At 65.0% G+C, this 41,637-nt stretch carries 33 protein-coding genes, 3 tRNA genes and 2 rRNA genes (1 of these 38 cut by a window edge); 22 read left to right on the top strand and 16 right to left on the bottom strand.

From position 1 onward, the window contains the following. The first annotated feature begins 84 nt into the window (after nucleotides 1–84). The 7 genes from KYN89_RS11145 (at nucleotide 85) to KYN89_RS11115 (ending at nucleotide 7,198) form a co-directional block, all read left to right on the top strand. Nucleotides 85–161: transfer RNA gene (locus KYN89_RS11145), tRNA-Ile, on the top strand. 17 nt (nucleotides 162–178) lie between these two features. Next, a tRNA-Ala gene (locus KYN89_RS11140) sits at nucleotides 179–254 on the top strand. 264 nt (nucleotides 255–518) lie between these two features. After that, nucleotides 519–3,310 (top strand): 23S ribosomal RNA (locus KYN89_RS11135). Between the two features lie 123 nt (nucleotides 3,311–3,433). After that, a 5S ribosomal RNA gene (gene rrf / locus KYN89_RS11130) occupies nucleotides 3,434–3,548 on the top strand. A gap of 169 nt (nucleotides 3,549–3,717) precedes the next feature. Further along, nucleotides 3,718–3,794, top strand: a tRNA-Met gene (locus KYN89_RS11125). A gap of 177 nt (nucleotides 3,795–3,971) precedes the next feature. Beyond that, nucleotides 3,972–6,107, top strand: coding sequence for a TonB-dependent receptor (locus KYN89_RS11120; RefSeq protein ID WP_222825133.1), 2,136 nt, complete (start codon nucleotides 3,972–3,974; stop codon nucleotides 6,105–6,107). Beyond that, nucleotides 6,107–7,198 (top strand): PepSY-associated TM helix domain-containing protein, encoded by a 1,092-nt coding sequence (locus KYN89_RS11115; protein WP_222825132.1) that lies wholly within the window; start codon nucleotides 6,107–6,109, stop codon nucleotides 7,196–7,198. The genes KYN89_RS11120 and KYN89_RS11115 overlap by 1 nt, the downstream gene beginning before the upstream one ends. 13 nt (nucleotides 7,199–7,211) lie before the next feature. Here the strand turns inward: KYN89_RS11115 and ligD are convergent, their stop codons facing one another. Further along, a complete protein-coding gene (gene ligD, locus KYN89_RS11110) occupies nucleotides 7,212–9,701 on the bottom strand; it encodes a DNA ligase D (protein WP_222825131.1) in 2,490 nt (829 codons plus the stop codon). A 3-nt stretch (nucleotides 9,702–9,704) separates the two neighbouring features. Beyond that, nucleotides 9,705–10,535, bottom strand: a complete 831-nt coding sequence (gene ku, locus KYN89_RS11105) for a non-homologous end joining protein Ku (RefSeq protein WP_222825130.1) — start codon at nucleotides 10,533–10,535, stop codon at nucleotides 9,705–9,707. A 150-nt stretch (nucleotides 10,536–10,685) separates the two neighbouring features. On the opposite strand from ku, the gene KYN89_RS11100 reads away from it, so the two are divergent. From KYN89_RS11100 to KYN89_RS11090, 3 genes are read left to right on the top strand one after another with little or no spacing between them, the layout of a single operon-like run. Then, nucleotides 10,686–11,198, top strand: coding sequence for a 2Fe-2S iron-sulfur cluster-binding protein (locus tag KYN89_RS11100; RefSeq protein ID WP_222825129.1), 513 nt, complete (start codon nucleotides 10,686–10,688; stop codon nucleotides 11,196–11,198). After that, nucleotides 11,195–12,181 carry an FAD binding domain-containing protein gene (locus tag KYN89_RS11095; RefSeq protein WP_222825128.1) on the top strand — a complete coding sequence of 329 codons (987 nt, stop codon included), beginning with the start codon at nucleotides 11,195–11,197 and terminating at the stop codon, nucleotides 12,179–12,181. The genes KYN89_RS11100 and KYN89_RS11095 overlap by 4 nt, the downstream gene beginning before the upstream one ends. Further along, the gene (locus tag KYN89_RS11090; protein ID WP_222825127.1) at nucleotides 12,178–14,364 is read left to right on the top strand and encodes a xanthine dehydrogenase family protein molybdopterin-binding subunit; all 2,187 of its coding nucleotides are present in this window, start codon (nucleotides 12,178–12,180) and stop codon (nucleotides 14,362–14,364) included. The genes KYN89_RS11095 and KYN89_RS11090 overlap by 4 nt, the downstream gene beginning before the upstream one ends. Nucleotides 14,365–14,385: 21 nt before the next feature. Here the strand turns inward: KYN89_RS11090 and KYN89_RS11085 are convergent, their stop codons facing one another. From KYN89_RS11085 to KYN89_RS11075, 3 genes are read right to left on the bottom strand one after another with little or no spacing between them, the layout of a single operon-like run. After that, entirely contained in the window at nucleotides 14,386–15,225 is an 840-nt protein-coding gene (locus KYN89_RS11085; protein WP_222825126.1) for a pirin family protein, read from the bottom strand. Beyond that, nucleotides 15,222–16,187, bottom strand: a complete 966-nt coding sequence (locus KYN89_RS11080) for a glutathione S-transferase family protein (RefSeq protein WP_222825125.1) — start codon at nucleotides 16,185–16,187, stop codon at nucleotides 15,222–15,224. Before KYN89_RS11080 ends, KYN89_RS11085 begins: the two co-directional genes overlap by 4 nt. 4 nt (nucleotides 16,188–16,191) lie before the next feature. Further along, nucleotides 16,192–17,673, bottom strand: a complete 1,482-nt coding sequence (locus KYN89_RS11075) for an aldehyde dehydrogenase family protein (RefSeq protein WP_222825124.1) — start codon at nucleotides 17,671–17,673, stop codon at nucleotides 16,192–16,194. A gap of 212 nt (nucleotides 17,674–17,885) precedes the next feature. On the opposite strand from KYN89_RS11075, the gene fumC reads away from it, so the two are divergent. Together fumC and KYN89_RS11065 are read left to right on the top strand one after the other, a co-directional pair. After that, nucleotides 17,886–19,337 carry a class II fumarate hydratase gene (gene fumC, locus KYN89_RS11070; RefSeq protein WP_222825123.1) on the top strand — a complete coding sequence of 484 codons (1,452 nt, stop codon included), beginning with the start codon at nucleotides 17,886–17,888 and terminating at the stop codon, nucleotides 19,335–19,337. A 134-nt stretch (nucleotides 19,338–19,471) separates the two neighbouring features. Further along, nucleotides 19,472–21,562: a malate synthase G gene (locus KYN89_RS11065; protein WP_222825533.1), complete on the top strand. Its 2,091-nt coding sequence runs from the start codon at nucleotides 19,472–19,474 to the stop codon at nucleotides 21,560–21,562. A gap of 1 nt (nucleotide 21,563) precedes the next feature. On the opposite strand, the gene KYN89_RS11060 is transcribed toward KYN89_RS11065, so the two are convergent. Together KYN89_RS11060 and KYN89_RS11055 are read right to left on the bottom strand one after the other, a co-directional pair. Next, entirely contained in the window at nucleotides 21,564–22,580 is a 1,017-nt protein-coding gene (locus tag KYN89_RS11060) for a radical SAM protein (protein ID WP_248285187.1), read from the bottom strand. After that, nucleotides 22,556–23,977, bottom strand: coding sequence for a dihydrolipoyl dehydrogenase family protein (locus tag KYN89_RS11055; RefSeq protein WP_222825122.1), 1,422 nt, complete (start codon nucleotides 23,975–23,977; stop codon nucleotides 22,556–22,558). The genes KYN89_RS11060 and KYN89_RS11055 overlap by 25 nt, the downstream gene beginning before the upstream one ends. Before the next feature lie 83 nt (nucleotides 23,978–24,060). On the opposite strand from KYN89_RS11055, the gene KYN89_RS11050 reads away from it, so the two are divergent. Then, nucleotides 24,061–25,113: a methyltransferase domain-containing protein gene (locus KYN89_RS11050; RefSeq protein WP_222825121.1), complete on the top strand. Its 1,053-nt coding sequence runs from the start codon at nucleotides 24,061–24,063 to the stop codon at nucleotides 25,111–25,113. After that, a complete protein-coding gene (locus KYN89_RS11045; protein ID WP_222825120.1) occupies nucleotides 25,110–26,144 on the top strand; it encodes an SDR family oxidoreductase in 1,035 nt (344 codons plus the stop codon). The genes KYN89_RS11050 and KYN89_RS11045 overlap by 4 nt, the downstream gene beginning before the upstream one ends. Before the next feature lies 1 nt (nucleotide 26,145). On the opposite strand, the gene KYN89_RS11040 is transcribed toward KYN89_RS11045, so the two are convergent. Both KYN89_RS11040 and KYN89_RS11035 read right to left on the bottom strand, forming a co-directional pair. Next, complete coding sequence (locus KYN89_RS11040; protein WP_222825119.1) at nucleotides 26,146–26,892, bottom strand: glycosyltransferase; 747 nt, start codon at nucleotides 26,890–26,892, stop codon at nucleotides 26,146–26,148. After that, a complete protein-coding gene (locus KYN89_RS11035) occupies nucleotides 26,871–27,446 on the bottom strand; it encodes a TIGR04282 family arsenosugar biosynthesis glycosyltransferase (protein WP_222825118.1) in 576 nt (191 codons plus the stop codon). Before KYN89_RS11035 ends, KYN89_RS11040 begins: the two co-directional genes overlap by 22 nt. Before the next feature lie 49 nt (nucleotides 27,447–27,495). On the opposite strand from KYN89_RS11035, the gene KYN89_RS11030 reads away from it, so the two are divergent. Continuing rightward, the gene (locus KYN89_RS11030; protein WP_222825117.1) at nucleotides 27,496–28,308 is read left to right on the top strand and encodes a sterol desaturase family protein; all 813 of its coding nucleotides are present in this window, start codon (nucleotides 27,496–27,498) and stop codon (nucleotides 28,306–28,308) included. Here KYN89_RS11030 and KYN89_RS11025 read toward each other — a convergent pair. Continuing rightward, nucleotides 28,305–29,669, bottom strand: a complete 1,365-nt coding sequence (locus KYN89_RS11025) for an MATE family efflux transporter (RefSeq protein ID WP_222825116.1) — start codon at nucleotides 29,667–29,669, stop codon at nucleotides 28,305–28,307. The two genes, KYN89_RS11030 and KYN89_RS11025, sit on opposite strands and share 4 nt — an antisense overlap. 115 nt (nucleotides 29,670–29,784) lie before the next feature. Between KYN89_RS11025 and KYN89_RS11020 the strand changes: the two genes are divergently transcribed. Genes KYN89_RS11020 through KYN89_RS11010 form a run of 3 tightly spaced genes read left to right on the top strand, consistent with a single transcriptional unit; the run spans nucleotide 29,785 to nucleotide 31,343 of the window. After that, nucleotides 29,785–30,549 (top strand): class II aldolase/adducin family protein, encoded by a 765-nt coding sequence (locus KYN89_RS11020; RefSeq protein ID WP_222825115.1) that lies wholly within the window; start codon nucleotides 29,785–29,787, stop codon nucleotides 30,547–30,549. Next, entirely contained in the window at nucleotides 30,546–30,776 is a 231-nt protein-coding gene (locus tag KYN89_RS11015; RefSeq protein ID WP_010235272.1) for a hypothetical protein, read from the top strand. The genes KYN89_RS11020 and KYN89_RS11015 overlap by 4 nt, the downstream gene beginning before the upstream one ends. Nucleotides 30,777–30,788: 12 nt before the next feature. Further along, entirely contained in the window at nucleotides 30,789–31,343 is a 555-nt protein-coding gene (locus KYN89_RS11010) for a (2Fe-2S)-binding protein (RefSeq protein ID WP_222825114.1), read from the top strand. Nucleotides 31,344–31,346: 3 nt separating this feature from the next. Here the strand turns inward: KYN89_RS11010 and KYN89_RS11005 are convergent, their stop codons facing one another. Together KYN89_RS11005 and KYN89_RS11000 are read right to left on the bottom strand one after the other, a co-directional pair. Next, nucleotides 31,347–32,378, bottom strand: coding sequence for a DUF6607 family protein (locus KYN89_RS11005; protein ID WP_222825113.1), 1,032 nt, complete (start codon nucleotides 32,376–32,378; stop codon nucleotides 31,347–31,349). 11 nt (nucleotides 32,379–32,389) lie between these two features. Further along, nucleotides 32,390–34,633, bottom strand: coding sequence for a TonB-dependent hemoglobin/transferrin/lactoferrin family receptor (locus KYN89_RS11000; protein WP_222825112.1), 2,244 nt, complete (start codon nucleotides 34,631–34,633; stop codon nucleotides 32,390–32,392). A gap of 151 nt (nucleotides 34,634–34,784) precedes the next feature. Between KYN89_RS11000 and arsC the strand changes: the two genes are divergently transcribed. After that, nucleotides 34,785–35,129, top strand: a complete 345-nt coding sequence (gene arsC, locus KYN89_RS10995; RefSeq protein ID WP_222825111.1) for an arsenate reductase (glutaredoxin) — start codon at nucleotides 34,785–34,787, stop codon at nucleotides 35,127–35,129. Nucleotides 35,130–35,169: 40 nt separating this feature from the next. Here the strand turns inward: arsC and KYN89_RS10990 are convergent, their stop codons facing one another. Further along, nucleotides 35,170–36,570 (bottom strand): MFS transporter, encoded by a 1,401-nt coding sequence (locus KYN89_RS10990; RefSeq protein ID WP_222825110.1) that lies wholly within the window; start codon nucleotides 36,568–36,570, stop codon nucleotides 35,170–35,172. Between the two features lie 58 nt (nucleotides 36,571–36,628). Further along, nucleotides 36,629–37,453, bottom strand: coding sequence for a hypothetical protein (locus tag KYN89_RS10985; protein WP_222825109.1), 825 nt, complete (start codon nucleotides 37,451–37,453; stop codon nucleotides 36,629–36,631). Nucleotides 37,454–37,513: 60 nt separating this feature from the next. On the opposite strand from KYN89_RS10985, the gene lipB reads away from it, so the two are divergent. Next, entirely contained in the window at nucleotides 37,514–38,173 is a 660-nt protein-coding gene (gene lipB, locus KYN89_RS10980) for a lipoyl(octanoyl) transferase LipB (RefSeq protein ID WP_222825108.1), read from the top strand. Next, the gene (locus KYN89_RS10975; protein ID WP_248285186.1) at nucleotides 38,170–38,433 is read left to right on the top strand and encodes a hypothetical protein; all 264 of its coding nucleotides are present in this window, start codon (nucleotides 38,170–38,172) and stop codon (nucleotides 38,431–38,433) included. The genes lipB and KYN89_RS10975 overlap by 4 nt, the downstream gene beginning before the upstream one ends. A 45-nt stretch (nucleotides 38,434–38,478) precedes the next feature. Here KYN89_RS10975 and KYN89_RS10970 read toward each other — a convergent pair whose 3' ends face one another. After that, nucleotides 38,479–39,588, bottom strand: coding sequence for an alkene reductase (locus KYN89_RS10970; protein ID WP_222825107.1), 1,110 nt, complete (start codon nucleotides 39,586–39,588; stop codon nucleotides 38,479–38,481). Nucleotides 39,589–39,682: 94 nt separating this feature from the next. Here KYN89_RS10970 and KYN89_RS10965 point away from each other — a divergent pair, with 94 nt between their 5' ends. Then, a complete protein-coding gene (locus tag KYN89_RS10965; RefSeq protein ID WP_222825106.1) occupies nucleotides 39,683–40,552 on the top strand; it encodes a DMT family transporter in 870 nt (289 codons plus the stop codon). Between the two features lie 4 nt (nucleotides 40,553–40,556). Here KYN89_RS10965 and KYN89_RS10960 read toward each other — a convergent pair whose 3' ends face one another. Next, on the bottom strand, nucleotides 40,557–41,637 hold the 3' portion of the coding sequence (locus KYN89_RS10960) for a DUF2254 domain-containing protein (protein ID WP_222825105.1). It continues 236 nt past the right edge of the window; only the last 1,081 of its 1,317 coding nucleotides appear in the window; its start codon lies off the right edge, out of view; its stop codon occupies nucleotides 40,557–40,559.

The following is a 41,637-nucleotide window of genomic DNA, read 5'->3' as shown; positions in this document are numbered from 1 at the left end:
AACACTCAAGGCCAATGGTCTTTTGTGTTTACGCCTGAGCTGGCTCACGCCGCCCGCGGCCATTTGGCCGGCTGTGGCATGTGTGGGCCTGTAGCTCAGTTGGTTAGAGCGCACCCCTGATAAGGGTGAGGTCAGAAGTTCAAATCTTCTCAGGCCCACCACTATCCCGTTTTGGTATGGGGCCTTAGCTCAGCTGGGAGAGCACCTGCTTTGCAAGCAGGGGGTCATCGGTTCGATCCCGATAGGCTCCACCAGCCAACCGGAACTCCAGAGATGAGGAAAACAGATCCTCGCCCAAAGAGATTTGGAGCGCAGGTAGGCGACATCTGGTCGCCGTCTTTGACATTGTGAATGGGTTTTATAATCGATGCCGCGGCGCATAGTGCGTCGGCTTTGGCCGACAAGCATGTGCTGCAACATTAATCAGATGATTTATCTGGCTGAGATTAAATTCTTTCCGCGCCATCGCGAAGACGAACGGGCTTTTATGCAGGCCTGTCGTTGATGGTGTGGATTCTCAAGCGTGAGGTAAGAGCATTTGGTGGATGCCTTGGCGTATACAGGCGATGAAGGACGTGGCACGCTGCGATAAGCGTGGGGGAGCCGTGAGCAGGCTTTGATCCCGCGATTTCCGAATGGGGAAACCCACCTTCACCATTTCTCTTCGATGGTCTTTCGGGACGATCGGAGCGAGGTGGACAAGGTATCACCGAAGTGAACACATAGCTTTGGTGAAGCGAACCCGGGGAACTGAAACATCTCAGTACCCGGAGGAAAAGACATCAACCGAGATTCCCGTAGTAGTGGCGAGCGAACCGGGACCAGGCCAGTGCCTTGGATTTAACTAGCGGAACAGTTTGGAAAGACTGGCCATAGCGGGTGACAGCCCCGTACGCGAAAGTGATTTTCAAGGACTTGAGTAGGGCGGGACACGTGAAATCCTGTCTGAATATGGGGGGACCACCCTCCAAGCCTAAATACTCGTATACGACCGATAGCGAACACAGTACCGTGAGGGAAAGGTGAAAAGCACCCCGATTAGGGGAGTGAAACAGTACCTGAAACCGGATGCTTACAAGCAGTTGGAGCCCCATAGGGGGTGACAGCGTACCTCTTGCATAATGGGTCAGTGACTTAGTCTATGATGCAAGCTTAAGCCGTTAGGTGTAGGCGCAGCGAAAGCGAGTCTGAATAGGGCGACAGAGTATCATGGATTAGACCCGAACCCCGGCGATCTAGGCATGGCCAGGTTGAAGGTGCGGTAACACGCACTGGAGGACCGAACCGGTGAATGTTGAAAAATTCTCGGATGAGCTGTGTTTAGGGGTGAAAGGCCAATCAAGCCGGGAAATAGCTGGTTCTCCGCGAAATCTATTGAGGTAGAGCGTCGGATGTATGCCGATGGGGGTAGAGCACTGGATGGGCTAGGGCTGCGCGAGCGGTACCAAACCTAACCAAACTCCGAATACCATCGAGTCTTGTCCGGCAGACAGACGGCGGGTGCTAAGGTCCGTCGTCAAAAGGGAAACAGCCCTAACCTACAGCTAAGGTCCCCAAGTCATCACTAAGTGGGAAAGCATGTGGGAATCCCAAAACAACCAGGAGGTTGGCTTAGAAGCAGCCATCCTTTAAAGAAAGCGTAACAGCTCACTGGTCTAAATAAGGGTTCCTGCGGCGAAGATGTAACGGGGCTCAAGTGATGCACCGAAGCTTAGGGTGTACAGTTTACTGTACGCGGTAGCGGAGCGTTCCGTAAGCGAGTGAAGGAGAAGGGTAACCGACTCTGGACGTATCGGAAGTGCGAATGCTGACATGAGTAGCGACAAAGAGGGTGAGATGCCCTCTCGCCGAAAGACCAAGGGTTCCTGCGCAACGCTAATCGGCGCAGGGTGAGCCGGCCCCTAAGACGAGCCCGAAGGGGGTAGTCGATGGGAACCACGTTAATATTCGTGGGCCTGAAGATGTGTGACGGATGGCGGAAGTTGTGTGTTCTTATTGGATTGAACATGCAGCCAAGTTGTCCCAGGAAATAGCCTCTTCATATAGACCGTACCCGAAACCGACACAGGTGGTCAGGTAGAGTATACCAAGGCGCTTGAGAGAAGTATCCTGAAGGAACTCGGCAAATTGCCTCCGTACCTTCGGAAGAAGGAGGCCCCATTATTGCGCAAGCAGTAGTGGGGGGCACAGGCCAGGGGGTAGCGACTGTTTAGCAAAAACACAGGACTCTGCTAAGTCGGCTTCAAGACGACGTATAGGGTCTGACGCCTGCCCGGTGCTGGAAGGTTAAGAGGAGGAGTGCAAGCTCCGAATTGAAGCCCCAGTAAACGGCGGCCGTAACTATAACGGTCCTAAGGTAGCGAAATTCCTTGTCGGGTAAGTTCCGACCTGCACGAATGGCGTAACGACTTCCCCACTGTCTCCAGGATATGCTCAGCGAAATTGAATTCTCCGTGAAGATGCGGAGTACCCGCGGTTAGACGGAAAGACCCCGTGCACCTTTACTGCAGTTTCAGAGTGGCATTAGGAAAGAGTTGTGTAGCATAGGTGGGAGGCTTTGAAGCATTGGCGCCAGCCGATGTGGAGCCATAGGTGAAATACCACCCTGCTGTTTTCTGATGTCTAACCTCGCACCGTTAGCCGGTGTAGGGACCCTCTGTGACGGGTAGTTTGACTGGGGCGGTCGCCTCCTAAAGAGTAACGGAGGCGCGCGATGGTAGGCTCAGGACGGTTGGAAACCGTCTGCGAGAGTGCAATGGCATAAGCCTGCCTGACTGCGAGACTGACGAGTCGAGCAGAGACGAAAGTCGGTCATAGTGATCCGGTGGTCCCTCGTGGAAGGGCCATCGCTCAACGGATAAAAGGTACGCCGGGGATAACAGGCTGATGATTCCCAAGAGCTCATATCGACGGAATCGTTTGGCACCTCGATGTCGGCTCATCACATCCTGGGGCTGGAGCAGGTCCCAAGGGTTTGGCTGTTCGCCAATTAAAGTGGTACGTGAGCTGGGTTCAGAACGTCGCGAGACAGTTTGGTCCCTATCTGCCGTGGGCGTCGATACTTGAAAGGAGTTGCCCCTAGTACGAGAGGACCGGGGTGAACGTGCCTCTGGTGTACCTGTCATCCTGCCAAGGGTGCCGCAGGGTAGCTATGCACGGACGGGATAACCGCTGAAAGCATCTAAGCGGGAAGCCTCCCTTGAGATTAGGTATCTTCGAACCGTCGTAGACCACGACGTTGATAGGCCGGGTGTGGAAGCGCAGTAATGTGTGGAGCTAACCGGTCCTAATAGTTCTGATCATGCTTGAGAGTTCGCACCATCAATGACAGTCCTGCCTGCAGGCTTCGTTGACCGGAAAGAATACTCGAAGCCAGATAGACGCCTCGAATACCAACACATCGATTATAAACCGCCGCACGCAAGCTTCATTGCTTCGTGGTCATAGCGCCTGTGACCCACCCGATCCCATCTCGAACTCGGCCGTGAAACCAGGCAGCGCCGATGGTACTAGTGCAAAAGCACTGGAAGAGTAGGTCGCCGCGAGGCATTGCAGCTTGCGGGCAGCGGAATTAACCCATTCACTTGTCGAAGGGCTGACCCATCAAGGGCGGCCCTTTTGGCGTCTCTGACGCCAACGCCAAACCAGCCCCAACGGGCGAGGCAAGGCAATGGCTGCTCACGCAGCCGCCGGCCACCAAAGCCGGCACATCGGTGACGCGGGATGGAGCAGTCCGGTAGCTCGTCAGGCTCATAACCTGAAGGTCGTTGGTTCAAATCCAACTCCCGCAACCAACGAAACCCTGAAATCATCATCCCTACCGCTGCTCATCCCGCAGAGAGTCCGCGATCGATCGGGTGGGGCTCACGGTCGACGAGGCGCCTAAGCAGCGCGTCGTTTCTGCCATCACAACGCTATTGCGACTTAAACGCATGAGCGTTACCCGGCCGTGAACCTTCACGGAGTCTCTCATGTACCGTTACTTCGTCGGCGCGCTCGCGCTGGCACCGCTTTCGACCATCGCGGTCGCACAGGACATCGCGCCTGCCGATGGCGCCCCTTCCGACGCGGACGATCAGAGCACGATCGTCGTCACTGCGGCCCGCACGCAGCTTCCCGCGAGCGCGCTGCCGCTGACGGTCGATATCATCGACCGCGAGGCGCTGGAGCGGCAGGTGCAGATATCCGGCTCCACCGTCGACGCGGTATCGGCCTTGCTGCCGTCCTTCTCGCCCACTCGCGAGAAGCTGACCGGGGCAGGGGAGAGCCTGCGCGGTCGCGCCCCGCTTTACGCGATCAACGGCATTCCCCAGTCGACCCCGGTGCGCGACGGCTCACGCGACGGCTATACGATCGATCCGTTCTTCATCGACCGGGTCGAGGTGATCTACGGCTCGAACGCGCTGCAGGGCATTGGTGCGACCGGTGGTGTGGTCAACCAGGTGACGGTTGGCGCACCGCGAGAGGACGGGGTTTCCTTCCGGACCCTGTCGCAGGTGACGCTGCCGACCAACTTCGAAGGCGAGGGTATCGGTGCGAAGACCGGGGCGCTGGTCGGCTATCGGGCCGGGCCGTTCGATGCGAGTATCGGTGCGACCTACGAAAAGCGCGGCGCCTTCTTCGACGGGAACGACAACCGGATCGGTGTCGACGGGACGCAGGGCGACATTCAGGACAGCGATAGCTGGTCCGTCTTCGCGCGTCTCGGTTATGACCTTGCCACCGGGGCCCGACTGGAAGTGGTCGCCAACCGGTTCGAACTGCAGGGCAATGCGAACTATGTGTCCGTTCCCGGCGACCGCTCTGCGGGCGTCCCCGCGAGCAGCATTCGCGGGATGACGCCCGGCGATCCGCCTTCCAACAAGGCGGAACTCCTCTCCGCATCGCTGGTCGATCCCGATTTCGGCGGCGGCACCTTCGTGCTGCAGGGCTTCTACAGCCGCACCAACGACGTGTACGGCGGCGGCGTGTTCGGGACTTTTCAGGACCCGGCGATCGATCCCACGGGCAACCTCTTCGACCAGTCGGCCAACCGTTCGCGCAAGCTCGGCGGCAAGGTCAGCTACGAGCGCGCGGTGCCCGGCTTCGACGACCTGGTCCTGACGGCCGGCCTCGACGCGCTGTTCGACCGCACCGAACAGGTGCTGGTGCAAACCGACCGGGCGTGGGTGCCGCAGACCGATTTTCGCAGTCTCGCTCCGTTCCTCCAGGGCAATCTCGCGCTGGCCGATGGGCTGGTGCGTCTCGCTGGCGGGCTGCGGTTCGAGAATGTCCAGCTCAAGGTCGACAATTTCACAACTCTGGCGAGCTACGGCCCGGTCAGTGTGACCGGCGGCTCTCCGTCCTTCGAGGATGTGCTGTGGAACGGCGGCGTCATCGTCAAGCCGATCGACGGCCTTCGCGCCTACGGCAGCTATGCCGAGGGTTTCACGATCGCCGATGTCGGGCGGATCCTGCGTGGCATAAGCCAGCCCAATATCGACGTCGATGACTACCTCTCGCTCGAACCGGTGGTGTCGAACAATCGCGAACTCGGGCTCGAATGGGATCGCGGCGCCCTCAAGGCATCGGCGAGCTATTTCTGGTCGTCGAGCGAGTTCGGATCGATCCTCGTCCTGCGCAACGACGTGTTCGAAGTGGAACGCCAGCCGATCGAGATCGAGGGCTTCGAAGCCAGCCTTTCGTGGCAGACGCCCGTGCCGGGCCTCGCGCTCAGCGGGGGCTACGCCAACCTCAAGGGGCAGACCGATGGCGACGGAGACGGGCTGATCGACGAAGATCTCGACGGCGCGAACATCTCGCCCGACCGGATCAACCTCGCGGCGGACTACAGCGCGGGCCGCTTCAGTGCGCGCGCTCAGGCCCGCATGTATCTCGAACGCGAGTTCAACGACGCGTCCACCGCGACCGACTTCGAAGGTTACACGCTGGTCGACGCGTTCATCTCCTATCGCACCGATTTCGGCGAGATTTCGCTCGCGGCGCAGAACCTGACCAACGAGTTCTTCATCACCTATGACAGCGACACCGTACGGGTGACCGACAGCAGCCGGTTCTTCTCCGGCCGCGGACGCACCTTCACGCTGAGCCTGCGCAGCGAGTTCTGATGAAGCTGCTCTCGCTCCTGCACCGCTGGACGGGCGGCATCGTCGGCATTTTGCTGGCGGTCACCGGCCTGTCCGGCACGGTGCTGCTGTGGGAGGATAGCTGGATCATGCTCGACGGCGCGCATGATCCGGCGCTCGCCGATCCCGTGGCGATGGGGCGTGCGATCAAGGTTGCGAGAGAGACGGCACCGGGCCTTTCGCGCGTGACCTTTGCCGGGGATGAGATCGGTCTGCACCAGGCGGTCTATTCCGACGGCAGCGGGGCCTATATCATGCAGGAGGGCACGGTCGTGGATCGCTGGTCCGGTATGTGGGAGCGGCCCGAGCTCTGGCTGTTCGATCTGCATCACTACCTGTTCCTGGGCGAGACCGGGAAGACGATTACCGGCGTGCTCGGCATCCTGTTGCTGGCGTTCACCATCAGCGGAACGATCCTGTGGTGGCGCACACGCAAGACGTTCCGGTTCCGCCTCTGGCCGCCCCGCTACACCGCCAGCGCCATCGTGCGACACCATCGCGATCTGGGCGTGGTCGCCTCACCGCTGCTGATCGTGGCGGCGGCGACGGGCACTTTGATGATCTTCCCGGCGGTGAGCGGCTTTGTGCTGTCACCCCTCGGAGAGGCACACCAAAAACCGGCACTCCCGGCTGAGTTGGCCCCGGTCGGTCCGGCGACCGACTGGCAAAGCGTGATGCGCAATGCGCAAGCGGTCTTCCCCTCGGCAGCGCCGCGGCGCCTGATGTTGCCATCCAAGCCCGGCGAGCCAATCGCCATCCGTTTCCGGCAGGATTTCGAATGGACGCCGAACGGGCGCAGCTACGTCTGGATTGCGCCGGACAGCGCGGCGGTGGTCGGCATGGACGACCCTGCGAAGGCCGGAGCGGTGTCGGCGATCAGCGAGACGTTTTACCCCATTCACGCGGCCAAGGTCGGCGGGATCGTGTGGCGGCTCGCGATGACCTTTGCCGGGCTGGCCCTCGTCCTGCTAGGCCTGTTGGCGAGCTGGAGCTTCTGGAGAGGGCAGATCGGCAAGCCAGCCGGTCGCCGGCGGGTGGCACAGCGTCCCAGACGAGCGGTCGGCCAGTCCTGAGGCATCGCGGACATCACACGTCGGGCAGGCGCTGGTCGGCGAAGCCCCATCCGGCGAGGGTCTTGGATTGCGCGCGGTCGCGCAGTCGTTTGGCATCGCCGATGGTGAAGCCGCGGGCGTTGTCCAGCTTCTTCAGCTCGTTCCACGCCACGGGTGCTGCGACCGGCGCGCCTTCTCGCGCGCGGGCGGAGTAGGGCATCACCGCCGTGCTGCCGCGCTGGTTGCGCAGCCAGTCGATGAAGATGCGGCCCTTGCGCTTTTCCTTGCTCATGGTGGCGGTGAAACGGTCCGGTTCCGCCTGCGCCAGCGCCTTGGCAAAACGCTCCGCGAAGCTCTTGTGCGCATCCCATGAATGACCGGGCGTCAGTGGGACGACGACGTGCGCACCCTTGCCGCCGGTCACCATCGGGAAGCTGGTGAGGCCGATATCGGCGAGATGTTTCCTGAGGTCCATCGCCGCTTCGCGCACGTCGGCAAAGTCCAGCCCTTCATCTGGATCGAGATCGAAGACCATCCGGTCCGGCTTCTCGACCGCGCCGGTGCGCGCGCCCCATCCATGAAACTCGATGGTGCCCATCTGCACGCACTGAAGCAGGCCGCGTGCGTCCGAGACGAAGAGGTAATCTTCGGTTCCGCCGTCCTTTTCCTTGATCGGTACCGCCTTCACGCCGTCGCCGAAGCCGCCATTGTCGTGCTTCTGGAAAAAGCACTTCTTGGCGCGCCCCTGCGGGCAGCGAACGAGGCTGAGTGGCCGCTCGGCGGCGAAGGGCAGCATCAGCGGCGCGATCGCCTCGTAATAGTCGGCGAGGTCGCCCTTGGTCTCTCCGCTTTCGGGGAAGATCACCCGGTTGCGACTGGATATTTCCACGCTGGCGGCGGGGGAGGGGGCGGTACTCTTGCGTTCGTCGCCGACATCCTCCGCCTCCTTGTCCTGCCGCAGCCCGAGGAAGCTGGCGTGGCGCACGCGGCCCTCAGCCGTCAGTTCGGCATAGGCGATTTCGGCGACCAGATTGGGGGTGACCCAATGCGCCTTGCGCGCATCCGCCTTCGGCACCTCGAGCGGCGGGGTCTTGCGCTCCAGCCGCTCCAGCTTGCTGCCGAGGCGGTCGAGATCATCGCTGTCGAACCCGGTGCCCACCTTGCCGCGATAAATCAGCTCGTCGCCATCCTTGGCAGCAAGCAACAGAGAGGCGAAAGGTCGCGCCTTGGCCGAGCTTTCGGACCAGCCAACGATAATGAACTCCTGCCGCTGAATGCACTTCACCTTGACCCAACTCTTCGTGCGGCTGTGGCGGTAGGGTGCGTCGATCCGCTTGGCGATGATCCCTTCCTGCCCGGCATCGCACATCCGGGCATAGAGCTTCTCGCCTGCGCCGATGATGTGGTCCGCGACATGGATCGGCGGCTCCGCATCGCGCAGCAGCGCTTCGAGGCGTTCCTTGCGCTCGATATTGGAATGGCCGGTGAGGTCTTCGCCATCCACTTCGAGCACATCGAACGCGAAGAAGGCGAGCTTGTCTTTCGGCCCCTGCGAGCCGTGCCCGCGCTTGAGCACCGATTGCAGCGTCGAAAAATCGGGGTTGCCGTTCTTGCCCAGCGCGACGATTTCGCCGTCGATCAGGGCAGGCGGCAGGTTGAGAGCGGAGATCGCTTCCACCAGTGGGCCGAACTTGTCGGTCCAGTCCTTCTGGTTGCGGGTCCACACGGTTACGTCTTTGCCCGAGACAGCGATCAGCGCGCGATAGCCGTCGAACTTGATCTCGTGCATCCAGCCATTGCCGGTTGGCACCTCGTCGACCAGCGTGGCGAGCTGCGGCTTGGCGAACTTGGGTGGTTTGCCCGTCTTCTTGCTCCGTCGTGCGTGTTTCATCTTCGCGAGTGGCTCGACAGCCTTGTCCTCGCCGGTCGCTTTGTCCGGTTCGCGCCCTGCGGCGATTTCCGCCATCGAGCGTCCGGTATCGACGCTGGTGAGCGCCTTTTCCACCAGCGCGTCGCCTTCCTCTGCGTATTCGTCGTCCAGCTTGCGCAACAGCCAGTTCTCGCGCTTCTCGCCCTTGCGCGGTTTCATGCGGATCAGCAGCCATTCGCCCTTCATCCGCTCGCCATCGAGAACGAAGTGCAGGTGGCCTTCCTCGATATCGTCGGCGCTCTTGCCCTCGATCGGATGCCAGGTGCCGCGATCCCAGAGCATTACCGTCCCACCACCATACGCGTCCGCTGGGATGGTGCCTTCAAAGGTCGCGTAATCCATCGGGTGATCCTCGGTCCGCACCGCAAGGCGTTTGACGTCCGGGTCGGGGGAGGGGCCCTTGGTCACCGCCCAGCTTTTCAGGACGCCGTCGGCTTCCAGCCGCAAGTCCCAGTGCAGCCGCGTGGCGTCGTGCTTCTGGACCATGAAGATGCGGTCCTCGCCGCTCTTGCCCGCCTTGCCCGCAGGCTCCTTCGTGCGCGTGAAATCGCGCTTCGCGTTGTATTCGGCGAGCGGGTCGTCCTTCTTCGCCATCGCCTAGGCGCTCTTTTTCTTCTTTGCGGTGGATTTGGCGGGCTTGTCGCCATCGACCGACTTCTTGAGCGCGGCCATCAGATCGATCACGTTGCCGCCGTCGCCAGAAGACTCCTCGACATCTTCGATGATTGTCGTGTTGCCTTTGGCCTTCGCTTTCTTGTCGATCAGCTTGTGCAGCGCTTCGGCATAGCGATCCTCGAATTCGCTAGCGTCGAAGGGCGCGGACTTCTTCTCGATCAGCGTGCTGGCGAGGTCGAGCAGTTCCTCCTCCGGCTTGTCGTCGCCAATGCTCCCGAAGAACTTCTGCCCCTCCCGAACCTCGTCGGCATAGCGCAGCGTCTCCAGCAGCATGCCCTTGCCGCACGGCTTCATCGCGACCAGCTTCTCCTGCCCGCGCACCGACAGCTGGCCGAGTGCGGTCTTCTTCGCCTTGCGCAGCGCCTCGCGCAGCACGATAAAGGCTTCCTCGGCCAGATCGTCCTTGGGTACGACGTAATAGGGCTTCTCGAAATAGAGCGGGTCGATCTCCGACTGGTCGACGAACTGGACCAGCTCGAGCGTCTTCTTGCTCTCGACCTTGACCGCCTCGATCTCCTCGTCCTCGAGCAGTACGTAATTGTTCTTGGACAGCTCGTAGCCACGGATGATGTCGTCGCGATCGACCGGGCCGACACCCTCGACCACCTTTTCGTAAGAGACGTGCTTGCCCGAAGGTTCGTGGATCTGGCGGAAGCTGATCTTGGCCCCGCTTTGCGAGGCGGAGTAGATTTCCACCGGGATCGACACCAGCGCCAGCCTGATCTGCCCTTGCCAATATGCGCGTGCGGCCATGCAACCTCCTTGTTTGCATGCTGAACGAGCGAGGACCGCGATTGGTTGCGAGCGTGCCAGCTGAGCGCCGAGGCTATCGTAGGTTGATATCGGAACGGCTGCTTCTCCCACCCGTAGGACCACCGGGTGTCAGCAGCAGGGAGTGCGTCCATGAGTTCCGAAAATACGGTAAGCATCAATGGACAGCCCCACGCGCTGCCGGACGATCCGCGGGTCAGCCTGCTTGATATGCTGCGCCATCATCTGGGTCTGACCGGCACGAAGAAGGGCTGCGACCATGGCCAGTGCGGGGCCTGCACCGTGCTGGTCAACGGCGTGCGCATCAATTCCTGCCTGACGCTGGCGGTGATGCACGATGGCGACGAGGTGACCACGATCGAAGGGCTGGGCACTGCCGAGAATCCTTCGGCATTGCAGCGCGCCTTCGTGGAGCGCGATGCCTATCAGTGCGGTTATTGCACTCCCGGCCAGATATGCTCCGCCACCGCGATGCTGGACGAGATCGCCGCCGGCTGGCCAAGTGATGCGAGCGACAGCCTCGACGGGCCGATGGAGGTCTCGACCGAGGAAATCCGCGAGCGGATGAGCGGAAATATCTGCCGCTGCGGCGCCTATGCCAACATCGTCGATGCGATCCGTGATGTCGCGGGAGAGCCCGCATGAGACCGTTCGATTATCAGCGTGCCGAGGGCATCGACCATGCGGGCCAGCTGATCGCGGCAGAGAACGCGGTCGCGATTGCCGGCGGGACCAACCTGCTCGACCTCATGAAGCTGCAGGTCGAAACCCCGCAGACGCTGGTCGACGTGAACCGCATCGGCCACGCGGAAATCGAGGACAGCGACGACGGCGGGCTGTGGATCGGTGCGCTGGCGACCAACACCGATACGGCGGTCCATCCGCGCGTGAAGGCCGATTACCCGGTGCTTGCCCGCGCCATTCTGGCAGGGGCGACCCAGCAGCTGCGCAACCGCGCGACCACCGGCGGCAACCTGTGCCAGCGGACCCGCTGCTACTACTTCACCAATATCGACCAGCCCTGCAACAAGCGCGATCCGGGATCGGGCTGCGGCGCGATCGACGGAATCGCACGGCTGCATGCCGTACTCGGCACCAGCGACCAGTGCATTGCGACCTATCCGGGTGACATGGCGGTGGCGCTGAGCGCACTCGACGCGACGGTTCACATCACGAGTGCCCACGGCAAGGCCCGCACAGTCCCGGTACGCGATTTCCATCGCCTGCCGGGCCACACGCCGTGGAAGGACAACGTGCTGGAACCCGGCGAGTTGATCACTGGTGTGAGCTTGCCTGCTCCGGTCGAAGGTACGCAAATTTACCGCAAGGTTCGCGAGCGTTCGTCCTACGCCTTCGCCCTGTGCTCCATCGCCGCGATCGTCGAGATGGATGGCGACAAGATTGCCCGCGCGGACCTCGCCTTCGGCGGGCTCGCCCACAAGCCGTGGCACGACCCGGAAGTCGGTGAGGTGCTGGTGGGCCAGAAGCCCGGTGCCAAGCTGTTCGACAAGGCGGCCGATGTGCTGCTGCGCGATGCGCGCGGCTATGGCGAGAACGATTTCAAGATACCGCTTGCCCGGCGCACCCTCGCCGCCGTGCTCGCCGAAGCAACGGGAGCAGAGCTGTGAGCGCCTATCTCAAGCAGGACGAACCGGATAACGTCAATCGCCTCGACCACATGCGACAGGGCGTGCTTGGCACCGATGCCTCGCGGATCGAGGGTTTGCTCAAGGTCACCGGGACCGCGCCCTACGCAGCGGAGTACCAGCTGGACGATTGCCTCGAAGGCGTCCTGGTGACGGCGACGATCTCCAAGGGCGAGGTGACGGCAATCGACGCGGACTCGGTGCTTTCGATGCCCGGCGTGGTGGCGGTGATCGACGATCCGTCCCTGACCGCGCGGGCCGCGCAAGGCACCGCCGGGGAGGCTCCCGCCCAGCCGGCGCGTGAGGTCGGCTATTTCGGCCAGCCGATCGCGCTGGTGGTCGCCGAGAGCTTCGAGCAGGCGCGCGATGCGTCCAAGCACCTCAAGGTGAGCTACCGCGCGGACGACGACGTCGCATTCGATCCCGAAGCGGTCGAAGCCGAGCCGCAGGATGGTGCGACCTCGCAGGGCGACCTTGCCCATGCGATGAAGGAAGCGCCGTTCAGCGTCGATGTGACCTACACCACCGAGGGCCATTCCTCCGCCGCGATGGAACCCCATGCGGCGATCGCGCAGTGGGATGGCGACACGCTGACGGTTTACGCATCGCTGCAGATGCTCAACTACAACATCTCCGAACTGGCGGATTCGCTGGGGCTGGACGAGGACAAGCTGCGGCTGGTGTCGCGCTATGTCGGCGGGGGTTTCGGCTCCAAGCTGGGCGTCAGCGAAGAAACGGTAGCAGCCAGTGTGGCGGCGATGGAGCTCGGGCGCCCGGTGCGCGTGGCGATGCTGCGCCAGCAGGTGCTCCAGTGCATCATGCGCCGCTCGGAAACCCGCCAGCGGTTCCGGCTGGCGGCGGGCGAAGATGGGAAGCTGACCGGCTTCGGCCACGAGGCGCGCGTCTCCAACCTGCCGGGCGAGAGCTTTGCTGAGCCGGTGCTGCAATCGAGCCATTTCCTCTACGCAGGCGAAAACCGCGAGCTGAGCATGGAGGTTGCGCGGATCCACCGGATGACCGCGGGCTCGGTCCGCGCGCCGGGGGAAGCCGTGGGGATGCCCGCGCTCGAATGCGCGATGGACGTGCTGGCGGAGAAGTGCGGATTGGATCCGGTAGAGCTGCGCCTGCGCAATATTCCGGACAGGCATCCTGCCAACGGCACTCCGTTCTCCTCGCACAAGCTCGCCGAATGCCTCAAGCAGGGTGCCGAGGCGTTCGGCTGGGACAGCGGTCCGCGAAGCCCGCGTCACACGCGCGAAGGCGAGTGGTGGGTCGGCACGGGCATGGCGAGTGCGGCGCGCGTTCACAATGTCGGCGAGGCTAAGGCGCGCGTCACGCTGAAAGCCGACGGCACCGCGCTGGTCGAAACCGACATGACCGATATCGGCACCGGCACCTATACGATCCTGGCGCAGACCGTGGGCGAGATGCTGGGCCTGCCGGTCGCCAAGGTGCTGGTCGAGCTGGGCGACACACACCACCCTCGCGGGCCGGGCTCGGGCGGAAGCTGGGGTGCGGCCTCGATCTGCTCCGCAGCCTATCTCGCCTGCCTCGCGCTGCGCGAGACGCTGGCGAAGCGGGCGGATGTGGCCGAGGAGAAGCTGGAGCTGAAGGACGGCGCCGTGGTCGGCGGCGCTTCGCTGATCGACTTGCTCGACGGCCGGGATCTGGCCGAGGAGGGGCATTACGAGCCGGGCGATATCGCGGACGACTTCACCGCTTCCGGGTTCGGTGCATTCTTCGCCCGGGTGCGCGTCAACCGCTTCACCGGCGAAACCCGCGTTGAGCACATGACCGGTGCGTTCGGCTTCGGCCGGGTGCTGAATACGAAGACCGCACGCTCGCAATGCCTAGGCGGAATGACCTGGAGCATCGGCGCGGCGCTGACCGAGGCGATGCTGTTCGATCCCGTGGACGGCCACCTCGCGAACTGCGACCTCGCTGAGTACCACGTGCCGGTGAACCGCGATGTGCCCGATCTCGACGTAGTGTTTGTGGAGGAACGCGATGGCGCGGCGAGCCCGATCCAGGCGAAGGGTATCGGCGAACTCGGCATGTGCGGCGGCGCGGGTGCGATCGCCAACGCGATCTACAACGCATGCGGTGCGCGCGTGTTCGAGTTTCCGATGACGCCGGACAAGGTGCTCGCCGCGATGCCGGACTGATTGGGCCTGACTGATTGAGCGTCAGAGCCCGCCGAACTTGCCCGCCTGATAGTCGCGGATAGCCTGCGCGATCTCTGCTTCGCTGTTCATCACGAAGGGGCCATGCGCCACCACCGGTTCGCCGATCGGATCGGCGTGTCCGAACAGGATACGGCACCCATTCTCGCTGGCGACCGCGAGGCCATCGCCGTCGCCGACCTGGGCGAGCGTGTGTTCGGGCACGGTCTCTTCGCCGATCTTCGCTTCTCCTTCGACGGTGTAGAAGAACACGTTGCGACCCGAAGGTGCGGGGAGGGTGGCGCTGCCACCGGGCGCGATCTCCACGATAGCCAGCATTACATCAGTCAGCGAATGGATCGGCGCTCCTTCGGCGCCGGAGACCGCGCGCATCGCCACGCCGTCGCCCAGCTCGGTCGCGGCGATATCCGCCGCAGGCACCGGGATATAGGCGGGGTCGGTCATCTTCAGCCGCGCGGGCAGGTTGACCCATAGCTGGAGGATTTCCAGCGGCCCGCCGGTGCGCTTGAAGTCTTCCGGCGAAAGCTCGGCATGGACCAGCCCGCTGCCTGCAGTCATCCACTGCACACCGCCCGCCTCGACAACGCTCGCGCCCGAACCGCTGTCGTGATGGGCGAGACTGCCTTCGAGAATGAAGGTCACCGTCTCGAACCCGCGATGCGGGTGTGGGCCGAAGGGCAGCCCGCGATTGCCGGGCGGGTAGGTCTGCGGGCCGTGGTGGTTGAGAAACAGGAACGGGTCGACCTGCGGCAGGCCCGGGCCGGGCACAGGGCGGCGCGTGGTCAGGTCCTGAATATCATCGCGCATCGCGCGGTGGAGAGAGAGAAGCTTTCGGCTGCTCATGCAGTTTCCTCTGGAATAAGCGGGTCGGGTCCGGCTGGCACGATGCCGTTCGGATTGATCCGCTCGTGACTCTCGTAATAGTGGTGCCTGATGTGGCGGAAATTGACCGTTTCCGCGATCCCGTCCAGCTCGTAGAGTCGGCGCGTCAGCGCGGAAAGGTTGGGGTAGTCCGCAATCCGGCGGATATTGCACTTGAAGTGCGTGTGATAGACCGGATCGAACCGGATCAGCGTGGTCCACAGGCGGATATCCGCCTCGGTCAGCCGGTCGCCGACCAGCCATTCGCGCCCCTCCAGCCGTTCCTCCAGCTCGTCCAGCATCGCGAACAGCGGCTTGACCGCTCTGTCGTACGCATCCTGCGTGGTCGCAAAGCCGGCCTTGTAGACGCCGTTGTTGACCGCGTCGTAGACCCGATCGTTCAGCGCATCGATCTCCTCGCGCAGCGCCTCAGGGTACAGGTCGAGGTCGTTCGCGCCGCATTGGTCGAAGGCGGTGCCGAGCATGCGCAGGATATCCGCGCTCTCGTTATTGACGATGGTTTCGGTCTTCGTGTCCCACAGCACCGGCACGGTGACGTGACCCGAATAGTCGGGCTTTGCGTGGGTGTAGAGCTGGTGGAGATGATCCGCGCCGATCGCGGGATCGCCGGTCACGCATTCGCCGTCGCGGAAGGACCAGCCACCCCTCTTCATCAGCCAGTGGACCACGTTCAGCTCGATCGCGTCGGTCAGTTCTTTCAGATGCCGCGCGACATTGGCCCTGTGCGCCCAGGGGCAGGCGAGGCTGATATAGAGCCGGTATCGCCCCGGTTCGGCGGCGAAACCGCCTTCTCCGGTGGGGCCGGGCGATCCGTCGGGCGTGATCCAGTTGCGAAACGCGCTTTCGTCGCGCTCGAACTCGCCGCTGTCCTCGTCGTTATGCGCCCACTCGTCGTGCCAGGTGCCGTTCTTCAGAAAGCCCATCGTCTCAAAGATCCTTTGCCGAGAAGGGGAACCGGCGCTTTTCGTGCTGCACGGAAATCCAGTGCGTGGTCATGAAGGCATCGATCGCCCAGCGCCCGTTGAAACGGCCGACGCCAGAATTCTTGACCGCGCCGAAGGGGGAGAAGGGGCTGTCGTTGACCGGCTGGTCGTTGATGTGCGTCATCCCCGCCTCGATCTGCTTGGCGAAGGCCAGTGCGCGACCCTCGTCGCGGCTGAAGACCGAACTCGACAGGCCCATGTCGGTCTTGTTCGCCAGTTCGAGCGCGTGGTCTTCGTCCCGCGCGCGCTGGATCGGGGCGACGGGGCCGAAGATCTCGTTCGCGATCAGGCAATTGTCATCCGCGACATCGGTGAAAACGTGGGGCGGAATGACCAGCCCGTCGGGCTCTCCGCCCAATGCGCAGGTCGCGCCCTGCTCCTTCGCCTTGGCGATCATCTCCATGATCCCGTCGAACTGGTCGCGGTTCACGATCGGCCCAATCAGGCAGTCCGCCGCATCGCGTTTGCCGACGACCAGCTTGCGGGTGCGCGCGACGAATTTCTCGACGAATTCGTCGTGCACTGCGTCTTCCACCACGATCCGGTTGGCGATCATGCAGATCTGGCCCTGGTGCATGAACTTGCCCCACACGCTCGCCTCGACCGCATAGTCGATATCCGCATCGTCGAGCACGACGATCGGCGAATTGCCGCCGAGTTCGAGCTCGAGCGACTTGATCCGGTCGCCATCGAGCGCCGCCTTGCCGACGCCGCGCCCCACGGGGGTGGAGCCGGTGAAGCTGACGACCGAGGGGATAGGATGGCGCACCAGCGCATCGCCGATCTCCGACCCGCTGCCGGGGAGCACCGAGACGAGGCCCTTGGGCAGGCCCGCTTCCTCGCAGATCGCGGCGAAGATGGTCCCGCCGGTCACTGGCGTGTCGCTGGCGGGCTTGAGCACCACCGCGTTGCCCAGCGCCAGCGCGGGCAAGAGCGTGCGCGCGGTCAGCTGGAGCGGGAAGTTCCACGGGCTGATCAGCGCGACCACGCCCGCCGGCTGGCGATAGGCGCGGCTTTCCTTGCCCGGAATATCCTCGGGCAGGATTGCGCCTTCGACCATGTAGGGCAGGGCGGCGGCCTCCTGCCGGGCGACCTGCGTCACCAGCATCAGTTCGAGCGCGGCCTTAACCTGCGTCCCGCCGACTTCGCGCACGATCCACGCCGCGATCTCGTCCTTGCGCGCCTCCAGAATGTCGCCGATCGCGAGCATCTTCGCCGCGCGCGCCGAGGGAGGGAGCGCGGCCCATTCGCGCTGGGCCTGCTGTGCGGCATGGCACGCCTCGTCGACGTCGCCGGCCTGCGCGGTCTTCATCGAGAAGATCTCGCTTTCGTCCCACGGGCAGATGTTCTTCAGGGTGTCGCCTGTGCCTTCGCGCCATTCACCGGCGACGGAGAGGCGGTCGAGTGTGCTGTATTTTTCTGACATGTCTGGCGAACGGGCGGCTGCCGGGATCGTTTCCCCGGGAATGCCGCAGATGGGCGATCACTCTTATCGAAAGAGGCAGCGCGGGCGCTCGCTCAGGTCAGGCGCTTTGCCAGCTTGTGCGCGGGCGCGTGCAAGACCCCAAAGGGCATGCCGAATGCGGGAACGAGCAGTGGAGGGCGCGGTTCTCGAAAGAGGAAGGTGAAAGGACCGCCATGACCGAAAAGGGGCAAACGCTTCGCGAGATTCCGGTCGGGATCAAGGCGAAGGGCGACCGCGTCGAGTTCGACTCGATGGGCGAGGTTCGCGTGCCCGCCGACCGCTATTGGGGTGCGCAGACCGCCCGCTCGCTCCAGCATTTCGATATTGGCGAGGATCGCATGCCGGTCGAGCTGTGCCGCGCCTATGGGTATCTCAAAAAGGCCGCTGCCATCGTCAATCGCCGTGCAGGTCTGCTTGCCGAAGACAAGTGCGAGGCAATTACGCGCGCCTGTGACGAACTGATCGCGGGCGAATTTGATGACCAGTTCCCGCTGCGCGTATGGCAGACAGGCTCTGGCACGCAGACCAACATGAATGTCAACGAGGTGATCGCGAACCGCGCGATCCAGCTGCTGGGCGGCGAGCTGGGCAGCCAGAAACCGGTCGCGCCCAACGACGACGTCAACAAGAGCCAGTCCTCTAACGACACCTTCCCCACCGCGATGCATCTGGCCGCGCTGGGCGCGCTCGACGCGCAATTGATCCCCGAGATCGAGCAGTTGGCCGAGGTGATCGAGCAGAAGGCGGAAGGCTGGATGGACACGGTCAAGATCGGTCGCACCCATCTTCAGGACGCGGTTCCCCTGTCGGTCGGGCAGGAATGGAGCGCGTGGGCCGAGGCGCTGCGCGCGGCAGTTGCCGATCTTGAACATGCGCGCGAGGGACTGCTCGCCATCTCGCTCGGCGGGACGGCGGTGGGCACCGGGCTCAACGCGCCGGATGGCTTTTCGGATCATGTCGCGAAGGAAATCGCGTACCTCACGCGCCTGCCGGTGCGCACCGCAGCCAACAAGTTCCACGCGCAGGGAACGCTCGACCCGATCGTGCGCCTGTCCGCCGCGCTGCGGGGCGTTGCGGTCGCGCTGATCAAGATCGCCAATGACGTGCGCTGGCTGGCGAGCGGCCCGCGCTGCGGGATCGGCGAGCTCAAGCTGCCGGCGAACGAGCCGGGCTCATCGATCATGCCGGGCAAGGTCAACCCGACCCAGAGCGAGGCGCTGCTGATGGTGGCGATGCAGGTGATCGGCCACGACACCGCCAATGCGATGGCGGGAAGCTGGGGCAATCTGCAGCTCAACGCGATGCGCCCGGTGATCGCGGCGAACGTGCTCCACTCGATCCGCATCCTCGCCGATGGCTGCGCAAGCTTCCGCGAGAACGCGATCGAGGGCACCACGCTCGACGAGCAGCGGATCGAGCAGCATCTGGAGCAGTCGCTGATGCTGGTGACCGCGCTGGTGCCCGAAATCGGCTATATGGACGCAGCGCATATCGCAGAGGCCGCCGCCAGGAACGGCACCACCTTGCGCGAGGAGGCGATCGCCAGCGGCAAGATCAGCGAAGAAGATTACGACCGGATCGTGCAGCCCAGGACCATGATCGGCAACGGGCTGGCCGGGGCCTAGATTCAGGTGACGTAGCGTGCCGTAGCGGCAGTGTCGCCGCGGACTTGCTACGCATTTGACTCATGCCCGCCGATCGCGCCAAGCGGTTCGGAAACACGCCAAAGCGACACACGAGGAAGGACAAGAGAATGGGCATGCGCGAACTCGCCGGGCTGAAGGTTGCCGAGGAACTGGCCGACTTCATCGAAGCGCAGGTGCTTCCCGGGCTCGACATCGACGCAGGTGCTTTCTGGAGCGGCGCAGCGGACATTTTCAGCCGTTTCGTGCCCCGCAATCGCGACTTGTTGCAGAAGCGCGAGGCGATCCAGTCGAAGATCGACGCCTGGCACCGCGAGAACCCCGCGCCGATCGATGCGGACGCCTATCGCACCTTCCTGACCGATCTCGGTTATCTCGTGCCCGAGCCGGACGCCTTCAGCGTGAACCCGCAGAACGTCGACCCGGAACTGGCGCAGATCGCCGGCCCGCAGCTGGTGGTGCCGGTGCTCAACGCGCGCTTCCTGCTCAATGCCGCGAATGCGCGCTGGGGCAGCCTGTACGACGCGCTCTACGGCACCGACGCGATTCCGGGCACGCCCAAGCCCGGCGGTTACGACGAGGAACGCGGCGCGATGGTGATCGACTGGGGCCGCCAGTTCCTCGACCGCGCGGTGCCGCTGGAAGACCAGCTGTGGAGCAACTGGGATGGCAGCGAGCCCAAGCTGAAGGCCCCGGCTCAGCTGGTCGGGCGCAATGGCAAGAACTGGCTGATCCGCCACAACGGCCTGCACGTCGAGATCGTGATCGATCCCGATCACCCGGTCGGTGCGGGCGACAAGGCCGGGGTCGCCGACATCGTGCTGGAATCCGCAATCTCGACCATCTGCGATTTCGAGGATTCGGTCGCGGCAGTGGATGCGCAGGACAAGGTGCTGGGCTATTCCAACTGGCTCGGCCTGATGAAGGGGGACTTGCGCGAAACCTTCATGAAGGGTGGGGAGGAGATGACCCGCACGCTCAATCCCGATCGCGAATATGTCGGCCTTGACGGTGAGAGCTTCACGCTTCCCGGTCGCAGCCTGCTGCTCGCGCGCAATGTCGGCCACCTGATGACGACGCCTGCGGTGCACCTGCCCGATGGCAACGAAGCGCCCGAGGGCATCCTCGATGCGATCGTCACCGCGACCATCGGCTGCCATGACCTGAAGCGCACCGGCACGCTTTCCAACAGCCGCGAAGGCTCGATCTATCTCGTAAAGCCCAAGATGCACGGGCCCGAGGAATGCGCGCTGACCAATGACCTGTTCGACGCGGTGGAGGACATGCTCGGCCTCGCGCGGCACACGATCAAGGTCGGCGTGATGGACGAGGAACGGCGGACCTCCGCCAATCTCGCGGCGTGCATCCACGCGGTGCGCGACCGGATCATGTTCATCAACACCGGCTTCCTCGACCGCACCGGCGACGAGATCCACACCGCGATGCGAGCGGGTGCGATGAAGCGCAAGGGCGCGATGAAGGAGACGCCCTGGATCGCGGCTTACGAGGATCGCAACGTGCAGATCGGGCTCGCCTGCGGCCTTTCGGGCAAGGCGCAGATCGGCAAGGGCATGTGGGCCATGCCCGACCGGATGGCGGACATGCTGGCCGAGAAGATCGGCCACCCGCGCTCGGGGGCGAACACCGCCTGGGTGCCATCGCCGACCGCGGCAACGCTGCACGCGACGCATTACCACATGGTCGATGTGTTCGCGCGGCAGGACGAGCGGGCGAAGGAGACAATCGCGCCGCTATCCGACCTGCTGACCATCCCGCTCCACCGGGGCGAGAACTGGTCGCCGGACGAGATCCGCGCGGAGCTGGAAAACAACGCGCAGGGCATCCTGGGTTATGTCGTGCGCTGGGTCGACCAGGGCGTGGGCTGTTCCAAGGTGCCCAACATCGACGATGTCGGCCTGATGGAAGACCGCGCGACGCTGCGTATTTCCAGCCAGCACATCGCCAACTGGCTGGAGCATGGCGTGGTCAGCCCCGAGGAGGTCGACGAGGTGCTGGTGGCGATGGCGCAGAAGGTCGATGCGCAAAATGCGGGCGACCCGGCCTATCGCCCGATGGCCGATAATCCGGATCAAAGCCTCGCCTTCCAGGCCGCGCGCGCGCTGATCTTCGAAGGGACCGAACAGCCCAGCGGCTATACCGAGCCGCTGCTGCACGCCTATCGCCAGAAGGTGAAAGCGGGGGGCTAGCTCAGGCCGAGCAGCTCGCACCGCCCAGCACGCAGAAGCGCGCGCAGTGCGGGTGGTTGAGCTTTACCGCCACATTCGCCTCGGCCAGCGTTTCGCCGAAGTCGAACTCGCGGTCGTATGGGATCAGCGTGCAGGCGACCACGCGCGGGGCGGGTTCGCCCTTGCGGTGGACGACCATGCGGCTGGTCGCGCACATGATGTCGGCGGGCGACTTGCCCAGGATGTCCCAGCAGGCGGTGGTGATTTCGGCGACATCCTTGTCCGCGTCCATCTCGGGGAAAAGGACGCAGCGTGAGGGATCATGCGCGTCGATGCGGATGGTCTCCCGTTCGAACAGCGCGGCATAACCTTCGCGCGCCTCGACCATCCCTTCGCCGGGCAGCAGCCTTCCTGCGACCGCGATACGAAAGCCATTGTCGGACAGCCAGCGGAGCCCGCCGATCGCGGCATCCCAGCTGTTCGACCCGCGCTCGCCCTCGTGCACGGGTTTGGTGTGATGATCGAGGCTGACGCGGATCGTCAGCTTGTCGCCATAGGCCTCGCGCAGAGCCAGTAGCTTGGCCTCGTGCCGACGCATCGGCTTCATCGCGTTGGACAGCACCAGCACTTCGAACCCGCGCGAGAGCGCGTCTTTCAGCATGGCCATGAAATGCGGGTTCATGAACGGCTCGCCGCCGGTGAAGCCGATCTCGCGGGTCGACCATCCATCGCGCTCGATCTCGTCGAAATAGCGTGCGGCGTGGTCTGCGGTCAGGTAGATCAGCGCATCGTTGGTCGGGCTGCTTTCGATGTAGCAGGTCGCGCAGGCGAGGTTGCACAGCGTGCCGGTGCACAGCCACAGCGTCTCCAGCTCCAGCAGCGGAACCTGTGCGCGAGGCGATCCGTCGGCGGTGATGTCGGGATCGGTGAACTTGCCTTCGGGCAGGGCATCGGCCTCGACCGCGAAGGGCGAGGGGCCTTGCGGCGCGTTGCGGCTTTTGGAACGCGACGCCATCAGCGCAGCGTCTTCCTGAACCATGCGCGCGTTTTCGCGTAACCCTTGGGCACGCTGCCGAACACCGTGCCTTCCCACGCGCTGAACGCTGCCGCCTTGGTGATCTCGCTGCGGGTAGGATAGGCGATAATCGCGCTGCCCATGGCAAAGGTGCTCGCCTTGCCGGTAATCGCTTGCGTGAACGGCAGCAGCATTTCGCCGGCATTCTTGCCGACGATGCTGGCACCGAGAACTTTCTTGCCGACCATCACCACCTTCAGGTGGCCCCGCGTGTCCCCTTCCGCAATGGCGCGTTCGTTGTGGTCGAAGCCTTCGCGCACCACGGTCACCTTGTCGCCCAGCTCCTCGCGCGCCTGCGCCTCGGTCATCCCGATCTGCGCGACCTCGGGGTCGGTATAGGTGCACCAGGGCAGGGCGGACCAGTCGACCTTGGTCGGCACGCCCAGCGTGATTTCGAGCGCGACGTTTGACCCTTCGTAGCCCGATACATGCGTCAGCCGCGGCCCCTCGCGGCAATCGCCGATCGCGTAGATGTGCTTGAGGTTGGTGCGCCGCCGCGCGTCGACCTTGATCCCGTTGCGGCCCAGTTCGACGCCGATCTCCTCCAGTCCGTAGCCTTCGGTTCGCGCCTTGCGCCCGGTGGCGATCAGCAGGTGCGTCCCCGCAACCTCCTGCCCGTCTTCCAACGTCACGGTGAGGCTGGCGAGCACACCGGGCGTTACCTTGGCGGCTGCGCCCTTCACGAACATCACCCCCTCGGCCTTCATCGTCTCGACCACCACCGCGACCGAGTCCGGATCGTCGCGGCCCATGAGGTCGCCCGGTTCGATGATGGTGACTTCGCTGCCCAGCCGCCGGAAACTCTGCGCCATCTCCATCCCGATCACCCCGCCGCCGATGATGACGAGGTGCTGGGGCAGCTGGTCGAGATCCCAGATGTTCTCGTTGGTCAGGTAGGGCACGCTATCCAGCCCCTCGATCGGCGGCACCATCGGTTCCGACCCGGTGGCGATGACGATCTTTGGGGCACTCAGCTCGACATCGCCGACCTGCACCTTGCGCGGGCCGATGAAGTGCGCGTGGCCGCGATAGACGTCGCAGCCCATCTCCTCGAACCGTTCCTGGCTGTCGTGCGGCGCGATGTGCGCGATCGCTTCGTGGATATGCGCGTGTACGCCGCTCCAGTTGACCTTCGCGGCGGCCATCTGGATGCCGAAGCGTTCGTATTCATTGGCCTCAGCTGCGCGTTTGGCCGCAGTAATCAGCGCCTTGGACGGCACGCAGCCGTTGTTGAGGCATTCCCCGCCCATCTCGGCCCGCTCGATCAGCGCGGCCTTCAGGCCGAACATCGCGCAGCCGCCCGCAGCGGTAAGGCCGGCGGCCCCCGCGCCGATCACGATCACGTCATGGGTAAATTTCATGCCTGTCCCTGAAACCAAGCTTGCCCGAGAACCGAACCTCGTGCTGTGTGTGGCATATTCGCAGGCAAGGGTCGAAACGTTTCATGAATCTCGAAAATTCGCAGAACTATTATGGCGAGGTGCTGCAAGGCTCCGCCGATCTCAAAACCGATGCCTGCTGCACGCTCGACGCGCCGCCGCCCGCGCTGATGGCGCTGCTGCGCAACGTGCATGAGGATGTGCGCGCGCGCTATTATGGCTGCGGGCTGGTTGCCCCGCAGGCGATCGAGGGTGCCAAGGTGCTCGATCTCGGCTCGGGCAGCGGTCAGGATGCCTATCTGCTGGCGCAGATGGTGGGCGAGCATGGCTCTGTCACCGGCGTCGACGCGACGCCTGCGCAGCTGGCGGTCGCCCGCGAGCATGAGGAATGGCACCGGGAGCGATTCGGCTATACCAAAAGCAACGTGCGCTTCCTCGAAGGCGATATAGAGAAGCTGGGCGACCTCGATCTGGAAGATGGCAGCTTCGACGTCATCGTCTCCAACTGCGTGATCAACCTGGTGGCAGACAAGCGCGCGGTGTTCGACGCGGCCTACCGCTTGCTCAAGCCCGGTGGGGAGCTGTATTTTTCCGACGTCTATTCCGACCGCCGCGTGCCCGACGGATTGCGCGACGATCCCGTGCTGCACGGCGAGTGCCTGTCTGGCGCGATGTACTGGTTCGACTTCATCGCTTCGGCCAAGGCTGCCGGGTTCCTCGACCCGCGACTGGTCACCAGCCGCCCGCTGGGGATCAACGACCCGCAGATCCAGGAAAAGCTGGACGGGATCGCCTTCCACTCGGCCACCGCGCGCCTGTTCAAGCTGCCCGAGCTTGAGCCGCTGTGCGAGGATTACGGCCAGGCCGTGCGCTACAAGGGCACGGTCGCTGGCGAAGAGCGCGTGTTCGTGCTCGACGATCACCACCGGATCGAGCGCGGGCGGATGTTCTCGGTGTGCGGCAATAGCTGGAAGATGCTGGCCGACACCCGCTTTGCCGAGCATTTCGAGTTCTTCGGCGACTTCGGCACGCATTACGGCATCTATCCCGATTGCGGCACGCTATTCCCGCTCGCCGGAGCTGTTCCGCAGGTCGCGACCGGCGGCGGCTGCTGTTGAGCCGGATTCTTGTAACGGGCGCGGCCGGGCTGATCGGCGGTGAAGTCTGCGCGCGGCTGGTTGCTGCGGGGCATCGGGTGACCGCGCTGGTCCACCGCAACCCCGAGGTGCGCGCGAACGACGGAAGCCCAGTGGCGATTGCCGAGGCGGTGCCGTGCGACATCCGGCAGGAGCGGCTGGGGCTGGACGCAGCGACCTTCGAGCGGCTGGCGCAGGACCACGACCTCGTGATCCACTGCGCGGCCACGATCCGCTTCGACCTCACCGACGCCGAGTACGAGGCGACCAACACGCGCGGCACGGCGAATGTGATCGCGCTGGCGCAGGCGGGCGGGGCAGGGCTGCTGCATGTCAGCACGGCCTATGTCTGCGGCACGCGCGACGGGGTGATCCGCGAGGATGATCCGCTCCCCGAAAGCGGTTTCGCCAACGGCTACGAGGCGAGCAAGGCTGCGGGCGAGCGGCTGGTGCGTGCCTCCGGGCTCGACTGGGCGATCGCGCGGCCTGGTATCACGCTGGGCGAATACCAGAGCGGTCGGGTGCGCCAGTTCGATGCGCTCTACATGGCGTTCAGGCTGATTGCAGAAGGGCGCATCCGGCTGGTCCCTGCCGGGGCCGACGCCACGCTTGCCTTCGTGCCGATCGACCACGTCGCAGGCGGGATCGCGGCGCTGGCGGAGCATTGGGATGAAGCGCGCGGCGGCACTTATCATCTGGTTGCGTCCGATCCGCTGGCGATGGCCGACTTTGCGCGCGGTATCGGCAGCGTCGACGGCTTGCGCTCTCCCACTCTGGTCGATCCGGCGCGCTTCGATGCGAGCGCGCTGCCGCCGCTCGAACGGCGGCTGCATGGCCGTGTCTCGGCGCTCTATGCCAGCTATTTCCAGCGCGACCCGCGCTTCGACGACAGCCGCTTTCGCGCGCTCACCGGGATCGAATCCGGGCCGGCGGACGAGGACTATCTGCGGCGGTTGATCGATTTCTGCACGGAGGAAGGCTTCCTGCCTGCCGCCGGGGTGCTGGCGCGCTAGCTCACCGGATATCGGGGTAGTCGCGCTCCATGCGCCCGCGCAGGCCGAGTGCCCACAGGATGCCGACCTTGAAATAGATCCAGTTGGCTTTGAGCGGACCCCACGCGGCGATCCGCCGGTCCGATGTGTGCACCACGCGGGGGACCATGCGGATGCGGCCCAGCCGCGCGAATTTCACGCACAGGTCCGCTTCCTCCATCACCATGTCGCCCGGTGTGCAGCCGCCGATGGTCAGGAAGTCGGCGCGGCGGAAGAACATCGCGTGGTCGCCGAACAGCAGGCGAACGCCGCGAAAGAACAGGTGCGGGCGGCACAGCAGCGGCGCGTACCAGGTCTTCACGTAATTATGCGCGCTGGTCACCCAGCGGGTCTTCGCGCCGCTAATCAGCGGAGTGAAGCTGGCGAGCGCAATGCGCTTGTCGGCCAGCGTATCGCGGATCACCGCGACCATGTCAGCAGGTGGGAAGCTGTCAGCATGGACCACGCAAATTAGCGGTGCCTCGGCGGCGTCGACGCCCGCATTGATCTGCCGCGCGCGGCCGCGTTCGGCAGAGAGTGTCTGCCACCCGGCTTCGCGCGCCAGAGCAAGCGTGTCGTCGCTGCTTCCTCCATCGACGACGATGACCTGCGCAGGCTCTGGGTCGAGTGTCGCGAGATGCGCGGCGAGCGCGGGGATAGCCGCCGCCTCGTTCAGCACCGGCACCACGATCGCTACGCCTGTATCGCTCACGCCAGCAGGTCCGGCCATGCGGCGAGATCCTCGCCCGTGTCGATATCGGTCAGCTCGGGCAGCAGGTGCGGGGCGATCCCCCTGGCCTCAAGCCGCCGCATGGTCTCGGGGAAGACCGCGTCCGTGCTCCACGCCATGTCGACGAACAGGTCGGGGCAGGGCGTGCGCAGGCCGAGCAGCCAGTAGCCGCCATCATCCGCCGGGCCGATCACTGCCTCGTGGCTCGAAAGAGCATCGCCAGCCTCGCGCAACAGCGCGGCGGTCAGGCCGGGGCAGTCGCTGCCGATCATCATGCCCGGAGTGGGTACGCGAGTCAGCTTTTCGCCCAGATCGCCGCCCCCTTGGTCGCGCACGTCGAGATCGCTGCCGAGCCACTCGCGGAAGCGCGCCGGGTCGCCGCCGGTCACCCGCAGGTGGAACGGCAGGCCGCTGGCGCGTGCCTCGCGCACGGTCAGTTCCAGCAATGTGCGATAGAGCTGCGCCGCGCCTTCGGCTCCCAGCGTCAGGATCAGCCGGGTCTTGGCCTTCCCCGGCTCCGGCCAGCGGGCGAAAATCGCGATCTCGGGCGTCATCCTTGCGGGCATAGCGACAGCGCGCGACTTTTCCCATAAGCCAACAGACATGGCCCGCATTTCACCCCTGACGGTACTCGGCGTCGCGCTGGTCGGCGGATTGTGGCTGGCCGAGCGGGCGCGGCCGCTGCGCCGCCAGACCCACTCCACCGCAGCCCGGCAGGCGCGCAACCTCGCGCTGGGGGCGGGTACGATGCTGGTGGTCACCGCGATCGAGATGCCGCTGCTCACCCGGCTGGCCAAGGGCAATGTCCGAGCCCGGCGGGGCCTCGTGCAAGTGCTGCCGCTGCCGCGCCCGTTGCAGATCGTGCTGGGGGTCGCGGCGATGGATTACGCTTTTTACTGGTGGCATATCGCGACCCACAAGGTGCCGTTCCTGTGGCGGTTTCACCGGGTCCATCACATCGACCCGGACATGGACATGACCACCGCGCTGCGGTTCCATGCGGTCGATATGCTGGTCTCCCTGCCGTTCAGGGTCGCACAAGTGGTGCTCAGCGGGGCAGACGTGCGCATACTGATGGCACACCGGCGGTTCTTCGACGCATCGGTGCTGTTCCACCATTCCAACCTCGCGCTTCCGGGGCGGTGGGACGAGAACCTGTCGCTGATCCTAACCACGCCGAAGATGCACGGGGTGCATCACTCCAAGGTTTGGGACGAGATGAACAGCAATTGGACCAGCGGGCTGAGCCTGTGGGACCGGCTGCACCGCACCTTGCGCAGCAAACCGCAGGCGCGGATCGAGATCGGGGTCGCGGACGCGGCCTCGCTGGCGGACCTGTCGCTGGGCAACAGTCTCACCGCGCCGTTTCGCGCGACGCCCGCGCCGCTCCCGCCGGGCGCAGTCAGCCTGCGCTAGCCGCCCTTGCGCTGCGCGGCTGGCGGCGTGCCGCTGAGCACCTTGCGCACCAGCAGCACCGCGACCAGCCCGCCGACGAGGTTGGCGGCCAGTTCCGCGGCGTAGATCGCGTCCGAATCCCAGACCGGCCGCAGCAACCAGCCGAACGGCAGCATCACCAGGAACACGCGCGCGCAGCTTTGCGCCAGCGCCAGCCCCGCCTTGTCGACCGCGTTGAGGATGCCGTTGCCCACGATCAGCAGGCCGAACCCGGCATAGCCCCACGCGGCGATCTCCAGATAGCGGGAGAATTGCCGCACGATCGCCGGGTCGTCGGTGAAGAACCCCGCGAACCACTTCGCCGCCGCGACCAGTGCGACCGCGATGACCAGCCCGTAGACGATGCAGAACAGCCCGGCACCGCGCGCCGCCGCGCGCGATCGTTCCGGCTGGTTTGCGCCCCAGTTCTGGCCGACGATCGCGCCGATCGAGCCTGAAAGCGCGAGCAGGGGCACCACCGCAAAGCTCTGCAACCGGCCCGCCGCGCCGAAGGCTGCCACAGCGCTCTGCCCTTCCAGCGCAATCAGCGCGGTCAGCACCGACAGGCCGATGGGGTTGATCGCGTTGGAGAAGGAGGCGGGGCCCGCCACCTTCATGATCGCCACGATCGGTTCGCGCGGATTCTCGCAATCGCGGATCAGCGCCGGGTTGAACGGCAGGTGCGTGCGCCCAACGCACACGACCGCCAGCACCACCGCGACGGCCCAGCCGATCAGCGTGGCATAGGCCGCGCCCGCGATCCCGAAGCCTTGGAACCCGAAAGCGCCGGTAATCAGGATCGGGTCGAGCACCCAGTTCACCGCTGCGTAGGCGATGTTGATGAAGCTGCTCATCTTCGCCTCGCCCTGGCCGCGCAGCACGCCGTTGAAGCCCATCAGCACCAGCAGGAAGGGGAAGGCGAGCGCGAACGGGTCCATATAGTCGCGGATCAGCGGCAGCAGGTTGTCCGGCGCATTCATCAGGCGGAACAGCGGGTCCTGCAGCAGCCACAGCGCGACCCCCAGCACCACGCCGACCACGGTCGCGAACACCACGCCCAGGTTCGCCCGGCGCGCCGCCTGATCGTGATCGCCCGCGCCCAGAGAGCGCGCGACGACCGAGTTGATCCCGACCATCACCCCCACGCCCAGGCTGGTCAGCGCGACCGAGATCGGGAAGATGAAGCTGATCGCGGCGAGCGGGTCTGCGCCCAGCTGACCGATGAAATAGGCGTCGATCAGGCTGATCGACATGATCGCGGCGACACCGATGATCATCGGCAGGGTCTGCGTCACGAGATGGCCCGGAATGCTCCCGCGCGTCAGCTTTGCTTGTTTGCTCATTGCGCGGGTCGGTAGACCGAACGTCGCGCAAGCTAAAGCGCCAAATCCGCGCGCTTGTGCGCGTGCCACGCGTTGCCCTATCATGCCCGGCAAACAGGCATGAAGGAGAGGCCCGATGGCGACGCAGGCGAAGCTCGATTACGAATGTTCTAAGGAAGAATGGCAGGCGCGGCTCGATCTCGCCGCCTGCTATCGCATCTTCGATCTGCTCGGCTGGTCGGAATCGATCTACAACCACATCTCGCTCGCGGTGCCGGGCGAGGAGGGCGCGTTCCTGATCAACCCCTTCGGCCTGCTGTACGAGGAAGTGACCGCCTCCAACCTCGTGAAGATCGACGTCGAGGGCAATAATATCGGCGGTTCGCCCTACATGGTGAACAAGGCGGGCTTCACCCAGCACGCGCATTTCCACAAGCATCTGGGCGAGCGGGCGAATGCGATCTGCCATGTGCACACGACCGCGACGATGGCGGTGTGCAGCCACAAGGACGGGTTGCTGCCGACCAATTTCTACGCCTGCAATTTCCAGAACCAGATCGGCTATCACGACTTCGAGGGCGTCACGGTGCGCGCCGAAGAGGGCGACCGCCTGCTTGAGAATCTGGGCGACAAGTCGATCCTGATGCTGCGCAACCACGGCCCGGTGGTGATGGGCAAGACGATCCAGCAGATGTTCGTGATGATGTGGTCGCTGCAACGCGCGTGCGAGATCCAGGTTGCCACGCTCAGCCAGGGAGAGGCGGTAGTGGTGCAGCAGGACGTGGTCGACGTACACCAGCGCGACCTTGCCGTTATGCAGGGCCAAGGCGGCGCGGGCGTGTTCGATTTCGAGGCGTGGAAGCGCAAGGCCACGCGCATCGACGACAGCTGGCAGCAGTGAGCGATCCTGCACCCGCCGAAGCGCGCCATTGCGGCAAGTGTGGCGGGCGCAGCGCCGAAGGCTTCGTCGTCGACATGGGCTATGGCGAGGTGCAGCCCGCCCGCTGGCAGGAAGGCACGCCGCAGACCGGCTGGACCGGCAGCGTGAAAGTGGACAAGAAGGCGCTCAAGCCGCTGCGCGCGTTCCGCTGCGAGCGGTGCCATCTGGTCGAGTTTTATGCGGATTAGCTTGGTGACGCCGTGACGAAGATGACGGTCAATAATCGGCCGGTGCAATATCTGCTCGACCCCGAAACCCCGTTGCTGTTCGCACTGCGCGAGGCGAGCAACCTGACCGGTACGAAGTTCGGCTGCGGGACGGGCGATTGCGGTGCGTGCATGGTGCTGATCGACGGCGTGCCGCTGCGATCCTGCCTCGTTTCCATTGCCGAGGCCGAAGGGCGGGTGATCACGACGATAGAGGGGCTTTCGCGCGATCGCTCGCACCCGGTGCAGCAGGCGCTGGTCGCGGAGCAGGCGATCCAGTGCGGCTTCTGCACGCCGGGGATCGCGATCGCCGCGGCGGCGCTGCTGGAAGACAATCCCTCGCCCTCGCGCGAGCAGATCGACGCGGCGATCCCCAATCTGTGCCGCTGCGGGGTCTATCCGCGGCTGGTCCGCGCGATCGAGCGGGCAGGGCGGGTGGCCGCGCGCGCCGAGGTTATCGACGCCGCGCCGCCCCCGGCCATCGCGCCGGAAGAGGCGGCGCGCGATGTGCCTGCATTGAGGACCACCACCGCGCCGCCCCGCGACTAGGGGCTAGTAGTCCGCCCCGGCAGCCGCCGTGCGCCGGGTCGAGGCGGCGCCTGGTGCCGTCGCCTCCCCGATCAGCGCGCGTGCCTCGGCAATTGCCGCATCCTGCGCGATTGTGCCTTCCTGCAGCTCGTTCCCGATGGTCAAAAGCCGACCGCTGATGACCGTGCCGGTCTCGGCCTCTTCCTCGATCGTGATGCCGCCATTCGCCTCGGCTACCTCGGCCCACATGTCGCGCACGGCCGCCCAGTAGTCTTTCGTGGCCGCCCAGTAGGCGTCCGCCGCGCCGGTATTGTAGCCATCGAACCGGTCGTAGGTGTTGAGGACGTATTCCTGCACCACCGGCTTCAGCCCATCTTCTGCCGAAGCATCGGGCATCATCTTGGTGTTGTCCTGCCAGTGGATCCAGCCGGTCGGGGTCAACTGGTGACGGTTGATCCCTTCGTAGCGGTCGTAGATCGGATGGCGTACCGCGTCGCGGCGGGCGAGCGGGCGGGTGGTCCAGTTGGATCGCCAGCGGCGGATGCCCTGGCTGTCCTGCCATTCGCCCCACCCGGCATAGCGCGGGCTGTCGTCGACCTGATAGACAGTCTGCGACCAGCGGCCATTGCGCATCCGCTCGGGCATGGTCTTCCATTCCCAGGTATTGGGCCCGGTATAGGCGAGGATCTTCTCGGGCTCGTACTCCCAGTCCTGCCGCCAGTGCTTGATGACGAATTCCTCGCCCTCGTCGCCGACCACCAGCAGGTGCTGGAGGACGATTTTGGTGCCGGTATCCTCGATCACGCGGACCGACTCATACCCGCCCGAAATCTTGCGATCGAGCGGTTCGTAGCCTTCCATCCAGGGGGTCGATTCCTGCATGTCGAAGCGCACCTTGTAGTCGCCCGCCATCGACAGGATTGTCTCGCGGTCCCTCTGGAAATGCGCGCGCTCGACCGCTTCGCCGCGATCCGCGATGGGGCCGTCGGCGAGCGCGGGGCTGGCGATGGCAGTGGTGGCGAGCAGGGCTGCGCCGATCAGTGTCGTCAGTTTCATGTGGTCCTCCCTCAGAATGAAAAGTTGATCGAAACGCTGGCGTTGCGGCCCGGCCGGGTGAAGGCCGAGGTGATCGTCGAAGTGTCGGAAAGGCCGCGCACGTCCTGCCAGTAGGCGTAGGTCTCGTCGGTCAGGTTGAAGATGCCGGCGCGCAGCTTGAGCGCATCGGTAATCGCGACGAAGGCGGTCGCGTCGAGCACGGTGAACGCGCCGGGACGATAACAGTCGCCGGTGCACGTGCCGGTCGTCTCGTCCAGTTCCTTACGCGCGTGGTGGATCGCGGTCAGGTTGATGCCGAAGTGCCCTTGCGGATGGCGGTATCCGATACCCGCCACCAGATTGAGCGGATCGATGGTCGAGAGCGGCTGGGGTGCAGCCCCCGGCGGTAGGATGTCGCCATCGGCATAGGCGATCGCGAAGTTCGCCGTCAGGCCGTTATCCGCGCGATAGGATGCCTTGGCCTCCGCCCCCTTGATCTCGACCGCGTCGAAATTGACGTACTGGTATTGCGCCGGATCGGCGGGGGTGAACGACCCGCCCACGATCTGCTGGCTGATGAAGTCGTCGTAATTGGCCTTGAAGCCAACCACCTGCAGCGACACCGCATCGCTCGAAAAGCGAATGCCCCCCTCCCAGCTTTCGCTGGTTTCCGGGCCGAGGTCCGGGTTGGGCAGCGAGGTGTAGCCGTAGGCCAGGTTCTCGAAGAAATTGTTCACCTGATAGGGCGTGGGCGCGCGGAAGCCTTGCGCGTAATTGGCGAAAAGCAGCGTGTTCTCGGCCAGCTTCAGCGTGACGCCCAGCTTGGGCGACAGGCGGTCTCCGCTCTGGGCCGATCCGGTGAAGCTGGGCAGCAGCGGGTCGTCGGTCGGCGAGAGGTCGTAGAAGTCGAACCGCACCGCAGGGAAGATCGTCAGCCGGTTGTCGAACAGCGCGATCTCGTCGGCGAGGAAGATTCCGCCGAGCGTGAAATCGGTGGCGGGGAAGGCGCGCGAGGGGAAGATCTCGCCTGCGGGCGGCTCGGTCCCGTCGCGCAGACCCTCTTGGCGGGTGAAGCTGACATCACCGCCGAAGGCCAGCACATGGCCGGTCGCGCCGGTCGAGAAGACTTTGCGCGCCTCGGCCACGCCGCCGAAGACCTCGTTCTCGAAGGTGTTGAGCCGTTCGCGATCGGGGCGCGGAGTGGCGCCGACGGGAGAGCGGTCCTCGTCTGCGAACTGCACGTCCTTCCCGTCCTGATAATAGGCCGCGACATGCGCGTAATCGACTGCGCCGCCGCCGTTATAGGTCCAGTCGAGCGAGACGCGCTTGCGGCTCGTCGTGTCGTTGGCGGTCAGGTCGTCGACGATCCAGCTGGGGGAGGGGCCGAACAGGAATTGCGGGCCTTGCCCGGTCAGCACATCGGTGAACAGCGCGCTGTCGAGGTACTCGCCCGTGAGGCGCAGGCGATGAGCGCCCTGTTCCCACACCAGCTTGCCCAGAAACGCGTCGGACTCGCCATCCTGCGGGTTGGGCAGCGTGCGCGCTTCGTCGATCCCGCCGACCGTGGCCTTGTTCTCCAGCTCGTGGAAATCGCGGCGGGTATAGGCGAGCATCGCGGAGAACGCGCCGCTCTGCCCGGCGAGCGCGACGGTTTCGGAGAATTCCTCGTCCGCGCTCGAATAGGATGCGCTGGCGAAGCCGCCGAAGGCATCGGTGCCGATCAGGTCGACCGGATCGCTGGTGGTAAAGCTGACCGCGCCAGCCAGCCCGTCACTGCCATAGAGCGCCGATGCGGGCCCGCGCAGGATCTCGACCGACTTGACCAGGCTGACATCGGTGTAGCCGCCACGCCCGGCTTCCTGCGCGCCGAAGGTGAAGCCCTGCGGCGTGCGGATGCCGTCGACCTGGATCAGCACCCGGTTGCCGCCGATCCCGCGGATCACGAAATCCTCATTCCGCGCGCGGCCCAGCGTGCCCAGCGCGGCTCCGAAGCGGGCAGGTGCGCGGCGCACCGAGACACCTGGTTCGTAGCGGACCAAGTCCTTGATGTCGGTCACCATGTCATCGGCAATGTCCTCGGCGTCGATCACGGTGACGGTGGCGGGCACATCTTCGATAGCGAGAGGCGTGCGGGTTGCGGTGACAACGATCTGTTCGCCTTCCCCGGCCGCCTGCGCGGCCTCTTCTTTGCCGGTGGCGGCGTCCTCCGCATGGACCGCGCCGGGCAGGGCAGATGCCCCCAGCAAAAGCGCGATACGGAAAGTGTGGTCCCTCATGACGATCCCTTTGTTGCAATTGATTCGCGATAGCTTTGCCTAATGAGAAGGGCTCGCAATTACAACCGCTGTATGTCGAGAGTCTCGTCTTGGCTGGGGATCGGCGCGGCGCTAGGCGAGCGGCATCAGTTTCATCGAAGGGATGCGGATCATGAAAGCGACCATCTGGCACAATCCGAAATGCGGCACTTCGCGCAAGACGCTTGCGATCCTTGAGAACCTCAAGGCGGTCGACCTCACCGTGGTCGAATATCTCAAGGAGCCGCCGACCCGCGACAAGCTCGCCCAGCTGTACCGCGATGCGGGGATCACCCCTGCCGAGGGTCTGCGCACACGGGGCACGGATGCCGAAGAGCGCGGCCTGCCCGATGCCGATGCGGACACGATACTGGATGCGATGGTCGCCGACCCGATCCTGATCGAGCGCCCGCTGGTCGAGACGGAGAAGGGCGCGCGCCTGTGCCGCCCGCAGGACCAGGTGCTGGAAATCCTCTGATCTGAAGGGGCTTGGCTAGCCCCGGCGCGTGCGGAGCGGCCTAGTCGTCCGCGCGTGCCATCAGCGCCTCGTCACTGTCGAGCCGGGTCCAGCCGATCACCATCACCGCCACGCAAAAGCCGATGATCGCGGCGAAACCGATCCAGTCGCTATGGCCATATAGCCACACGCCCAGCGCGGGCGCGTAGATGTAGCTCGCGCCGTTGACGCTCGCGACCTTGCCCGAAACCTGACCCTGCTCCGGCCTGCTCACAGCAAGCGACATGCCCGAGGTGAAACCGGGCCGGAACAGGCCGAAGCCGAGCGCGGCGACGGCAAAGCCCAGCGCGATGCCGTGAAGGTCGCCTGCCGTGCCGAAGATCGCCGCGCCGACCACGCTCAGCGCCATGCCCGCCAGGGTCGAGACGCGCGGGCCCAGATGCAGAATGGGGATCAGCCCCCATTGCGCGAGCAGGGTCGCCACCGCGCCGATCATCAGCACGATGCTGACCGGCCCGGCACCGGCCAGCGGATCGTCGCGCAGGCCCAGCCGGTCGAGCACCAGAAAGCCTGCGATACCCAGCATCATCGCCTGCGCGTGGCCGCCCAGCAGCCCCGCCAGCAGCCACGGGCGAATGCGCTTGTCGGCCCATTTCAGAGCGGGTGCTTCGGCAGGCAGGGACGTGTCCTGCCCGGCGGGCGTATCCGCGTCCTCGTCCGACGGCTTGTCGGTCGCATGGCGGCCTGCGCCACTGCCGCCATAGGGCGCATCGAAGGCCAGCCCGCGCGCGGCAAAGCGCGGCTCGTCGTTGGGCAGGCGCAGCCGCAGCGCGACCATCGCGACGATCCCGATTACTGCGAAGGAGAAGAATGGGCCGGTCAGCCCAACCAGCGGGAAGATAAGCAAAGGGGCAAGAGCGGGGCCGATTACCGTGCCCAGCCCAAAGCTCGACGAAATGAGCGACAGCGCCTGCGTGCGCTCGGCGCGGGGGGTGCGGCTGGCGACATAGGCCTGCACCGCGGGCGGCGCGGCGGAACCCAGCAGGCCGTAGAGCGAACGGCACAGCGCGAACAGCAGCAGGGTCAGCAGCGGGGTCAGCCATCCGGCGAGGCCGATCCACAGCACCGCGCCGCACAGGCCCATCGAGGCGACGAAGCCTGCCAAGCCCAGTGCCATCATCGCCTTGCGGCCGCGTCGGTCGGATCGGCTCGCCCAATAGGGGGCGAAGATCACCCACAGCAGTGCGGACCAACTATAGGCCAGACTGATCCATACGTCGGCAACTCCCAGCGCGGTGCCGATCGAGGGCATGACCGATTGCATCGCCGTGTTGCCCGCCGCCGAGACCAGCACGACGGTGAACAGCAGCGCCATCCGCCCGCGCGGGATGCCCTGATGGTCTGGCGGAGCCGGTGGGCTCAGAAGGGAATTCTCGGAAGCGGAGGGGGGATTGTCGGCCATTACGGGGCGACGCTAGGCCGCGCGCGCGCAGGTGGCAATCGGCGCTCCCCCATAAACCCTATTCGAAGGTTTCGCCCACGCTTTGCGCGCTCGGCCCGGCGAGCTGGCGGTGAACTGCGGCGAGGACGCCCAGCATCAGCACGATGACAACCGCATTGACCGCCGAATTGATCAGCCCCGAACCGACCAGCATGACTTCCTCCCCCATCAGGCCGAAGACCAGCATCACGATCATGCCGATCACGCCGCTGACGACCACGAGGGCGATCAGCAGGAGGGCGTAGAAGGCGAAAAGCCGCACCGAATTGCCCTTCGTCAGCCGCCACGACCGCAGCAGCGCGGTGAAGGGGTTGTAGACCTTGTCGATCGCGATGACCGGGGCGAGCAGCGAGAATTTGACCGCCACGTAGATCAGGACCACGAACAGCACGATGCCCAAAATCACCGCCAGCGCGGTGATCTTGGTCGCAATGGCAATCCCCATCACCACGCCGCCGGCAATACCGAAGCCGACATAGAAGAGGATCGTCGCCGCGATGGAGGTGAGGAAGCCGATCGCGCCGACTGCGATGGCCTGGCCCACGGTCGGGCGGTTGTCCGCCCGCAGCAGTGCCAGCAGCGCGAGCGTGCCGACCGTCTGTGCCACCACCAGCAGCAGCATGACCCACCAGATCTCGCCGTAGAACGCCATGACCTGGTCGAACGCAGCGGTCGGATCGTCCGAGTTGGGCTCTATCGCGAAGTTGGCCGTTTCCGGCATCAGCAACGCGAAGGCGAGATAGGGCAGGAAGAAGAACACGCCCGCGACGGTCGCGACCACGCCGATATTGGCCTGGATCAGGCTGAGCGCTTCGGTCCACGCGCGATTCATGTCGAGTTTCATTGGCAACCCCCTTGTGTGGCGCTCTTGATAAGCGGCGGGTCATGGGCCACGCAAACGAAAATGGCCGGACTAGAACAGATCGAATGGCACGTCGCCGCGCAGCAGGTGCCCTACCGCGAAGCGCTGGACCAGATGGAGGCGCGCAACGCCGCGATCGAGCGGGGCGAGGCGCGCGAGCTGATCTGGCAGCTGGAGCATCCCCCCGTCTACACCGCTGGCACCAGCGCCGTGGCGAGCGAGCTGCTCGATCCGCGGTTCGAAGTGGTCGAGGCAGGTCGTGGCGGGCGCTACACCTATCACGGGCCGGGTCAGCGGGTGACCTACACCCTCCTCGACCTGCGCAAGCGCGGCAAGGATGTGCGGCGCTTCGTCCATTCGCTGGAAGACTGGGTGGTGGCCACGCTGGGCGGCCTCGGGGTGGAGTGCTGGACGGTGCCCGAACGGGTCGGCATCTGGACCAAGGCGCCTGACGGGCGCGAGGCGAAGATCGGGGCGATCGGCGTGCGCGTGCGCCGCTGGGTGACGATGCACGGCTTTGCGGTCAACCTGTCGCCCGACCTGTCGCACTTCACCGGAATCGTCCCCTGCGGGATCGACGAGTTCGGCGTGACGAGCCTCGCCGATCTGGGGATCGGGCTTGCACCCCAGGCGTGGGATGAGGCATTAAAGGCTCACGCGCCGGCGTTTCTCGCCGCGCTCGAACAACAGGACGCGTCATGACCCGCAGGATTTTCGCCATTTGTGCAAGCGCGCTGCTGCTCGCCTCGTGCGGGGATAGCAAGGATGCCGCCGAGTCGAACGATGCCGAGGAGACCGGGCCACAGGGCGAAGTGCTGGGCGGCTCGATCACCGACTCTATGCTGCCGATCGCGATGGTCCAGTCGCAGTCGCCCAAGCGCGGCGGCGACGATGGTGAAGACGGCGCGGATGCCAGCGAGGATGGCGATGCCTCGCAGGATGGAGCGGACGACGCCGAATAGCGCCGCCCGCTCGCAGATCATTGCGCCTGCTCGCGGCGCGCCGGGTCAGGCGCTCGCCGCCGCTTCCTGTTCCAGCGTCGGATAGTCGATGTAGCCCGCTTCGCCGGGCAGGTACCAGCTCTGCGGCACGTTGACGTTTTCTGCCAGATGCGCGCCCTTGGCGATCCGCGTGGGCAGATCCGGGTTGGAGATGAACGGTCGGCCGAAACTGATCGCGTCGGCACGCCCGCTCTCCACATCGCTGGCTGCCTCTTCCGGCGTGTAATCGCTGTTGAGCACCAGCGGGCCGGTGTAGATGCCCCGGATGTACGCATCCTGCTTGGGCACGTCGGTCGCGCCGAAGGTGCCGTTGGGGCCCGGCTGGCGCAGTTCGAGGAAGGCGATCTTGTGATCTTCCGCCACCTTGGCTGCCGCGCCGAATGTTTCCGCCGGATCGGGATCGTCCGCGCCTTGTGTCTCGCCATTGGGCGACAGGCGCAGGCCCACCCGGTCCGCGCCCCATACGTCGATCAGCGCGTCGAGCGCTTCTCCCAGCAAGCGCGCGCGGTTTTCCGCCGAGCCGCCATATTCGTCCTCGCGCAAATTGGTGCTGCGACGCAGGAACTGGTCGATCAGGTAGCCATTCGCGCCGTGCAGCTGCACCCCGTCGAAACCGGCCGCCTTCGCGTTCTCGGCCGCCTTGCGATAATCCTCGACGACGCGCTTGATCTCATCGACGCTGAGCGCGCGGGCCTGCACGTGGTGCTTGCGGCCCGTGGGGGTGTGCGCGTGGCCCGGCGCGGTGGTCGCGCTGGCGGATACCGGCGGATTTCCGCCAAGGAAATCGGGGTGAACAATCCGCCCCATGTGCCACAGCTGCAGGACGATCCGCCCGCCATCCTCGTGCACGCCGTCGGTGATCGGCTTCCAGCCCTCGACCTGCTCGTCGCTCCAGATGCCCGGCGCGTTCGGCCAGCCGAGCCCTTCTACGCTGATCCCGGTCGCCTCGCTGATGATCAGCCCGGCGCCCGCGCGCTGGCGGTAATAGGTTTCCATCATCGCATTGGGCACGAAGTTCGGCGGGGTCGCGCGGCCGCGCGTCAGCGGTGCCATCAAAATCCGGTTGGGCGCGGTGATCGCACCGAGGCGGATCGGCTGGAACAGGGCGTCGTGCATGGAGGTGTTCTCCTTATTTGGTTGACCCGTGGGCGTCGGGCGGAGTTAGGGGCGCTCCATGGCCACGGCAAGCAACGCACATGAAAGAACGCCTTTGCAGGGGGCAAGCCAAAACCCGCGCGCGCTGCACTGGGCCGCGCTGATCGCGGGCAATGTCGCGCTCGCGCTTGGGCCATGGTCGGTGCGGCTGGCGGACAGCGGGCCGGTGTCGGCGGGGTTCTGGCGGCTGGTGCTGGCCTTGCCGATCATCTGGCTGATCGCGCGCAGTGCGCGTCAGCCGGTGCTGGGCGTGCCGCGCCGCACCGCATGGCTGGTCGCGCTGGGGGCGATCGCCTTCGCGCTCGATCTGGCCAGCTGGCACATCGGGATCGAACATACCCGGCTGGGCAATGCGACGCTGTTCGGCAATGCGGGCAGCATCGTGCTGCTGTTCTGGGGCATCGTGATCGCCCGGACCATGCCCGCGCGGGCGGAGTGGGCGGCGATCGTACTGGCGCTGGGCGGCGCGGCGATCCTGCTGGGGCGCAGCGCACAGATCAGCGCGGATACGCTGATAGGCGACCTGTTCTGCATCACCGCGGGGATGCTCTACGCGATCTACCTGCTGTGCCTGCAGGATGCGCGAAAAGGGCTGGGCGGGTGGAGCCTGCTGGTGCGTGTGTGCTGCATCGCCGCGCCGGTGCTGCTGGCGGTGGCGCTGCTGCGCGGCGAGCCGGTGTGGCCGCACGACTGGACTCCGCTGATCGTGCTCGCGCTGCTGAGCCAGGTTGCCGGGCAGGGCCTGCTGGTCTTCGCTCTGCGCGCCTTCCCGCCGATGATCATCGGCCTGGCGCTGCTGACGCAGCCTGCGGTGGCGGTACTCTCCGGCTATCTGGCGTTCGGCGAAACGCTTGGCCTGCTCGATCTGGTCGGCATGGCGATGGTTGGCGCGGCGCTGGCGGTCGCGCGGGCGCGGGTCGGCTGACACCCTATCTGGGGTGGTCCTCCAGACGCTTGCGGAACAGCGCGAAGCGGGCCTCCACCTGCTCCAGATCCGGACCGGTGAGGGACGCTTTTGCCTGGCGCATCAGCTGGTCCGCCTCGTCGCGGATGTTCTTGTGGCGCACCGGATCGGTGATCGTCACAGCGGCGCTTTCGAGAGAATCGAACATGACCGTCGCCGCCGGCGGGCTGGTTGCCGCAGCAGACCGGATCGTGCCGAAGCCGCGCCCGAGATAGTGGCTGAAATCGTCCGCCATCGGCCGCAGCGGGCGTCGCCCGTCGTCGTCGGGTTCGCCCACCGACCAGTTCAGATCGCGCTTGCCCAGTTCGGCGGTGGCCGCGCCGATCCAGTGCAGCGCGGAGATAGCCGTGAAAGGGTCGTTGATGCCGGGCGACAGCGCGCGCAGCCCGATCTCGACCAGCTCGTCGATCATGAAATGCAGATCCTGCGCCGGGGTCCGCGCATCGCCCAGCGCGATGCACTCGCGCACCTGCTCGTCGCAGGCATCGTCCGGCTTTTCGGACCAGTAGCCGATGGCGACCGAGGGGTGGCAGAAATCGCCCGTCCGCACCGCCATTTGCAGTTCCGACCCGCTCTTGCGCGCGACCTTGAGCAGCTCGTTCCAGTTGATCACCTGGATGTAGCCTGTGCGCGAGGCAAATACAGGCGTGCCCTCGCGCACCTCGCCTTCCACGCGCGCCTTCATCGGTTCGTCGAAATTGTCGCGAATCGCGTTCAGCAGGCGGCGGCCGATCCCTTCCAGCACCGCATTGATCCTGATCGAGGAGGGCACGTGGTTGAGGAAATAGACCAGCACCATGACCGACACCGCCATCAGCACGTAGGCGATCAGCAGCGATAGCTGAGGCACGAACCCGTCGCCTTGCGAGGTCAGAACGCCCGATTCATCCGGCATCCGTACCGACAGCAGCACGGTGATCGCGTAGACAAAGGTGCCGATGAAGGTCGCCAGGCTCAGCTGATTGCCGCGATCTTCCATGAAGTTGGTCAGCAGCCGGGGGCCGTAATTGCCGCTGGCATAGGCGACCGCCGCGATCGTGATCGAG

This window comes from Alteriqipengyuania abyssalis (genome assembly GCF_019857185.1).
Lineage (GTDB): Bacteria > Pseudomonadota > Alphaproteobacteria > Sphingomonadales > Sphingomonadaceae > Alteriqipengyuania > Alteriqipengyuania abyssalis.
This window is presented reverse-complemented; position numbering and strand designations above follow the sequence as displayed.

Coding starts and splice junctions, on each gene's coding strand:
- KYN89_RS11120 (WP_222825133.1), top strand. CDS start 3,972: ATGTACCGTTACTTCGTCGGCGCGCTCGCGCTGGCACCGCTTTCGACC.
- KYN89_RS11115 (WP_222825132.1), top strand. CDS start 6,107: ATGAAGCTGCTCTCGCTCCTGCACCGCTGGACGGGCGGCATCGTCGGC.
- ligD (WP_222825131.1), bottom strand. CDS start 9,701: ATGGCGAAGAAGGACGACCCGCTCGCCGAATACAACGCGAAGCGCGAT.
- ku (WP_222825130.1), bottom strand. CDS start 10,535: ATGGCCGCACGCGCATATTGGCAAGGGCAGATCAGGCTGGCGCTGGTG.
- KYN89_RS11100 (WP_222825129.1), top strand. CDS start 10,686: ATGAGTTCCGAAAATACGGTAAGCATCAATGGACAGCCCCACGCGCTG.
- KYN89_RS11095 (WP_222825128.1), top strand. CDS start 11,195: ATGAGACCGTTCGATTATCAGCGTGCCGAGGGCATCGACCATGCGGGC.
- KYN89_RS11085 (WP_222825126.1), bottom strand. CDS start 15,225: ATGAGCAGCCGAAAGCTTCTCTCTCTCCACCGCGCGATGCGCGATGAT.
- KYN89_RS11080 (WP_222825125.1), bottom strand. CDS start 16,187: ATGGGCTTTCTGAAGAACGGCACCTGGCACGACGAGTGGGCGCATAAC.
- KYN89_RS11075 (WP_222825124.1), bottom strand. CDS start 17,673: ATGTCAGAAAAATACAGCACACTCGACCGCCTCTCCGTCGCCGGTGAA.
- fumC (WP_222825123.1), top strand. CDS start 17,886: ATGACCGAAAAGGGGCAAACGCTTCGCGAGATTCCGGTCGGGATCAAG.
- KYN89_RS11065 (WP_222825533.1), top strand. CDS start 19,472: ATGCGCGAACTCGCCGGGCTGAAGGTTGCCGAGGAACTGGCCGACTTC.
- KYN89_RS11060 (WP_248285187.1), bottom strand. CDS start 22,580: ATGGTTCAGGAAGACGCTGCGCTGATGGCGTCGCGTTCCAAAAGCCGC.
- KYN89_RS11055 (WP_222825122.1), bottom strand. CDS start 23,977: ATGAAATTTACCCATGACGTGATCGTGATCGGCGCGGGGGCCGCCGGC.
- KYN89_RS11050 (WP_222825121.1), top strand. CDS start 24,061: ATGAATCTCGAAAATTCGCAGAACTATTATGGCGAGGTGCTGCAAGGC.
- KYN89_RS11040 (WP_222825119.1), bottom strand. CDS start 26,892: ATGGCCGGACCTGCTGGCGTGAGCGATACAGGCGTAGCGATCGTGGTG.
- KYN89_RS11035 (WP_222825118.1), bottom strand. CDS start 27,446: ATGACGCCCGAGATCGCGATTTTCGCCCGCTGGCCGGAGCCGGGGAAG.
- KYN89_RS11030 (WP_222825117.1), top strand. CDS start 27,496: ATGGCCCGCATTTCACCCCTGACGGTACTCGGCGTCGCGCTGGTCGGC.
- KYN89_RS11025 (WP_222825116.1), bottom strand. CDS start 29,669: ATGAGCAAACAAGCAAAGCTGACGCGCGGGAGCATTCCGGGCCATCTC.
- KYN89_RS11020 (WP_222825115.1), top strand. CDS start 29,785: ATGGCGACGCAGGCGAAGCTCGATTACGAATGTTCTAAGGAAGAATGG.
- KYN89_RS11005 (WP_222825113.1), bottom strand. CDS start 32,378: ATGAAACTGACGACACTGATCGGCGCAGCCCTGCTCGCCACCACTGCC.
- KYN89_RS11000 (WP_222825112.1), bottom strand. CDS start 34,633: ATGAGGGACCACACTTTCCGTATCGCGCTTTTGCTGGGGGCATCTGCC.
- arsC (WP_222825111.1), top strand. CDS start 34,785: ATGAAAGCGACCATCTGGCACAATCCGAAATGCGGCACTTCGCGCAAG.
- KYN89_RS10990 (WP_222825110.1), bottom strand. CDS start 36,570: ATGGCCGACAATCCCCCCTCCGCTTCCGAGAATTCCCTTCTGAGCCCA.
- KYN89_RS10985 (WP_222825109.1), bottom strand. CDS start 37,453: ATGAAACTCGACATGAATCGCGCGTGGACCGAAGCGCTCAGCCTGATC.
- lipB (WP_222825108.1), top strand. CDS start 37,514: ATGGCCGGACTAGAACAGATCGAATGGCACGTCGCCGCGCAGCAGGTG.
- KYN89_RS10975 (WP_248285186.1), top strand. CDS start 38,170: ATGACCCGCAGGATTTTCGCCATTTGTGCAAGCGCGCTGCTGCTCGCC.
- KYN89_RS10970 (WP_222825107.1), bottom strand. CDS start 39,588: ATGCACGACGCCCTGTTCCAGCCGATCCGCCTCGGTGCGATCACCGCG.